Raw genomic sequence first — 57671 nt, forward strand, 5'->3', positions numbered from 1 at the left:
CAGCCTGAGCATGGGCCGCGACCGCTACGGCGAGTACGCCGCGCAGCGGCTGGCGCGCAGCTGCGTCGACGTCCTGCTCGACGGACACGCCGACCCGAGCAGCCGCGCCTCCGACGACCAGCAGATCGACGCCATCCTCGACCACCAATGGTCGACGGTGTTGCGCCGCACCGGACTCGGCACCTTCGACGCGCAGGATTCGAGCGTGATGGACTGGCTGACCACCGTCCTGCTCCCGCCCGCCGACCTGGTCCCGATGGTCGACCATGTGGTGCGCACCGTGCTGCGCCCGGCGATCCCGGCCGCCGACGGCCGCCACGCCAAGCAGTGGGTGCCCGACGTGCATCGCGCGCTCAGCGACGAGGAACTGCGCAAACGGCTGCGCAAGGCCGCCAACCGATGGGCCGACGTGCACGCCTTCATCTGGTATCCGGCGATGGTCGCGGCCATCGAGGCCGAGATCTCCGAAGCCGTCGCGGCGATCGGGCTGCCCTACGCCACCGCCATGCGCAACCGCTTCGCCGCGCACTTCGCCGACTACCTGCGTCCCGGCGCCGAGGATCTGGCCAAACTCATTCCCTCCGACATCACGGATCTGCCGCGCGATGCCAGGAAGCGGATCAACGACCTGCGCGGGCAGATCCGACTGGGTGAACCGGTCGTGAAGGCGCTGGTCGACGATCTGCGCCCGCGCATCGAACAGCAGATCATGGCGGCGCTGTCGGGCAAGGTCGCCGCCATCGCCGCGGCGATCGTGCCGGAGATGCTCAATCCGCTGCTCGAGGCCATGAACGAACCGCAGACCCAGCTGCGCAACGCCCGCCGCAGGCCGGAATCGGATGTGGGACTGGCGACCCTGGCCACCGATCAGTACGCGGCGTGGCCGACCGACGACGCCATCGTGCCGAAACGCTTCGTGCAGGCCAACAACGAGGTGATGCTCACCACGTCCACCGAATTCGCCGAACAATACGGCCGTGACCTGCCGCGCGCGGTGGTCGAGGAAGGCGCGGCGCCGCCGCCCCTCGCTACCGCGGTGCGCACCGCGACCAGGACCGTGATCACCGGACTGTGGAGCACCATCGACGGCACCGAGGCGCCCGGGGTGCGCGAACCGCTGATCCAGCGCACCGCCGACTGGCGTCCCAAGGTGTTCGTCGTCGACCCGACCACCGACGAACAACTGCCCCCGCCCTCGACCGCGCGCTACGACCTGCGCCTCGGCTCCGGCGAGATCCTGCACCGCGCAAGGGCTTTCGTCGCGCGCACCGGGGAGTCCTTCGACCGCTTCATCCAGGTCAGCCTGCGCGAGTTCGTCTCCGACCGCCGCGAACGCGAATCGGTGCTCGCGCAACGACGCGACCTCGTGGTGTCCCGCTTCGTAGACGCGCTGCGGCTGGCCAGGCCGCTGACCAATGTCAACAACGACGCGCTCTCGGTGCTGCATCCGCGCGAGACGCTGAGCTTCCGCTTCAAGTTCTCCGAGATCCCGTTCGCGGACATGTCGATCGCGCAGACCCTGAAGGCCACCATCACCAGCGACACCGCGATGGCGTTCACGGTGCCGATCGCCTTCGACGGCGCGCTCAGCAACGAGGACGGCCTGACCCGCATCGACCTGTTCGGTTCCTTCCCGAACTACTCGCCGCTGGTATTCGGTTCGGTGCTCGACCCCGCCGCCCGCCAATGGGATCGCTCCAACAAGTCGCAGCGCATCGAGTTCTGGAAGTGGCGGCGCGCCAGGCCGCTGCCCGCCGCGCTGCCCATGCACGACGCCGAACGCCGGGCTATGGTCGCGGGCTGGTTCCTCGGCCTCGGACTCGGCCTGCTGCGGCTGCCCGCCCCGCCGCACGACCAACCGGTCCGGGTCTGGGATATCGCCGACGGCAGGTGGCGCGACTTCCCGCACCCCATGCTGACCCCACCCGATCAGCTCGTCGGCCCCAACGACTGGCTGCCCGCGGTGCTGGAATCGATCCTGCTGGCGATGGCGCACTCCCACGACGCGCCCGTACTCGACTCGATGCGGCCCTACCGCGCGCTGCGGGCGATCTACGACGACTCGCTCTACGACCCGGTCAACTCCAGCATCACGACCAGATCCGCCAACACCCTGGTCATCGAATGGCTGGCATCGGGGGTGACCCGTTCGGGCACACCGCCCGTCGACGACATCGCGAGCGGCTCGGATCCGAAACAACGCGCGGACGCACTGATCCGATGGTATTCGGGGGTGCGCGAGTTCTGTGGCCGCGTCTACTTGCCGCGCGGCGTCGACGGCGCGGCGGGCGGCGGCCAGTTCTCCACCATCGGCAATCGCGAACTCGCCTCGCAGACACCACTTTTCCGCGATCTGGCGCCCGACGTGCACCACGTGCTCGGCACGCTCATGACACTGGTCGAGAGCTGCGTGCCGCTCGCGCGGGCCGCCGAGTACCCCGACCGCCCACAAGCCGGTTCCGCGTCCGGCAGCCCGCAAAGCGGAGGGACGTTCTGATCATGCGCACCGTGACGTTGATCGCGGCGCCGCCGGGATCCTCCGCGGCGATCCGCGATGTGCTGACCGACCTGTCCGCGGTGGGTCTGGTCCGCGAGTTCTACTGGCTCGACAGCGCGGACGGCGCCGCGGTCTCCGGCTCGTCGGTGGTGCACCGGATCCGCGCGGGCCGCCGCCACACCGAACGCATGGCCGACATCCTCTCCGACGCAACGCCGGTGGCGCACCTGACGCTGTGCGTGCTGATCACCACCGTCGGCGGCGACGGGGCCATCGACTGGCAGAGCGAGAGCGAACTGTCGGACTACCTGCACGAGCACGGCCGAGCCACCGAGACCGTGACCCGACTGCGGGCGCTGATCCCACGCCCCGGCTCCCAACTGCCCAAGGGCGCGACGGCCGCGTTCGACAGCAGGCACAACATCGTGATCGCCCCCGAGGACGCCTACGGCCCCGCCCTCGGCCACGAGTCGCTGCGCAGCGACCACCCGGTGCCGGTGGCCCGCTACGCCGCCCCGGTGCTCGCGGCGCTGTGCGGGCTGTGGACCACCGTCGACCACAGCCCGCTGCGCGAGATGCAGGCGCCGCCGGGCCGCACGCTGCGGGTCGCGCGCTCGTTCTACCGACGCCTGGACTGCTCGGCCGTGGCCGAGCGGCTGCGCGCCGCGCTGTTCGACACCGACGGGCGCCTGCCGCTGCCCTTCGACCAGATGGACCCGGTCCGCCGGGTCGCCGACGTCGGCCAGCAGAACCAGCGCATGGCCGAACAGCTCTGGACCAAACACCAGCGGCAGCTGGTGAAACCGATGCAGCCGCGGCCGGCCGAAACCGGTCCTCGGCCCATCGGCGGACGCGCGATCCTGCGGATGTTCCTGTCGTTTCTCTTGGCCTCGCTGAAACGAGTTCCGAGCACCTGGCATCAGCGCTACGTGGACGAACGCGCCATCGGCACCGCCCGCCTGATCGAGAGCGTCGTGCTCGGCAGGCGCTCGGCCTATCGCGTCGTGGTCAACGGACTCACCGCCGACGGCCATACCGCCCGCGCCACCGACTACGGCCCCGCCGCAGGACAACTCGCCGCCGCGCTGCAGGACCCGCGCCTCGGCGTCACCAACGGCGTCGGCACCTCGGACCTGTCCACGCTGTGGAAGGACTACGCCTCGGCCGCCTTCACCCTCTGCGACGGCCAGGAACGCTCCGACCAACTGCCGCCCGCGCGCGTCGGCGGCAACCGCGCCGTCATCTCCGACGCCGCCGAGGTCATCCGCTCCCCCTCGGCCATGTTCACCGTCGAACCGCGCTCGCTGGCCGACCATCTCGGCGTCGCCGAGGTATCCCCCGCCGACCACGCGACCGTCGAGGAACTCGCGCGCAGGTTGCGCCACCTCGACTCCGATCCCACCCTCAAATCCCATGCCGCCGCCGCGAGCGCCGAACTCGAACGCTGGCGCGGCGGCCTGCACCGCACCTTCGGCGTCGCCTTCGGCGCCAAGATCTCCGCCGAACTCGGATATCAGCTCGGCGAGGTCCGCCGACTCGTCAAGCGGATCGAGGACGCCACGAAAGCCGCGACCACGGAATCGAGGATCCGCGCGGGCGGCCTCCGACTCTTCCTCGCCCGCTGCGTGCTCGTGCTCAGCCCTGTGGTGCTGATCCTCGCCGTCGTCGGCGCGGTGCGGGAATGGTTCGACCTCGAAACCGCGCTGTGGGTCGGCGGCAGCGCGATATTCGCCTTCCTGCTCGCCGCGTTCGCGCTGTTCTGGGTCGCCGAACGCGACCGATTCCGCCTCATCAACCGACTCCGCGAAGTCTCCGACACCGTCGACCTGGACAAACTCGACCTCGCCACCGCCCTCGGCAACGTCGAACGCCTCGGCCAGGCCGCCGACCAGCATCGGTCCTGGTCCGACATCCTCGGCACCTACCTGGCCGACCCGCTCGGCCGCACCGGCCCGCCGCGGCGCCGTCCCGCCCGCATCAGCTGGGGTCTGCCACGCACCACCGCCGTCGGCTCGGCGCGCGTGCAGGAACACGAGGTCGACGAGGTCGCCGCCGAACTGCGCACCCGCCTGTTCGGCGTCGGCTGGCTGTCGACGCCGTGGAACCGGATCCTCGCCGGCGTCGGCGACCAACTCGGCCCCGCCGCCCAGGACATCCGCCGCCGTCCCGAACTGATCCTGTCCGAACCCGGCGCGGGCACCGGTTCGGCCCTCGACGAATGGGCGCGCCGATTCAGCCGCGACGGCGTGCCCGACACCGGCGCCACCGCCATGTGGTCGACGGCGCTGCACGAACTCGGCTCGGGCCCGGCGCGCGACCGCATGGTCCGCGACGTCGAGTACTTCGAGAACGGCGTGGCGCGCATGGTCTCGGTCGACCACTTCCGCGCGGGCGTCGGCGCACGCAAGCCCGCCGCCGACGGCCGCTTCGACACCGCGCTGTTCACCGACGTCGCGGTCGCCGGGTGGAAGACCAGGACCACCGACCGACCCGCGATCGACTTCGTGGACGACGAGCTCGGCTGGGTCGCGGTGACCACCCAGTTCAGCGACGGCCTCGCCGTCGACGACCTCGAAATACGCGGCGAAGTGACCGATCTCGGGTCGTCCGGGACATCGACATTCTGAAGGAGGACACCGACGTGAAAGCCCTCGACGACCCCATCCTCGAAGCTCTGCACGCGTGGCGCGACGACCAGATCACCCTCGGCAAGCTGCGAGCCGGTGCGTTGAACAACAGCAAACTCACCCAGGTGCTGCGCTCCGGGTACACCGACGCGGACGAGATCGCGGAAATTCTTCCGGATTCGGTGCAGTGGGCGGCGGCGCACCTGGCACGCATCCTGGCGCTGCCACGCCCGATGGCCGCGCGCGAGGAGAAACCCGCCGCTCCCGCGCCGGACCCGGTCCGCGCCGATCACGACACCGCGTCGACCGCCGCGCCACCCATCGGCGGCGACTCGGATTCGGTTCAGGTTTCGGGTCTTTCGGTGCAGGCGACGGCCACGGGACACCGATTGAGCTGGCCCGCGGCCGGTCCCGGCGCCGACCGGGTGGTGCGGTATCGGGTCACCGCTCTCGATGACGAGGAGCCGTACCGGGCCGACGGGGGACGCGTCATCGGCGAGACCGACTCGAACGAGATCGTCGACACCGCGCCGCTGATCAACGCGGTGCGCTTCGTGGCGGTCTGGCGCTTCGGCGCGGACACCGTCGAGCAGGCCGACGCTCGACCCGCCGTGGCCGTCGCGCGCGGCCACATCACCTGCGCGCCAGTCGGATTCACGATCTCGACCGACCACGGGTCGGTGGCGGGGCAATGGTCGACGCTCGCGCGGACCCGCCGGGTGCGGGTGTACCGCGAGCCGGTCGAGGCCGGGGTGCGGCGCGCCGAGGAGCCGTACCGGATCCTCGCCGACCAGGACAATCTCACCGGGTTCACCGACACCGAGGCCGTGCCCGGCGTCGAATACGTCTACCGCGCCGTGAGCGAGATCGACGCGGGTGAGGGCACGATCCTGTCCGAGCCCGTCTTCGCCGAAGCCGCGATTCCCGGTGATCTGCGACCGGTGACCGACCTCGCGGTGACCGAAACCGTCGACGGCGAACAGATATGGCTGGATCTGGCCTGGACCCCGCCGCCGACGGGCACGGTCAGCATCTATCGGACCGCGGCGAAACCACCGCTGTCACTGAGCGAGGAAGCGATGGACCGCGGCAGCATCAGCAGTACCGCCATCGCGCCGGACGCCCGACTCGACGACACCAGCCTGCTTCCGAATCCCGTTGTCGCAGGCGTGGTCTCGCGCATGACCAAGATCGCGTGGCCACAGAACTGGGTTTTCGTGCACCTGACGCCGGTCACCACGGTCGGTGACCAGGTTCAGGTCGGCGCCACCGTGACGGCGGTGCGGGACGGGTCGATCCGCGCCGCGCGGATCATCGAACGCTGCGACGAGCAGTTCATCACCTTGACCTGGCCCGAAGGAACCGACGAGGTCCGAGTCCACCTGGCCGATCAGCACATCCCGGTCGAATCCGCGGTCGCCGAGCCCCCCGATTCGGTCATGCACGCCGCGGGGTACGACCGCGACGGCGGGTTGCGGCTGCCCGACCCGCTGCCCGCCCGCGGCTGCGCGGTCCACCTGGTGCCGGTGACCTATTCCGGCGGTCTGGCCAGACCCGGCGCCGTGACCACCGTCGCCTATCCGGGACTGCTGCGAGTGCGCTACGAGATCGGCTTCACGACCGACAAACGCCGCGAACGTTGGCTCGTCGTCAAACTCGCCTCCGAACTCGACGTCAACCCGGCGCCGCCGTTCGTCCTCGTGCATCGCGAGGACCGGATTCCCCTGCACCGCAAGGACGGCCACCGGTTCACCGAGTACCACTACGACCAGAACTCCGGGCCCGCGCGGATGGAGGCCATCCACCCGATGGAGATGCGCCGCGCCGACGATCATCTGATCTGGCGGGTCCGCATCGAGGACCGCCGCGGCTTCGTTCGGCTCTTCGCCGACATCAATGTCGAACACCAGGGACTGCTCGCGCTGCTCGACCCGCCGGTGCGGACGCTGTGGATCACCGATCCGCCCCGAGGCCGCTGACATGACGAGCTTCGACACGCCCGCATCGGGCGTCGGGCGCTTCGGCGCTCTCACCTATACCTCGTACTCCGCGCCATCCAACCCGGGTGCGCCGGGTCGAAGCGGCTGGCAGGTCAAGGAGCAGTCGGCCGACATCGACGACGTCGAGACGGCGTTGCTGACCGGCTGGGTGACCAGGACATTCGACCCCGTCGAGCCCATCCCGCAGTATCCGACGGCGGCCGACATCGCGGCGTTGCCGCGCAGTCTCACCTATGTGCGGCTCGACGCGGCCCGCGCCGTGCACAGCCACACCGCACCCGCGGGTTCCGACAATCAGGGCAGGCCGGGAAATGTGTTCGCGCACCTGTTGCTCGACCGCGCCGTGCACCGCGGCGCCGCGCACCGCAGGCCGATCGACCTGTGGCGGTCGCCGGATTGGCTCACCCCCTTCGGACAGACCGACGTGGCGGCGGCCACCCTCGATCCGGCCACACCGTGCCCGCACCCCACCGACGCGGTCGGACGCCGGGCCGTCCTCGACTTCCTGCTCGGCAGCCAGACCCGGCGGATCACCACGCTGTGTCTGCTGCTCGACGCGGTGGCGCACTGCCTGCGCGGCGGACCTCGCATCGTGCTCGCCGTCGACGATCCCGACACGGCGGCGCTGTGGATCGCGGCGCTCACCGCGTTCACCTCGCCCGCGTGCGCGGCGACCATCAGCTGGTCGACCTTCGTCCGCGCGGGCGAAGTCGACGCGGCCCTCGCCCGCGGGCTGCACCTCGTCGCGATCCCGACCCGCGACACCGCCGCGCTCGTCGACGACAATCGGCGCGTCGTGGTCGACACGAGCGACACCGCGCGATCCGCGCGCCGAGGTGAATTCGGCACGGCGCCGCATCGCACGGCACGCGGGGCCGAGGTTGAGGTCACCGAATGGTCGGAATTGGCCGAAACCGCGCTCGTCGACCACGCCACGGCCGACGCCGTGCTGGGCGAGTTGGACACGATCACCGACGATGTCCGCGACCGGGCGCTGCTCGAGCCCGCGTGGCCGCTGGCGATGGCGGTCGCGGCGAACACCGACCTGCGCGAGGCCCATCGCCACGCGCGGCAGGTGATCGTGCGCGAGACCCGCGTGCGGCTCTCCGACCACCCCGCATTGCATCAAAAGGTCCTCGCGGTCATGCTTCCCGGCATCGGGGACAGCGCCGAGGACGCGTGGCGGGTGCTCACCGCCCCGGATGTGGCGCGTTTCCTCGACCCGTCCACCCGCGACCTGGTGTGGAAGATCTTCGTGGACAGAGCGCTCGACGAACCCGCGTGGGTCGCGGCGGAGCGTCGGTCCTACGCCGTTTCGCCGCCCGTGCTGACCGAAGCCGACACCGCGGGGATCGCCGAGAAGGTGCGCACGGCGGCACGGCGGCTCGCGATGCGGGCGGACACCCACCGTCGAAACCTCGCCGCGGTCGCCGAGATCGCGCGCGCCGCCTTGCGCACGCTCGAGCTGTTCGAACATCTCGGCCCCGCTGGGCGCGGCGCCGACGACACGATGATCGATGTCCTCGAACAGACCCTCGGTCCCGTGCTGCTCGATCGGCCGCGCGGCCTCGAATTCGTCGGGGACTACGGACCGATCGACGATCACGTCCGCGCCGCGTTCGTGCAGCCCGCGATGGCATCGGACCGCGACTTCGATCAGCCGCTCGGACAGCGTTTCGCCGATCAGGTGGCCGACTGGCTGATCGGACCCGCCGTCCCCGATCTGGCGGCGCTGCGCCGCGATCCCGATCTGATCGCCTCGCTCCCCTACCACATCGGCGCGGACCGGATCTTCCGCAACCTCACCGGACCCCGATCCCGGTCGGGCTGGGCACAGTACGCGCCGATCGCGCTCATGCGGGCGCTGCACGAGGCGAGCGCGCCGCACCGGTTTCGCCCGACCGATATCGCACCGCTGTTCGAGGAGCACTCGAACATCACGGATCTGGTGGCGATCGACCGAGGGTACGGCGGCGTCGTACCGATACACCTCTACCATCGCGCGCTGGTGTCGGCCGCGACAACCGAGGAACTCGACGAACTCGCCCGCCACATCCTCCTACGCGCCGGATCGGATCCCGACCCCGACATCGCGCTGCGGGCGACGGCGCCGAATCCCGGACTCGACGCGCTGACCGAGTCATGGGCCGAATTGGCCAGGGTGAACTGGCACACCGTGCGACGCGACGATCTCGATCGGTGGTCCGCGGTATTCGTCGACCACTACTCGCGCCCCGATTCCCGACCGCCCGCGGCGCTCAACTTCAATCTCGGCATCGCCTACCTGCTGGCGCGGTCCACCGAAGTCGAGCGGCGGACAACCGTCGCGGCTCCATTGCGTCCCGACCATGCGGCGGCCGTGATCGACGCGGTGGCCGAGAACTGGAACGCGACCGTCGCGATACTGCGCAGACTCGTCGACCACGTCTGTCTCGATGCCGCCTGGATCTGCGGACTCGCGGTCGTCACCACGTTCGAACCGCTGGCCTCGGCGTCGCTGAGTACGCAGGATCCGTTGCGCAGCCTGTACGGCGACCGTGGCGAAACACTGTTCGAAGAAGTCGCTCGGAACCTGCTCGAATGCCCGCATCGCTGGGGCGCGCCCGCGACGACGGACCGGTTGGCCGACGCCGTGCGGCGGCAACTGCGGGCGAACGGGAACGATCGACGTTTCGACAAGACCGACCTGCGCGAGTTCGCAGGCGAATGGCGAGACCGGAGCACGCCGCGAGGAGTCCGAGTGTGACCACCTACTTTCTGGACCGAGGCGGCCGAATGACGCTGCCCGGCAACAAATTCCATCTACGTGTCGACGGCGCGGGCGGGCGCGTGGCCATCGACGTCACGCACCGGGATCACCAGGGGCTCAGCTCGGGTCGCCGAGATCGCGCCACCGTCTCGCGGATCACCCAGCGCACGATCATCGCCGCCGTGCCCGGCGACGGGGCGCCGGTCTTCCGCGACGGAGCAAGGGTCGCGCTGTTCATCGAGTCCGACGACGAGCACGGATCCGAACCGCTGACGGTCGAGGTGGTCCAACAAGACGTCGGCGCCACGTTCCGCGCCGAATTGGCACGGCTCACCCCGGTCGGCAACCGCATCGAACTCAGCGTCCGCGCGCCGGACCAACTCTCGCCCCGCGCGCTGGCCGCCTTCCGCACCGCGCACGAACTACTCGGCGCCCGCACGCGTCCGCATGCCGTCGCCGACGAGATCGACATCGCCATCGACACCACCGCGTCGATGGCCGCGCGGCTCACCGACGGGTCGATTCCGGCCCTCGCCGATCTGATCGCGGGGGTGAGCCGGGCCGCCGGATGCGATCTGCGCGATGTGCGATTGCTCGGCCCGCTCGCCGACAGCATCGCCGCCGAACCGCTCGGCACCCTCGCCGACCGGGTGGCGGCCGTCGTCGGCGAGACAGGCGTCGGCATCGGGCGTTCCACGGGGGTGGCGGAATCGGGCAACGGAGACGACGTCGTCCTCGTGGTCACCGACGCACCGCCGGTCGAGCGCCTCGACACCGGGCCGGGAGTGCGGCATCTGGTGTTGAGCGAGGAACCGATCGCCGCCGACGCGCCCGCACAGACCGGAATCGTCCCCGCGCACCTGACCGCCACCGCCGTGACCGCCCCCACCGTGCCGGATCAGGATGCCGCCACCTTGCGACACCTCGTCCGCGGACTGCTCGCCGCGTTGGCGGCCCGAGCCTGAGGAGTATCCCGATGACCAAATGCCCGTTGTGTTTCCACACGCTGACGCCGGATCGGATCAGCTGGATGTCCACCTCCGGCGAGGCGACCGCGGACCGGATCGCCACCCGCTACGCCGGTTTCCCCGTCAGCTCACGCACCATCGTGGAAGCGCACAGCAAGAAGCGCGGTGCTCCGGTCCCCTCCCGCGACGCGGCGATGACGATGGTCGGCTCCGAAGTCCAGGAAGTATGCCCGGACTGCCACCATCCGCTTCCCGAGCGCTGGCGAGACCACGACACCGTCTGCATCGCCATGGCGGGCGCACGCGCGACCGGCAAGACGATCTACATCGCCGTTCTGGTGCGCGCGTTGCAGATGGCGGGAGAACGCCTCGGCCGCGTGGTCGAGCCGCACGACCAGCGCACCGCAGAGAGCTACGAACAGTTCTACGAGACCATCCTCTACAAGGAACGGCGAATGCTCAGCGGCACCATCTCGCTGGCCGGACGCACCGCCGCCGACACCGATCACGGCACCCTGGTGTTGCGCCTCGGGCATTCCGGCGGCAGGCAACAGTTGCTCGTGATCCGTGACGTGGCGGGTGAGGACCTGCAGAATCGCGCGAACGCGAGCGAACAGTGGACTCGGTTCTTCGGTCACGCCGACGGCGTCGTCTTCATGTTCGATCCGCTGAAGGTCCCGAGTGTGGAGAATCAGCTACGCGGACTGATCCCGCAGGCGGCCCCCGACACCAGCCCGCCGCTGACGGTATTGCAAACGGTGCTGTCGATGATCGGATCCAACAACCCGCGACTCGCGGTGGTGCTCTCGAAATTCGACGCGCTGCACGAACTGCGGAATGTGCGTGGATCGGAATGGAGCACCGTGATGAGCAATCCCGGCGCCGGATTCTCGCGCGATCCGAGCGCGAACCGCACCGGCTACGACGAAAACGACGGCGAACTGGTCGACGCCGAAGTGCGCAGCCTGCTGACCATGCTGCGCGCCAAACCGATCATCGACGCCGTCGACTCACCGCACACCGGCGCGCGGTTGAATTCGCGCTTCTTCGCGGTGTCGGCGCTCGGCGCCCTCCCCGCGGGGCAGCGGGTGTACGAGGGCGGCATCTCGCCGTTCCGCTGCCTCGACCCGGTGCGCTGGATTCTGGACGGAGCGGGCGTATGGAACTGACCACGACCCGAGAGGGGCATTCGGCATGACCGACCTCATGATCCGCGCGGGAATCGTTCTGCTGCTCGGCGTGAGCTGCGTAGGGCTCGGATACTTCGTGCGCGTACTGCAGGTCCTGCGCGAGGAGCCGCGGCGGCGATCCGAGCCGCGGCACGTCGCGGCGCACCAGTCGGGATCGCCGTGGGGCGGATACTCGCAGCCCGACACCCGCACCGTCGAGATCATCAAGGAAGTCCCCGATCCACAGCAGGCGGAGCGAATCGACGAGCTCGAACACGAGATCAACGGCATCGTGTACGGACTGATCCGCGCCTACAACGTCAGTGAGACCGAGCGGACCAGGCTGCAGATCCGTCAGGTGCTCGAGACCAGCGAGGTCTACCCCTTCGACGCGGAGGCAGGCGAGATATACACCGAGCACGGTGGCCGCTACGACGCGGTCGAGCATCGCCTGACCGAGCACGCGAACCACGATCGTGTCATCGCCGAGTCGATCCGGGTCGGCTGGGAGGACCGGGCCCGTCGCATATGGCTTCCCGCCGAGGTGGCGGTGTGGACCACCGACCGCTCCCTCGGGCGCGCACCCCAGGAGACGATCCGATGAGGTTCACGATGCCGTCGTTCGCCGTGCGTCCCGGCCCCGCCCTACTGCCCGCCGTCGGCGCCACCGTCTGTGGAATCGCCGCCATCGCGTGCGGTGTCACACTCGTCGTATACGTCCCGACATCCGAAGCCGAAGCCCCTGCGCCACCACCGATCTCGCAGACCGCGCCACCGACGACCACGCCCGAACCCGCGCCGCCGCCACCGCCACCACCTCCGCCGGTGGAGACTACGGAGGCCACGACGACGCCACCGGCTACGACACCCGAAACCCCGCGACCGCTGCCCGCACCTCCAGCCCCCATCCGCACCCCACTTTTCCCTTTCTGACCGCATATCGGATAGGCGGATCACCAGATCATCTACCCCGCACGGGTTCTCGGGGCGAAGCGGGCCCGATGCTCGGTCGGGGCCATGCCGCGACGCCGCTTGAACGCCGCACTCAACGCGAACGCGTTGGCATAGCCCACTTTCCGCGCGATGGCCGCGACGGTCAGATCGGTGTCCCGCAGGAGGTCGGCCGCGAGCGCCACCCGCATACCGGCCAGATAGGCCATGGGAGGTTCGCCCACCTCCGCGGTGAACCGGCGAGCCAACCCCGCGCGGGAGGCGCCGAGCCGGGCGGCCAGTCCGGAGACCGTCCATGACTCGGCGGGGCGTTCGTGCAGCAGTCGCAGTGCCCGACCGACAGTCGTGTCGTCGCCGGTGCGGTACCAGCTCGGCGCGTGCCGCTGCGGGCGGTCGAACCAGGCGCGGAGGGTGGCGATCAACATGAGATCCAGCAATCGGTCGAGTACGGCCTGCTGTCCCGACCGGTCACGAAGGATCTCGCGGGAGATGATATCCAGAAGCGGGTTTCGGCCATCGGATTCGGCGACGACCAGCACCGGCGGCAGCTCGCCGAGCAGCCGCTCGCTGATCCCCGCTTCGCCCTCGTAAGCGCCACTCAGCAAGACCGCGTCACCATGGCCGGTGACGCCGCAGGTTCGTGGTCGCGGCCGCGACCGATCGTCGGTGCGGCGGGTGGCGGTCTCGGCGCAGTAGTCCGCGACCGTCATCACCCGGTGCGCCGAACTCGTCGGCTCGTCGGCGATGGTGTACGGGGCCGGGCCACGAATGATCGCGATGTCGCCCGCGTCGATCATCACCGGGTCGCCGGACGACGGCGTGATCCACGCTCGGCCCCTCAGCATGGTGGCCGTGCTCAGCGCGGCGCCGCTGGTGAATCGAAGCGACCACGGCGGGCTCAGGATCGACTGGGTGAGCAACGCCCCTCGGGCGTGAACCCCGTCCAACAGCTGCGAGAGCGTATCCACACCTCTCAATGTATCGACGCTCGAGAGTCGAATAGACGCTCGAAAATCCATCCGAGCGTTCCGGAGATGGCCGCGACACCCCCTGACCGGATTGACTCGACGGCATGACAGAGCAACCAATTCTGGTCACCGGAGCGACCGGTAAGACCGGCTCGCGCGTCGTATCCCTACTCCGCGAGAAGGGCATCGCCGTCCGCCCGGGATCACGCTCGGCCCGACCCCGGTTCGACTGGGCGGATCGCTCGACATGGGACGCCGCCCTCGCGGGTGTCGAGGCGGTGTACCTGGTTCCCCACGAGCTCGATCCGCTCGCGAAGCCCTTCGTCGCGCGCGCCGCGGAACTCGGTGTCGAACGCGTCGTCGGCCTGTCCGGCCGCGGTATCGACACTCCCGGTTACGCCGGTGCGAACAGTGGCGCGGGAAAGCTTCTCGGCGATGTGGAGGAGGCGCTGCGCGGGTCGAGCCTGCGCTGGACGATCGTGCGACCGACCTGGTTCGCGCAGAACTTCAGCGAGGGCTTCTTCCTGGACGCGGTGCTAGCGGGTGAGCTGCGCCTACCGACCGGCGACGGCGCGGCGACCTTCGTCGACGCCGAGGACATCGCTGCCGTTGTGGTCGCGGCGCTCACCGACGACATCCACCACGAACAGGTCTACGAGGTGTCGGGCCCGCGCGCGGTGACCCTCGCCGAAGCGGCCGCGGAGATCTCCGAGGCCACCGGCCGCCCGATGAAGTACGTGCCGTTGAGCCATGCGGAGTTCGTCGCGGAACTCACCGGACACGGCATGTCGGCCGCCGACGCGGGCGAGTTCGCGGACACGGTCGGCGCGATCCGTCGCGGCCTGGATCACCACGTCTCCGACGGCGTGCGACGCGCGCTCGGCAGGCCTGCCCGCGAATTCCGCACCTTCGTGAAAACCGCCGCGGCCAACGGCGCTTGGAGGTGAGTCGTGCGGGGCGGACCCGGTTCATCCCCGACGATGGAATCGGAGCTTCAGGCCGCGTGGTTTGAGGGTGATCTGTTCGGCGACGTCGAGTCGGTAGTCGGGGTCGGCTTCGAGGGTGAAGGCGTGCAGGATGTGCGCGAGGGCCAGCAGGGTTTCGTGGTAGGCGAATTGGCGTCCGATGCAGGCGCGTTCGCCGGTGCCGAAGGGTTTGTAGGCGGCGCGCACGTCGGGGGCGAGGGTGCGCAGGTTGTCCGGCAGGAACCTGTCGGGGTCGAATTCGTCGGGGTCCTCGCCCCAGCCGGGGTCGCGGTGCGCGGCCAGTGTCAGGACGAAAACCCAGTCCCCTCGTTCGAAATGGTATCGGCCGCCGCCGATGCTGGTGTCGTGCTTGGCTTCCCGGAAGTATCCCGGCGCGATCGGCCACAACCGCAGGGTTTCGTCGACAACGCGGCGCAGATACCGCAGTTTCGCCACCTCTTCGTAGTCGATGGCAAACGAATCGCGTCCGGGCCGACGTTCGTCGACTTCCGCACGGGCCGTGGCGGCGATGTCGGGGCGGGTCGCCAGATAGTGCAGGGCGAAGGCTAGCAGCCCGGCGGAGGTCTCGTGGCCCGCGACCAGGAAGGTGAGGATCTGGTAGCGAATATTCTTCTCGTCGAGGGCTTTCCCGGTTTCGGGATCGGTGCTGTCGAGCATCAGGCCGAGCAGGTCGTCGGTGCGGTGCGAATCGTCTCGGCGGCGGGCGGCGATGACGTCGTCGACGAGTTTCTTGGCGAAATCGATATCGGCCGAATACTGCCGAGCCCGGCCCGGCGGGAGGTTGTGGAGGACGGGCGGGAGGTTGGAGTTGCGGTTGACGAATCGCAGGCTGCGCGTCATCGCGGCGACGAACGGGTGGTCGTCGGTCTCGGAGCGGGTGAACGAATCGAAACCCGTGCTGAAGCCGCAGCGCCCGATGACCTCGAGGGTGAACTTGTTGGTGTCCTCCGCGACATCGATCCAGCGGCCCGCGCGCTCGGACCAGTGGTCAACCAGTTCCACCGCGGTCTCGGTCATGGTCCGGTGGTAGCCGCGCATGGCCGACTGGGTGAACGCGGGCATCAGGATGTTGTGCGCCGTCCGCCAGGAGGGTTCGGCGTTGTGGGCGGTGAACAGGCCGTCGCGGGCGATGCGCCGCATCAGCTTGAACAGCGGGCTCAGATTCTTGGTCCAGTTCGCCTCGTTGTTGATCTCGGCGAGCAGGTCGACGCCGGAGACGACGACCACCGGATGATTGATGATCCGGCGCTCGTAGATCGGGCCGAGCGCGCGGGCGTCGCGCATCGCGGCCTGGGTCGGTGTGCCGGGTCGCACGGTGAGCAGGTCACCGATCAGCGGCAGGCGCAGCGGCGGGTGCGGTAGTTCTCGGACCGGGCGAACGGACACATCGGTCATCGGGGCGACTCCTCGACAGTGCGTGCGGCCGGAGCCGTCGACCCGTGCGCTCGCCGCGCGTCGGCGGCGCTCGGCCATCGGTCGGCGAGCGCGAACAGGACTTCACCCCCCGACCTTCGTAACCGTGTGCTCGGAACAGCACCGACCGCCGACACTACCCGCACCGGTCGGGCACGACCTCAGGGGACGTAGAGGTACCACTCTGCGAAAGGGCCTTGGACGGGCCAGGTGTCGGCCATGATTTTGGCCGGGCCCATGCCGACCCAGAGGTCGACGGTCACGGTGTCGCCGCGGGCGGCGCCGGTGCGGACGTAGACGTCCTGATGCCGGAAACCCGCGGAGCCCACCCAGCCGAGCATCACGTGGTTCCCGCACGGGCCGCGCTGGTAGCCCTGGGGCGTGACGTGCGCGCGGACGAAACCGGGCCGCCCGCGTGCGGCTTCGAGGTCGACGGTGATCGCTCCGGTGCAGAAGTTCGCGTCGCCGAAGGTGTAGAGGGTGTTGCCGATCGGAGCCCATTGCGGCAGCGGATCGGCTTGCGCCGGAACGGTTGTCGTCACGCTCCCGAGAACGACCGCTCCGATGGATACCGCCATTGCCGCCGATAGTCGCCGTAGCCTCATCTGTCGAAGACCTTCCTCGTGCGCCGCGCGGAGGTCATGGGCACTCGGACGGACCTCTGCGGCGTCGGTGCCGCGCGGCGGAAGTCGTTCCGAGGGTGAGCATATCGGACGAACCGGGACAGCGGGGGTCTTTGCGCGGCACGCGCGGATCGGCGTCGGCCTGCCACATCCAGCGGCCGAACCGCTTGCGCTCCAGAAGAACTCCGCCTTTCACCCGGACCGGAAAGCGCCGGGTGAATGTCCGGTGGTGCGGCGGAGCAGGCGGTTGAGGGCGGAGGCGTCGGCGAGGCCGATGGACCGCGCCACGTCGGCGACGCTGCGATGCGGATCGCGCAGCAGGTCGAGCGCGGCTTCGACCTTGATCCGCTGGGCGAACTGGATGGGCGACAGTCCGGTCGTGGCGTGGATGCGGCGCGTCAGGGTTCGGGTGGAAAGGTGGGTGGCCGCGGCCAATTCGCTCAGGCGGATCGGGTGGTCGAGTCGGTCGAGGACGAACTGTTCGACGGTGGCGAGGTCGGGATCGATATCGCGGTATGCCTCGCTGCGCCGGAAGGGTGTCTGCGAGACGCGCGGCGCCACAGCGATTCTCGCCGCGACCGAGCGGGCGACGACGGAGCCGAAAGCCTCCTCGACGATCGCGAGGAGCAAGTCGACGTGCCCGAGGACGGCTCCCGCGGTGAGCACCGAGCGGTCACGCACCAGCATCCGGTCGGCGTCCACGTGACAGGTCGGATACCGTCGGGCGAAAACGCCTGCGAGCCACCAGGTGGTCGTCACGTTCCGATCGGCCAATACGCCCGCTTCCGCGGCGAGGAACGTCCCGGTGCAGGAAGCCGCGATCCGCGAATGGCGCGCGTCGGCCAGCCAGCGCGCCGCCGCGCGCGCATCGGGCTCGCCGAGGCGCCGTTCGATCTCGGTCGCCCCGGAACAGCCGATGCCGGGAACGACCACCCACGGACGCGCCGCACCGGCCTCGGACAACGGGGTCGCGGCGACCGACAACCCGCCGCGCAGGTCGACCGCGCCACCGTCACCGCCGACCACCCGAACGTCCACCGCGGGCGCGTGGCCCGTGGCGTGACTGCGCGACAGCGCCTCGGCGAGGTCGACCGTCGCGGCGACCCCGACCGATCCCGAACCGGGTATCACCAGCACATCCACCGAAAGCATATGGCGAGATTAGCCAATTCGATGCTGTTTCGGCCACCGCTCGACCGCGCGCGACAGCCCGCGTCAGGAAGTCGCCTCGGCCCACTCCTCCGCCCAGGCTTGCAGCGGTTGCAGCGCGATCATCAACGCACGCCCGTGGTCGGTCAACCGATACCCGCCCGCGTCGTGATCGACGATGCCCAGGTCCCGCAGTTCCTTCAGGCGCGTGTTCAGCGAGCCCGGATTGGTTTCGCACGCCTGCTGGAGCGCACGGAAGGTGAGCGGGTCGCCGCGCAGCTCCCACAGCAGGCGCAGCGCTCCACGCCTGCCGAGCATGTCCAGGGCGACCATGATCGGTCTGCCCGAGCTGGATCCGCGGGCGGGCGAGCCGATTCCGGGCGAATTCATGCTTTACATTTTGTAGCGGAAGTCCGTAATCTGGCAAATATGACCAGCTATAAAATTCATAGCGCACGCATGGCTCCCGCTCCGTCGCCGCTACCTACCGATATGCAGGACGCCATCGACGCCATCATGCGCGGCGCCCCACCACTGCTGCTGTTCACCACCATGGCTCGGGACCGACGCCTGTTCTTCAAGTTCTTCGACTCCGGCCTCCTCGATCGCGGCCACCTGACGATCCGGCAACGCGAAATCGTCATCGACCGGGTCACCGCCCGCTGCGGAGCCGAGTACGAATGGGGCGTACACGTCTCGGCATTCGCTCAGAAGGCGGCCCTCACCGAGGACCAGATCACCTCGCTCGTACACGGCGGCCCCGAAGACACCTGCTGGGACGAGCCCGACCGAATACTGCTGCGCCTGTGCGACACCCTGCACCGCGACTGCACGATCGACGACGAACTCTGGGCGGATCTGACCGCACACCACAGCGAGGAAGCGATCCTCGAACTGCTCATGCTGGCAGGCACCTACCGAACGGTGAGCTACCTCGTCAACAGCTTGCGCCTACCACCTGAAGCGGGCGCCCGCCGCTTCCCGCCCCGGTAGCACCGCACCCGAGACTCACCCCGCGACCGCGCCGCTTCCCCCTGCGGACCGCCACATCCGACGCTCGTCCCGACCATCGGACGAGACACCGACATCGACGAATCCGTGGCGGCGGTAGAGGCCGATCGCGGGCCGATTGTGCGCCTTCACCGAAAGAGTGACATCGCGACCGTCCGCCCAGTCGACGACCGCTCCGACCGCGGCATCCGCAACACCTCGACCTCGAGCGAAGGGGGCGACCCACATCGACATCAGTTCGACGACGCCTTCGGCGGCCTCACGACCACCGACCATGCCCGCCGCGATCCCGTGCCGGTAGACGATCACATTGAACGGGACATCGGTCAGGCGGGCGCGCCACCGCGCCTCGGTATCACCGGGACCGCTCCAGTCCGCGAGTACGGAGCCGAAACTCGCGGGCGACTCGGTCAGCGCGCGGAGGCGAAGACCGCGCCACAGTCGCCAGTCGTCGGCCCGGAGCGTCCGCACCTCGATCACCGCCACCCCCTGCTCACCGCATCCGAGTGGACTCGACGATATCCGGTCGCCCGCACCTCGGCCTGCGATTTTTCGCGGTGGATCGCGGCGTCGGTTCCACGTGCGTCCGGCCGCCGAGGGCAGAATCACATGCCGCAGTACATCGTCAACAACTTGATTGTGCACAATGCTTATGTCACGATCGGCGATATGAGCACCCCGGTCACATCGAACCGACCATCCCGCGTCGCGGAAGCGATTCGGACGATCGCGCGCCTGCTGCTCGGGGTCGCCCTCGTCTTCGCGGGGATCACCCATCTCACCTCCGCACGCGAGGAATTCCAGGCCCAGGTTCCCGCGTGGGTTCCGGTCGACGAGGATCTGGTCGTCCTCGCCTCTGGTGTCGTCGAGATCGGGCTCGGCCTGGCGCTGGTGTTCGTGGTCCGGCGTTGGCGGCCGATCGTCGGTGTCCTGGCCGCCGCGTTCTTCCTGGTGATCTTCCCGGGCAATATCGGCCAGTGGCGCGAACACGTGGACGCCTTCGGCCTCGACACCGACGGCAAGCGCTTCACCCGGCTGTTCTTCCAGCCCGTCCTGATCGCGATCGCGCTGTGGTCGACCGGCGGTTGGTCCTGGCTGCGGGAGAAGCTGCGGCGCTGACTCGGGGCGTCGACTCAGGAGCCGATGATGTCGCGGGCGCGCCCGACGATGAGCGGGTCGGCGGGGGCCACGATCTCGAGATCCTTGTTGTCGTAGTCGAACAGCCCGAGCACGTGGCGCATGGCGTTGAGCCTGGCGCGCTTCTTGTCGTTGCTCCTGACCACCGTCCACGGCGCGTAGTCGGTGTCGGTGTGTTCGAAGTTCTCTTCCTTGGCCGCGGTGTAGTCGTCCCACTTGTCCAGCGAGGCGAGGTCCATCGGGGACAGTTTCCACTGGCGGACCGGATCGACCTGGCGGATGGCGAAGCGGGTGCGCTGTTCCAGCGGCGACACCGAGAACCAGAATTTCACCAGGTCGACGCCGTCGTCGACGAGCATGCGCTCGAACAGCGGCACTTGGGCCAGGAAGCGCCGATGCTGTTCGGGGCTGCAGAAACCCATCACCCGCTCCACTCCGGCCCGGTTGTACCAGGACCGATCGAACAGCACGATCTCCCCGGCCGCGGGCAGGTGTTGGACGTAGCGCTGGAAATTCCACTGGGTCTGCTCGCGGGCGCTCGGCTTCTCCAGCGCCACCACTCGCGCACCGCGCGGATTGAGGTGTTCGGTGAACCGTTTGATGGTGCCGCCCTTGCCCGCCGCGTCGCGGCCCTCGAACACGATGACCAGGCGGCGCCCGCTGTCCTTGACCCAGTTCTGCAACTTCAGCAATTCGATCTGCAGCAGCCGTTTGTCGGCCTCGTAGACCTGCCGGGATAGTCGATGGTCGTACGGATAGCCTTCGCGCCAGGTGTCGACGACGAACGCGCCGTCCGCGGTCAGCAGGCGCGGGTCGTCGTCGTCGAGGTCGTCGACGGTGTAGCCGGCGGTGTCGGTCAGATCGATCGCGGAGTCGAGGTCCTTGATCTCGCTCAGGTCGCGCAACAGTGGCTGGGAGGTGGCGAAATCGGTCATTCCGCGACATTAACGACACAGGTTGACAAATTGGTGAACTCCCAGCGCACCCGTTCGCGCGACCGTGATCGCGCCGACGCCAGGGCCGAGCACATAGGCTCCGAGCCGGTACACCGAATTGGAGGACGGATGTCGCTGGAAGATCGCCCATCGGGTCGCCGCAAGGATGCGACCGCGACCAGGGCCGCACTGCTCACCGCGGCGCGCACCCTGTTCTCCGAACGCGGCTACGAACGCACCACGGTGCGCGCGATCGCGGCCGAGGCGGGCGTGAATCAGGCCCTGTTGTTCCGCTATTTCGGCTCGAAGAGCGATTTGTTCCGCGCCGCGCTCACCGATCGCGGCTGGCAGATGCTGTCCGACGGGGCCGACGATTCGCTGCCCGCGCGCCTGCTCGCCTCCGTCCTCGACCCGAGCGATACCGCCACCCAGGGCAATTGGCTGATCACCGCATTGCGTTCGGCCGACCGGGAGGACGGCGCCCTGCTGATCCAGCGCGAACTCGGCGACGCGTACGCGCGCACGTTGTCGACCCTCACCGAAGCGCCGGACGGCGAACTGCGCGCCGATCTGCTGCTGGCCTGGTTGCTCGGCATCGCCTTGGTGCGCTCGGTGCACCGCCGCGAGCCACTCGCGCACGCCGACTCGCGCGCGGTCGCCGAGATCGTACTGCGCGCCACGCAGGCGATGCTCGAGAACGTCGACACCAACTTTCCACCGGGGTAACGCATTCCGCTGTTGACTGCGCCCGCGACCAGTCCTATCGTCAATTTGTAAGCAATCGCTTACATCACAGACGTCTCGCGACAGACATCCCAGCGCGACCGACATCCCAGAACGGGAGAGCGCATGACCGTCGACAGCCAGGTCCGCCGATACCCCTTCGGTGAACCGTTCCGCCTCGAGATCGACCCCCATTTCGCCGAACTCCGCAAAGACGAGCCCGTCGCCCGCGTCCAACTCCCCTACGGGGGCGAGGGCTGGCTGGTGACCCGATACGACGACGTCAAGTCCGTCCTGTCCGACCGGCGCTTCAGCCGCGCGGACACCGTTGCGCGCGAAGATATTCCGCGTTCGACCCCGGAGCCGTCGCGGCCCGACGGGCTGCTCACCATGGACCCGCCCGAACACACCCGCCTGCGCAAACTGGTAGCCAAGGCGTTCACCGGCCGCCGCGTCGAACAGCTGCGCCCGCGCATCGCCGAGATCGTCGAGCAATGCCTCACCGCCATGCGGCGCCGCGGCGCACCGGCCGATCTGGTGCAAGACCTCGCCCTGCCGCTCCCGGTCGCGGTGATCTGCGAAATGCTCGGCATACCGGCGCGGGACCAGCACCGATTCCGCGAATTCTCCGACGCGACACTGTCGACCACCGCGTACACGCGCGAGGAGATCGCCGCGGCCCGCGGCGGCCTCGAGGCCTATCTGGCCGAGGTCGTCGCCGAACGAAGGACCCGTCCCACCGACGATCTGCTCGCCGCCCTGACCGCCGCCCGCGACGAGGACGACCGCCTCAGCGAACAGGAGCTGGTCAACCTCGGCATCGTGCTGCTGATCGCGGGCCACGAGACCACCGCCAACCAGATCGCGAATTTCGTCTACACCCTGCTCGGCAATCCGGGCGAATGGGAACGGCTGCGGGCGAATCCGGACCTGCTGCCCGGCGCCATCGAGGAGCTGCTGCGCTACATCCAGCTCGGCGCGGGCACCTCCTTCGCGCGAATGGCCACCGAGGACGTGGAATTGAGCGGTGTGCGCATCCGCGCGGGCGACGCGGTGCTCGTCCACATGCCATCGGCCAACCGCGACGAATCCGTGTTCCCCGACGCCGAGAAACTCGTACTCGAACGAAAGGTCAACCCGCACGTCGCATTCGGCCACGGCGTGCACCACTGCCTCGGCGCGCAGCTGGCCCGACTGGAGCTCAGGATCGCACTCGGCGGCATCCTCGACCACTTCCCCACCCTGCGCCTGGCGGTCCCGGTCGAGGAAATCCCTTGGAAGACGGGCCTTCTCGTGCGCGGGCCCCGAGAGCTGCCCGTCGCGTGGTGAGGTGGGCGCGATGAGCGAGGAACAGTGGCGCATCACCGTCGACCGCACCGCCTGCCTCGGGTCCGGCATGTGCGTCGGGGTGGCGCCGAGCCATTTCAGCCTGGTCGACGGGCTGTCCAGTCCGCGGCGCGAGCACGCACCGCCCGACACCGCGGTGGTGGAGGCGGCCGAGTCCTGCCCGGTCGAGGCGATCCTGGTCACGTCCGCCGAGTCCGGCGCCACGATAGCCCCGGAATAGCGCATCCGGGGCCGGATCGAACCGCCCGCATGAAACTGTCGTTTCCACATCCGGAGAGTGATATTCTCGCATCGTAAATTAAGCGCTTAACCTCGGTGCCGCGAGCACATCCGCTCGGCCGAGCGGCCGTCGGGCACCGCGCTTCTCCGCGTCGGAGCGGCTCGGCGAAAGGACAAGGGACATTGAGTAACGCCATCGACACCGCCACCGTGGCCGGGAGCCACGGATCGGGGATCATTCCGGTCTACGACCCGTCCAACGAAGAGCTGATCGGGGAGGTCGTCGACTCCGACCAGAAGATCGTCGACGAGGCGGTGGCCAGGGCGCGGGAGACCTTCGAATCCGGTGTCTGGCGCAAACTGCCCGCCGCGCACCGCGCCGAGGTGCTCTTCCGCGCCGCCGACATCATCAAGGCGCGCACCGACGAACTCGCCGCCATCGAGGCGCGCGACAACGGCATGAACGCCACCGCGGCGCGCCACATCATCAAGGTGTCGCACGAGATGCTCGTGTACTACGCGGGCTGGGTCGGCAAGATCCACGGCGAGTCGAGCAACCTCGTCTCCGACGGGCTGCTCGGCACGTTCGAGAACTACCACACCTTCACCCAGTACGAACCCGTCGGCGTCGTCGGCCTCATCATCCCGTGGAACGGGCCGTTCTTCATCGCCATGCTCAAGGTCGCGCCCGCGCTCGCCGCCGGTTGCAGCGCGGTGCTCAAGCCCGCCGAGCAGACACCGCTGAGCGCGCTGAAGCTCGAGGAGATCTTCCGCGAAGCGGGTCTGCCCGACGGTGTCCTCAACGTCATCACCGGCTACGGCGAGACCACCGGCGCCGCGCTCACCGCGCACCCGGATGTCGACAAGATCGCGTTCACCGGGTCGACCGAGGTCGGCCGCCTGATCGTGAAGGCGGCCGCGGGCAACCTCAAGCGGCTCACCCTCGAACTCGGCGGCAAGTCGCCGCTGATCATGTTCGACGACGCGAACCTCGACAAGGCGATCATGGGCGCGGGCATGGGCCTGCTCGCGGGTTCGGGCCAGAACTGTTCGTGCACCTCGCGCATCTACGTCCAGCGCGGCATCTACGAACAGGTCGTCGACGGTCTGGCCGCGTTCGCCCAGATGCTCCCGATGGGCGGCAGCGACGACCCGAACTCGGTGCTCGGACCGCTGATCAGCCAGGAGCAGCGCGCCCGCGTGGCGAGCATCGTCGACGAAGGCGTCGCCGCGGGCGCGCATGTGGTGACCGGCGGCAAGATGCTGGATCGGAGCGGCTACTTCTACGAGGCGACGATCGTCACCGACACCACCCCCGACATGCGCCTGATCCGCGAGGAGATCTTCGGCCCCGTCGGCTCGGTCATCCCCTTCGACGACGAGGACGAGGTGATCGCCGCCGCGAACGACACCCACTACGGACTCGCGGGGTCCATCTGGACCGAGAACCTCGGCCGCGCCCACCGCGTCGTCAACGAACTGCGCGCGGGCCAGGTCTGGGTGAACTCCGCGCTCGCCTCCGACCCCTCGATGCCGATCTGCGGCCACAAGCAGTCGGGATGGGGCGGCGAACGCGGCAAGAAGGGCCTCGAGTCCTACTTCAACATCAAGTCGGTCTACATCGGGCACTGACCGATTCTCGACACGGGCGAGCCGGTGGGGCGTACTCCACCGGCTCGCTGTCGCGTGGAATCCACGCGAAGGCTGCTCGGCAGACCGCGAATTGTGACTTGCCCCGGTCGATTCGGGATAGTTTGTGAATTCCCCCTCCGATCGCCGCCACGGTTGTCCGGGCGAGCGGCGTGCGGCACGGTGAGACGCGCAGCATCGGTGCGACCGTCATGTCCCGCGCCCGCTGCCGGACGGCGCGAGGGCCCGCACCGAGAACCGTAGGACATGGCCTTGCCCGGCACCGTCGTCGAGAACGCCTGTGGGTCCGACCCGATAACGCACGAAACGCGGTGCAGATCGAAGGATTTCATGGGTCATCTCGCGATCCCAAGCCGAGGCCGAGCGCCGGAATCGCCGAACGGGCGGGTGACATCGTGAGCGGATCTCCGACGCCGACCCTCTCGGGTGTCGCGAACTCGGCGGCGGCGATCGACGGCGGCGGGCAGACCAAGGTATGGGGGCTGCCGATCTTCGTACTCGGCGGACTGCAGCTGCTCGTGGTGCTCGACGGAACGGTCGTCGCGCTGGCGCTGCCGCGGATTCGCGACGCGCTGGGGCTCACCGAATCCGGGGGCAACTGGATCATCACCGCCTACGTGCTGGCCTTCGGCGGCCTCATGCTGCTCGGCGGGCGACTCGGCGACACCTTCGGCCGCCGCCGGGTGTTCGCGGCGGGCGTCACCGTCTTCACGCTCACCTCGTTGTTGAGCGGTCTGGCCTGGGACGACACCAGCCTGATCGTCGGGCGCGCGCTGCAAGGGATGGCCGCGGCCGTGGCGGCGCCCACCGCGATGGCGCTGATCGCCACCACCTACGCGCCTGGCAAACCGCGCAGTCAAGCGTTCGCGATCTACGCCACCCTGACCGGTGTCGCGTCGGTCGGCGGCCTCATCGCGGGCGGGCTGCTCACCGAACTGTCGTGGCGGCTGATCTTCCTGATCAATGTGCCGATCGGCGTTCTGGTCGTGCTCGGCGCGCTCACCTGCCTGCGGGAATCGCAGGGCGCGCGCAGCCAGCTCGACGTGCCGGGCGCGGTGCTCGCCACTCTCGGCGTGACCTCGGCGGTGTTCGCGGCCAACGAATTCACCGGCGGCTGGCAGCGCCCGATCGTGCTGGCGCCCGCGATCGCCGCGGCGGCGCTGCTGACCGCGTTCGTGCTCGTGGAGCGGCGCGCCGCCAACCCGATCCTGCCGTTCACGGTCTTCGACGATCCGAGTCGGGTGGCGACGCTGCTGGCCATCGTGTTCTGCGGGGCGAACATGATGTGCCTCGCGGTGTTCATCTCCCAGTACCTCCAGATCGTGCGCGGGTATTCGCCCGTGCACAGTGGACTCGCGGTCGTGCCGTTCGCGGGCGGGCTCGCGGTGGCGGCGATCATCGCCTCCAAACTCGCGCTGCGCCTGCCGCCGCGCCCGCTGGTGCTGCTCAGCGCGATTCCCATCATTCCGGGCTGCCTCTACGCGTCGTGGACCGCCACCGATTCGCCCGCCTACTTTCCCGGCATCGCGGCCACCGTGGTCATGATCGGGTTCGGTGTCGGCCTCGCGGCGATCCCGTTGACTCTCGCGGTGGTGGCGGGGGTCACACCTTCCGACATCGGGCCGCTCACCGCGCTCGCCCAGGTCGCCCAGAACCTCGGCGGCGCGGTCGGACTCGTGGTCGTCGGTGCGTTCGCGAGTTCGCGGACGCTGTCGCTGGGCGGTCCGAGCGCACCGGTCGACGACATGTCCGAGCAGCAGATCACCGCACTGGCCCAGGGCTACGGGCTGGCCTTCGCCTGCTGCGCCGTGATCGCGGTGGCGATCGGTCTGGCGACACTTGGCATTCGATTCACCCCGCGGGATATCGCCGAGGGGCAAGCCGCCCAGGAAGCCGCGCATTCCTAGCGGGCCGGTGCGGTCGGTCGTGTACTCCGAGCACTCGCGCGATGATCGAAAAACTGTTGGCGGGCCGCCCCGCGCTAGTAGAGTTCTCCTGGAATGCGAGGACCACTCGCTTCAGATAAGAATCTGATTTCCCGGCGGTCGACCGAGATGCACGGGTGAAAGGCGACGTCATGCGTTTCGCGATGACCTATCCGATACTCAGCCACCCCTGCGACCCTGGCCTGGCCTCCGGCGCCGGAGTCGGCGCGGTCGCCGCGGGGGCGGAGGCGGCGGGATTCCACGCGCTGGGATTCACCGATCACCCGGCCCCAACGCAACGGTGGCTCGACGCGGGCGGGCACGACGCGCTCGACCCGTTCGTCGCCATGGGATTCGCGGCGGCGCGCACCACCACACTGCGGCTGATCCCGAATATCGTCGTCCTGCCCTACCGCAACCCGTTCCTGGTGGCCAAGGCGGGCGCGACGCTGGACCGGCTCTCCGACGGACGCTTCACCCTCGCCATCGGCACCGGCTACATGAAGCGCGAATTCGCCGCGCTCGGCGTCGATTTCGACGAACGCAAGGAACTGGTCGACGAGGGACTCGAGGTGATCCGCGCGATCTGGACCGGCGACGACGTCTCCTACGACGGCAAGCATTTCAGCGCGCGCGGCATCACCGCGCACCCGCGTCCCATCAGCGCACCGCACCCCCCGATCTGGATCGGCGGCAACACCGGCGGCGCCCGCGCCCGCGTGGTGAAACACGGCGACGGCTGGTGCCCGTTCGCCGCGCCGCCCGTCCTCGCGCAGACCGCGGGCACCACATCGATGGACTCGGTCGAGGCCCTGCGGCACGGCGTCGAGGATCTGCGCAGGCGGTGCGACGCCGCCGGACGCGACTGGTCGACCCTCGACATCAGCTTCACCAACTTCGCGGGCGGCTCCCCCGGTGAGCCCGGTTTCGACGCCGACGCCTACCTCGACGGACTCGAGAAACTCGCCGCGCTCGGCGTGACCTGGGTGCAGGTCCCGCTGCCCGGCGCGGGGGTCGAACCGCTGCTCGAGGAACTCGACCGCTTCCGCGCCGCGGTCATCGACGTCTACAAGTAGGGAGACGACCATGGTCCTGAGCCGTGACGCGGTCTCTCTGGACGGGCACACGGCGGTGGTCACCGGCGCGGGCGCGGGCATCGGCCGCGCGATCGCGCTGGCCTTCGCCGCATACGGCGCGCGCGTGGCGGTATGGGAACGCGACGCCGACACCGCGCGCTCGACGGCGGAACTGGTCGACGGTCTGGCGTGCATATGCGACGTCCGCGACGAGACGCAGGTCGACACCGCGCTCGCCGACACCGTGGCCGCTCTCGACACGCCCACGATCCTGGTGAACAACGCGGGCGGCGTGTTCCCGGCGCCGCTGCTGGAATCCACCCCGAAGGGCTGGGACACCCTGATCCGGTCCAACCTCACCCACGTGCTGCTGTGCACGCAGCGCGTCGCGCGCGCGATGGCGGCATCCGGGCGGGGCGGCAGCATCGTCAACATCAGCACCATCGAGGGCATGCGGGCCGCGCCGGGCTACGCCGCCTACGCCGCCGCGAAGGCGGGCGTGGTCAACTTCACCAAGACCGCGGCGCTGGAATTGGCTCCGCACGGCATCCGGGTCAACGGCATCGCGCCCGACATCACCGTCACCGAAGGCATCCTCGCCATGGCGCCCGAGGGATTCGCCGAACGCACCGGCCTGATGGTGCCGATGGGCCGCGTCGGCGAGGTCGACGAGGTGGCGGGGGCGGCGGTGTTCCTCGCGTCGGCGCTCGGCTCCTACGTCACCGGACAGACCATCCACGTCGACGGCGGCACCGCGGCATCGGGCGGCTGGTACCACCACCCCGACGACGGCCACTACGTGCTCGGAGCGAGCACCCCGATCGCGAAGGAGTCGCGTTGAGTACCAAGGTCATGCGAGGAGTACGGGTCCTCGAGGTCGCCCAGTTCACGTTCGTTCCCGCCGCGGGCGCCATTCTCGCGGACTGGGGCGCCGACGTGATCAAGGTCGAACATCCCGTGCGCGGCGACACCCAGCGCGGCTTCCTCAACATGGGCGGTTTCCGGCTCGACCCGGACCGGCACCCGCTCATCGAGCACCCGAACCGAGGCAAACGCAGCGTCGGCATCGACGTGTCGCATCCCGAGGGCCGCGAAGTGCTCTACGAGATCGCCCGCACCGCCGACGTCTTCCTCACCAATTACCTACCCGCGCAACGGCAGAAGAACAAATTCGACATCGAACACATCCGCGCTGTCAACCCCGACATCATCTACGCGCGCGGCAGCGCCTACGGCGACAAGGGCATCGAACGCGACACCGGCGGCTTCGACGGGACCGCCTTCTGGACCCGCAGCGGCGTCGGCCACGCGCTCAGCCCCGAAGCCCTCGGCGGCCCACTGTCCCAGGGCATCCCCGCCTTCGGCGACTCCATCGGCGGGATGAACATCGCGGGCGGCATCTCCGCGGCCCTGTTCCACCGCGAACGCACCGGCGAGACAACCGAAATCGACGTCTCCCTGCTCAGCACGGCGTGGTGGGCGGCGGGGGCGAGCGTCACCCAGGGACTCGAAACCGGCGAAGCCATGCGCGCGGCGATGCCCGATGCCGCCGTCCCCTCGGCGAATCCGTTCCTCGGCAACTACGCCACCTCCGATGGCGGCACCATCAACCTGTGCATCGTCAGCCCCACCGGCTACATCCGCGACACCTTCGAACACCTGCACCTCCCCGAAGCCGCCGACGACCCGCGCTTCCGCGACGTCCTGCCACTGCTCGAGAACGCCGACGCCGCCGTCGTGCTCATCACCGAAGCCATCGCGAGCAAGCCCTTCGACTACTGGCGCGAACACCTCAAAACCATGAAGGGGCAATGGGCCCCCTTCGCCAGCCTGATCGACCTCGGCACCGACGCCCAGGCCATCGCCAACGACATGATCACCGAAGTCGAGGCCGCCGACGGCGGCGCCCCCTTCAAAGTGGTGCGCGGCCCCGTACAGTTCGACCACGAACCCCTCGAAACCACCCGCGCCCCACAGGCATCCGAACACACCGAGGTCGTACTCCTCGAACTCGGCCTCCCCTGGGAACGCATCGAAGCCCTCAAGGAATCCGGCGCCATCGCCTGAACCCCACCGGGCGCACGGCCGAAACCGACAGCTGGGTTCCGAGAAGCGGCTGTTCCCCTCGACCGCCGTGCCACCACTTCGGATCAACCCGGAAGCCGCACACCCGGAGCTCGGCAGCGGTGGCCGACGACCCCGAAACTCGGTCTACAAGCGGATGTCGGCGAGCGGTCGACGCGGCTACGGCGAGGGGCGTGTCGGATCGCGCGGTGCCCGAACCGTACTCGTCGACAACCGGCGAGCGGGGTTACACCGTCGCGGCGGTCACCTCTCGGCCCCGCGTGGTGTGCGGGTGAGAGGGTAGGTCGCCCAGTGCAATTCGATGCCGTCGTCGGCGTGGGTGACGAGCAGGAGTTCGCCTCGGAGCCTGCCCGCGACGGCGCGGAAACGCCCGGGCTCCGCTTCGGTGAAACGGGTGTCGCTGGTCTCGGGGTCGGTCGCGAGGCGGGCGTGCAGGCCGTCGATCTCCCAGCGCAGGATCGTCTCGCCCGCTTCGGACCACCACACGCCGAGCATCGGTTCGATGTGCGGCGGGCACAGGGCGGGAAACCATTCTACAGGGGTCTGCGCGGGCTGTTCGCGCAGCACCTCGGCGAGGATTTCGGTGGCGACGGCGTCGGTTTCGATTCCGCCGGTGACGTTGGCCATGACCGCGACCGACATGCCGGTGTCGCGGTCGACGGCCAGCGCGGACCGGAATCCCGGCAGCGCTCCAGTGTGGCCGGCGACGATGCCGTGGTCGTGGCGTCGCAGGGCGAGGCCGAGGCCCCAGCCGCGGGTCCAGCCCGACGTGTCGACCATCGTGTGCGTGGCGTGCATCTGCTCGACCACCCCGACCGGCAGCACCGCGGGCTCGCGCCCCGCCAGCGCGTAACCCCAGCGCAGCAGATCGGTTGCGGTGGACCACATCTGGCCCGCGACGCCGATCGCGCCCTGATCCAGCACCGGTTCCCGATGCACCCGCGCGACGAACGGGTCGAGCCGGTACCCGACGACGGCGCCGTCCGGCGCGGACCACGACGTGGAGTTGAGGCCGAGAGGGCGCAGCAGCATGTCGTCGATCACCGATTCGCACGACCGCCCGGCCACCGCTCGGATCACCTGACCGAGAACCGCGTATCCGAGGTTGGAGTAGTGCCAGCGCCGACCCGGTTCGGCGACGAACTCGACCCGCGCGAACGCTTCACGCAACGCGGCCGAGGACGGTCCGCGCATGGTCTCCCACATGTCGGTCGGCGCTTCCCGAGGCAGACCGGCGGTGTGCGACAACAGCATGCGCGGACTCACCCGCCCGAACGGCGTGCCGGGCAGATGTCTGTCGATCGGTTCGTCCAAGCCGAGCTCACCGCCCTCGGCCAGCAACAGCGTGACCGCGGCGGTGAAACTCTTGGTGATCGCGCCGACGCGGTAGACGCTCTCCCCCGTCGCGGGCACCCGGTTCTCCACATCCGCCTGCCCGACCGCCGCCACCGCCGCGACCACCCCGTGCTTACCCACCGCCGCGAGCAGACTCGGTATCCCCGCCTCGGCGCGCAGATCCGCGACCCGCGCCCAGAGCCTGCTGTGGAACTCGCTGTCCATCCATGCCTCCCGTCGTCAACAGGATCGCATACGCCGCCGCGCGCGGCCCGCGGACCAGCGGCCGTCGACCGGGGCTCCGCGTTCACCCCGCTTCCGAACGACCCGTTCCGAAATCACCGCCGGTCCCGACCCCGGCTCGATCGCCCGCGGCGTCGAGAATGCGTCGGATCTGCGCCCACACGTGGTCGAGCAGCGACGGGTCGTCGTGCAGTTTGGCGAACAGCAGCGCTCCTTCGAGCTGCGCGAGCACGGCCCGCGCGGTGACCAGCGTTGTGTCCCTGTCGATCTCGACGACGATGTCGGCGACCAGTGCCGTCTGTTCGTCGAGGATCTCGCGAATCCGCGCGCGCACCGACGGCTCTCGATCGCTGAGCTCGATCCCCACATTGACCAGCATGCACCCGAGGTTGCCGGTCGTCTCCCGGTACGCCCGCTGGGCCTCGATCAGGGCGTGGATCAGGGATTCCAGGCGGGCCGACGGGTCGTCGGCGCGGTCCCTTGCGGCCAGCCATTCGGGGCGTTGCGCCTCCCAGTAGGCATCGATCGCGGCGATCGACAGCGCCTCCTTCGAGGGAAAGAAGTGGTAGAAGCTGCCCTTGCGCACTTCGGCGCGGGCGCAGATCTCCGCGACGCCGATGGCCGCGTATCCGCGTCGATGCATGAGGTCGCCCGCGGCGGCGAGCAATCGCTGCCTGGCATCGCTCGTTCTTCCCATCGCCTCACTGTAGACGGCCGGTCAACTTCTCTTTATAGTTGACCGGCCGTCTACCAACGAAGGATGGACATGCCCGAAATCACCGTCGCCCACCACAGCGGATACGAACACACCGTGCCGCAGGCCGGGGCCGGAGCACCCGCGCAAGCCGACCTCGACGCCGCCCATCTCGGCTGCCGCGTCGCCGAACACACGTCGGCGCCGACCCGAGGCCGACAGGCGGTGGCGAAGTGAACGCCTTCACCGAACTGGCCGGAATCGAACTTCCCATCGTGCAGGGGCCGTTCGGCGGCGGATTGTCGACGGTCGAACTACTGGGGACCGTCTCCGACGGTGGCGGACTCGGCTCCTACGGCGCTCACATACTGGACGGGCAAGGCATCGTCGAGCTCGTCGCCGCGTGCCGGGCGCGCACCCGGCGGCCGTTCAATATCAACCTGTGGGTGCCACAACCGGGCGAGCCCACCGCGGCGGCCGACGCGGACAAGGATCGTCTGCGCCCCTACTACGCCGAACTCGGCGTCGAGCCCCCGCACGAGATCGCGATGCCGGACCATGCCGAACAACTCGCGGCGATCCTCGAATCCGCGCCGCCGATAGCGAGTTTCGTGATGGGCATCCCCGACGCGGGTTTCCTGGCGGCGGCGCGCGAACGCGGGATCCTGACCTTCGGCACCGCCACCACGGTAGAGGAAGCCGTGGCGGTGCAGGCCGCGGGCATGGACGCGGTGGTCGCGTCCGGATCCGACGCGGGCGGCCATCGCGGCGCCTTCCTCCGACCGGTGCACGAGTCGCTGGTCGGCACCTTCTCGCTCATTCCCCAAGTGGCGCAGGCCGTCTCCATCCCCGTCGTGGCGGCAGGCGGGATCGCCGACGGTCGCGGGATCGCGGCGGCGCTGCTCCTCGGTGCGGACGCGGTGCAGATCGGCACCGGCTTCCTCGCCACCGAACAGTCCGGCGCGCACCCGGTGCACCGGGCCGCGCTGCGCTCGGAGCGCGCCCGCACCACCGTGCTCACCCGCCTGTTCTCCGGACGCACCGCGCGGGGCATCGCCAACGAATTCGTGCGCGACATGGTCGCATTCGAATCCGACGTGCCCGCCTATCCGGCGCAGAACGCCCTCATGACGCCTATCAGGCAGCGCGCCGCACAGCGCGGCGATCTCGAACTGCTCAATCTGTGGTCGGGTCAGTCGGCCGCGCTGGCGGGCAGCGCCGACGCGAGCGAATATCTCGCTCAGCTGCGCGAATACCTCAGTGCGGCAGCGGATCCGAACCGGAGTTGAGCGCGGTCGGCAGGCCGTGGTCGTAGACGGCGAGGATGTCGGTCACCGTCAGGAGCGCGTCGATCACGACCCGCGCCGGGGTGAGATGCAGTTCGGGATAGTCGATCTCACCGAGGCTCGGGTCGACGGGGAAGGCCAGTCTTTCCGCATCGAGACAGAATTCGGCGGCGATGTCGGCGCGATTGCCGCGCGCGTCCTGACGATGCCACGCTCCCTCGAGGTAGACCGCGACCAGACCGTGCAGCACGTGCCCGTCGCCGTGCAGCAGGCGCTGATAGCACAGCGCGGTGGGAATGCCCTGCCCGCGCAGCAGGGCGGCGAGGAGATGAGACTTCGCGTAGCAGAGGCCCACTCGCTGCTCGAGCACCTGCGAGGCCCGCAAGGTGACCCGTGGGTCCCGCGCGTCGAAGGAGTGCGCGACCTCGTCCCGCACCCATTCGAACGCGCGACGCGCGAAATCGACCTGCCCCTCGGACCCGAACCGAAGTTCGTCACCGAACGACCGCACCGCGGGATGATCGACTTCGATGATCGGATCGGCCGCCAGGTAGGCGGACGGGTCCGAGGTCGACACGGGAGAGAACACCACCATCGAATCCTAAGGCGCGTTCCGGCAGCGCCCTCGGTGCGGTCGGGCGCGGCTCGGAACATGATTTCCGTGCCCGAGCCGCCCGCGGTCGACATGCGCCCGATCGGTCCGAAGGCACGGGGGCGGTCCGGGGCGCGCACCGGACATGTCAGACTGACCGGACAGAACGGAGTGCAGATATGCCGCCCTCGACCATCGAACCGACCGTCGGACGCCTGCTCGCTCGCGCGGTCGACGAATTCGGCGATCACACCTACCTGGTCTCTCCCACCGCCCGCCTCACCTACGCCGAGGCGCTGCACCGGTCGGGACTGGCCGCGCGGCAGCTGCTGCGCGACGGGATCGGCAAAGGCGCCAGGGTCGGGCTGCTGTTCCCCAACGACGCCGACTGGATCGTCTGGTGGCTGGCCGTGTCCAGAATCGGCGCCGTGGCGGTGCCGCTGAGCACGCTCTACACCCCCGCCGAACTCGGCAAGGTGATCCGGCTCGCCGATATCGGCGTCCTCGTCGCCCCACCGAACATCCCCGGCGGCGAGACCGCCGACAAGCTGGAGGCCGCACTGCCCGGCCTCGCCGCCACACCGACACCGGCGCTGTCCCTGCCCACCGCGCCCTACCTGCGCCGCATCGCGATCCCCGGCGGCGCGGGCCGCGCCTGGGCCGATGTCGCGGCGCCCGACGAAAGCACCGCGCTCGCGCCGGAAATCCTCGCCGCCGTCGAAAACGAGGTCAGCCCCGCCGATCTCGCCATCATGATCCACACCTCGGGATCGACCGCCGACCCGAAGGGTGTGCTGCACACCCACGGCACCCTGGTCCGCCAGACCGCGGGCTGGGCCGACGCCATTCGCGGCCTGTGCAACGGCTCGGCGGCGCCGCGCGTCCTGTCCTCGATGCCGTTCTTCTGGATCGGCGGCGTCCTGGCCGCGACCGGCGCCCTGCATCAGCCGGTGACACTTCTGGTCATGCCGCGCCCGGAAGCCGGTGTGGCACTGGACCTCATCGAACGCGAACGCGGTGAAGGCATCGTCGGATGGCCCGCGTTCACCCAGCGCCTGCGCGAACATCCGAGCTTCCCCGACCGCGACCTCAGCGCCGCGCCGCTGCTGCGCGAAGGCCCGCTCGACATCGCCATGCACAATGTGCCCGACCGGTTCCCGATCCACCGCACCCTGTCCGAATCCGCGGGCAGCTTCGCACACACCGACATGAAGATCGTTGACCCCCAGGGCGATCCGGTACCCGTAGGCGCCACGGGCGAACTGCTCATCCGCGGGATCGGCTCGATGGCGGGCTACAACAAGCGCGAACGCCACGACGTCTTCGACCCGGACGGCTGGTACCACACCGGCGACCGCGTCTACCGGATTCCCGAAGACCCGCGCTTGTTCTACGTCGGGCGAACCAGCGAACTGATCAAGGTCGCGGGCGCCAATGTCTCCCCGCGCGAGGTGGAGGCGGTGGTCGAGCAGCACGACGGCGTGCAGCAATGCCTCGTCGTCGGCGTCGAGCACCCCGAACGCGGCGAGCAGGTCTGCGCGGTCATCGTGCCCGCATCCGACGGCCCCGACACCTTGGACCTCGACGCCATAGCCACCCACACTCGACGCGAACTCTCGGCCTACAAGGTCCCGACCCGCTGGATAATCACCTCGAGCGACACCATCCCCACCCTCCCCAGCGGCAAACTCGACCGCCGTGGTCTGCGCACCCAGGTCGCCGACGGAACTCTGAAATAAGCAGAGCGACAATATAATCCGACGGGCCACCGCCTAGGTGAGCAAGTCTCCCGCTCGCGACTCTACCCAGCGTACCGACTTAAATAAAGGGATTGATTTATCTCGTGGGGAGGTGTTGACTGCGGAGACGATCGTGGGCGGGCCCGCGATCGATCGGTCCGCACGCTGCACCACACGAGAGGGGCGCGGATATGCCGAACGAGATCGGGGCGCACGACGAGGTCTTCCACCCGGCGGGCGAGGATCCGTACTGGAACGAGAGCGGATGGTTCGGATTCCATATTCCGGAACGTGATATCAACGGCTTCTTCTATTACTTCCACGACGTGCGCACCGGGGTGTCGGGCGGCGGACCCGCGCTGTGGGACGGCAGCGGCGCGGAGATCTACGACTGCCTGTACTACGACTGGCGGTGGCACCAACCGCCAACCGGCCCCATGGAATTCGAGGACTTCTCGCTACCGAACTCACTGCGCCACCAGGTACTCGACCCGATGCGGCGGTACCGGCTGTCCTATTCGCAACCGGGCCTCGACCTCGATCTGGAATGGACCGCGCTGATGGAGCCGCACGATTTCGGCGTGCCCCCCGATCCGTCCATTCCTCGCCACTTCGACCAGGCGGGCCGGGTGCGCGGCGTCGCGACGCTGCACGGCGAGCGCCTCGAGGTCGACTGCTTCTCGATGCGCGACCGCACCTGGGGACCGCACCGGCACGATATGACGCCCTCCGGTGATTTCGTGTGGGCCGTGGCGTCGCCGGAATCGCATTGGCATGCCATCGCCATCGGTGTCGGCGAAGACGCCCCCGACGTCGTGGTCGGCGGCTATTTCGCCCGCGACGGCGTCGTCGGCAATCTCGTCAAGGGACAGCGGCGAGTGCTGGAACGGAAATCGGGCGCACCGGCGCGGGTGCTGTTCGAAGCCGAGGACGATCTCGGGCGGGAATTCCAGGCCGAAGGGCGAGTGCGCAGCGTGCTGCGCTGGATGGGCTGGCCGGGCCAACTCGCGTTCTGGACGTTGACCGACTGGGAGTGGGACGGACAGCGCGGATTCGGCGAGAACCAGGAATTCTTCGCCCGCGACCTCGCACGGTCGCTGCTGACCCAGCCCTGAACCACGCCCGGATCGCCAGGAAGGAACAAGATGGCCGACAACACCGTGATCGCCCCCGACGAGACACTCGATATCCCCGATTTCCCCCTGCGGCGCGCCGCCGAGGAACCGTTCGCGCCGCCCCCGCTCGTCCGCGCGCGCAACGCCGAACGCGAACTGTTCCGGGTACGCATCTGGGACGGCAGCACGCCGTGGCTGATCACCGGATACGACGCGATACGCGCGCTGTTCGGCGACCCTCGGGTCAGTGTCGACGACCGGATCGATGGGTATCCGCACTGGAACGAGGCGATGCGATCCACCGTGCACAAACGTCCCCGGTCGGTGTTCACCTCCGATGGCGACGAGCACAACCGCTATCGACGAATGCTCACCAAGTCGTTCACCTTCAAGCGCGTCGAGGCGTTGCGCGCGTCCGTGCAGCGTGTCACCGACGAACACATCGACGCGATCCTGGCCGGACCGCAACCCGCCGATCTCGTTCCCGCCCTGTCGCTTCCGATTCCGTCGCTGGTGATCAGCGAGATGCTCGGAGTGCCGTACGCCGACGCCGAGTTCTTCCAGGAGCAGGCCAACAAGGGCATGAGCCGCTACGCCACCGCCGAGGACGCGGCGGCGGGAGCGGGCGCATTGGCGAAGTATCTGGCGAATCTCATCCGCGAACGGGTCGAGGACCCGCGCGAGGACCTGGTGTCCGACCTCGCCGAACGCGTCGGGGCCGGTGACATCAGCGTGCGCGAGGCCGCGCAGCTGGCGACGGGCGTGCTGATCGCGGGCCACGAGACCACCGCGAACCAGATCAGCCTGAGCGTGGCGGCGCTGTCGCAGCGGCCCGATCAGCTCGAGCTGCTGCGCGACGCCACGGACCCGAAGGTGATCGCGGGCGCGGTGGAGGAACTGCTGCGTTTCCTGAGCATCATCCAGACCGGTCAGCGGCGCGTCGCCGTCGAGGACATCGAGATCGGCGGCGAGACCATCCGCGCGGGCGACGGGGTCATCCTCGACGTCGCCCCCGCGAACTGGGACGCCCGTCGCTACCCGGAACCGGACCGGTTGGATCTGGAACGCCAGGACGCGCCGCACGTCGGTTTCGGCTTCGGACGCCACCAGTGCGTCGGCGCGCAACTCGCGCGCATGGAGTTGCAGATCGTGCTGCCCACCCTGTTCCGGCGCATCCCGACGCTGCGACTCGTGCAGCCCGTCGACGATCTGCCGTTCAAGCACGACGCACTCGCCTACGGTCTGTACGAGCTTCTGGTCACCTGGTAGCCGACACGGCTTCCCGAAACGCAGCCCCCGCGCCACCACCACCGAATGGGAGAGGTCCATGCCGGAGTACGACTACGAGAAGATGAAGAAGGACGCCGAGCCGTTCATCACGTTCGAGAAGGACGTCAAGAACCGCATCGCGTACATCACCTTCAATCGCCCCGACGAACTCAACTCCACCAATATGGGTATGCGGCAGAACTATGCCGACCTCATCCACAAATGCAATGTCGACGACGACGTGAAGGTCGTCGTGATCCGCGGCGAGGGTGACGATTTCGGCAGCGGCGGCGATCTGCCCGAGCAGCGCGAAATGCTCGAGAACCCCGGAATGTCACTGCTGCACGAACTCTCGATCAACGACGAGAACGTGAAGTACCCGCCCGGCGACTCCTACCGTTACCTGTCGACGGTCACCGACCACTACGCCAAGGCCCGCGCGGGCAACCGACCGCTGCAGGAGCTGAAGAAGATCAGCATCATCGAGGCCAAGGGGTACTGCTACGGATGGCACTTCTACCAGGCCGGTGACGCCGATCTGGTGATCTCCTCCGACGACGCGCTCTTCGGGCATCCTGCCTTCCGCTACGTCGGCTGGGGTCCGCGGCTGTGGTGGTGGGCCGAGACCATGGGCCTGCGCAGGTTCTCCGAAATGCTGTTCACGGGGCGGCCTTTCACCGCCGAGGAGATGCGCGAGTGCGGATTCGTCAACAGCGTGGTGCCGCGCGAGGATCTGGAAGCCGAGACGCTCAAGTACGCGCTCGCGTGTTCGCGGTCCCGGCCGACCGACACCGTCGCGGTGCAGAAGACCTTCCTCGAACTCTACAAACAGCACAAAGGCGAGTACTTCGGCAGCCTGCTGACCGGCCTTGTCGAGGGGCTGCTGCCGATGATGACCAATGACAAGGAGAACGAGGTCGACCTCACCGGGGACACCTTCGGCAAGGGCCTCAACAACGTCGTCAAGGACAACGACCTGAACTTCCCGCCCGAATGGCGGCTCAGCCGCTCCGGCCGCAAGAAGCCGTGACCGCACAGGCGCTGGCCGGTTTCCGCGTCGTCGAACTGGCCGAGCGGGTGGCCGGGGAGTACTGCGGGAAGCTGTTGGCCGATTTCGGCGCCGAGGTGATCAAGGTCGAGCGGCCGGGGACCGGAAGTCCGACCCGACGCATGTCCCCCGTGCTCGGCGCCGGGACCGAATCGAGCGGACTGTTCGCCTACGCGAACACCAACAAGCGGTCGGTCGCGCTGGACACGGCCGACCGCGCCGCCCTGCACGCCTTGATCGCGACCGCGGACGCCGTCGTCGACGACCACGCGGCGTCCTGGCGCGAAAGCATCGGCCTTGCCCGCACGGCTGTCGAGGCCGACCATCCCGGCGTCGTGTTCTGCTCGGCGACCCCCTTCGGCGCGCAGGCGCCCGACCGGCTCCGAAATGCCACGAGCCTGAACATCTTCCAGGCCGGCGGCTGGGGTCATCACACGCCGGGCAATTGCGATCCCGAAGCCGCACCGCTACAGGGGCCGGGCAGGTTCGTCGCCGACTACGAAGCCGGATTGGACGCGGCGCTGTGCGTCGCGTCCGCCCTGTTCGGCAAGCTGCACCGCAGGGCGGGGGAATTCATCGATCTGTCCCAGCAGGCCGTGCTCGCCTCCCGCGCGGATTGCGTGCTCGGCAGGTTTCTCGCGGGCGAAGTGACTCCCGAAGGCGCACGCACCGACTTCGATCAGCAGGGACCCGCCTCGTTCTTCACCTGCGCGGACGGCGCCGTCTACCTGTACATGACCAACCGGAATCACTGGCGTGGCCTGCGCGCGTTACTGGAAGAGGCCGCGTGGCTGGACGAATTCGACGAGAACTGGCTGGAATTCGATGTCTCGGCCGACAAGGTGGCCGCCTTCCGCGCCGGGTTCGCCCGATCCGTCGCCGCCCGCTCGCGCGCCGAGCTGACCGAACGCGCCCAGAAGCTCGGCGTCGCCCTGGTACCGGTCAACGACGCCGCCGACCTGAAACAGTCAGCGCAATACCGGCATCGCGGTTTCTTCCAGCGGGTCACGCATCCGACCCTCGGCGCCGCGGACTATCCGACCGTGCCCTATCGACTGAGCCGCACACCGGCCCGGATCACCCGTTGCGCACCGGAATTGGGCGAATACACGACGACGACGGCACGCGGGTCCGTACGTGAGCCCGTACCACCCCGATTCCAGCGACCCCGTAGCACCCGAGGCGGACCGCTCGCGGGAGTTCGCGTGGTCGAGTTGGGCAAGGTGTGGGCGGCGCCGTATGCGGGCAAACTGCTGGCATTCCTCGGGGCCGAGGTCATCAAGGTGGAGAGCCGCGACAATCCGGACGAGATGCGCGCCTACGGCGGCACCGACATCGACCACGCCCCCTATTTCCTGAGCATCAACCCCGAAATACTCAGCGTCGAGATCGACATGAAATCACCGACCGGGGCGGATCGATTGCGCGAACTCATCGCCCGCAGCGATATCGTCATCGAGAACCTGCGCCCCGGCGCCATGGCACGACTCGACCTGACCTACGAGGCGTTGACAGCGATCAAACCGGACATCATCGCGGTCTCGATCAAGATGTGGGGCACGAGCGGCCCGCTCAGCTACCAGACCGGCTACGCGCCCTGCTTCGCCGCGCTGTCGGGAGCGGCCGCCTCCGTCGGCCGTCCCGGCGGGCCGCCGTTGGGCGCCAACAGTCGCTACGGCGACTCGACGGTCGGCGCCGCCGCGGCATTCGCCGCCGTCACGGCGCTGTTGCACCGCGAACTCACCGGCGAGGGCCAGTTCGTCGACGTGTCCGCCGTCGAGACGCTGTCGACCATGATCGGCGACCGACTCCTCGAACACGGTCTCACCGGACAACCGCTCGCCCCCGTCGGCAACCGTCACCCGGACCTGAACCCGCACGGATGCTACCGGTGTGCCGACGGCTGGGTCAGCATCGCGGTCGCCGACGACCGGCAGTGGCGGCAGCTGACCGAAGTCCTCGACGCACCGAACCTGACGGCCGACAGCCGCTTCGCGAACAACCGCGGCCGGAGTGAGAACAGCGACGAACTCGATGAAGCGATCACCCGCCACACGCTGGGCCACGCGGCCGAGGACCTCGCTCGACGGCTGTCCGAGGCCGGGGTGCCCGCGACCAAGAGCGCGACGGCTCCGGAGATCATCGGCGACCGCGGACTGTGGGACCGGGAGTTCTACCGATTCGTCTCCGACCACCGCGAAGGCCTGCGCCCGATCCTGGGCGCACCGTGGCGAATGTCGCGTTCCGAAGCGGAAATCACGCGCGGCGCACCATGTCTCGGCGAGCACGACGCGTATGTACTCGCCGAGATCCTGTCCTCGCCGACCGCGGCGATCGACGGCACGCCATGACCGCGACGCGACCCGAACAAACCGCGATCGGCGACCGCCACGGTCTACCCATCCCCGTACATCCTGAGGCGCTGCACCTGGCGGGCGCCGAATTCCTCACGCGAGCCTTCCACACCGCGGGAACTCTCGCCCCCGACAACGCCGTCACCGCCATCACCGAATTCCGGGAGATCGGCGGCGGCAGCACCGGACGCAAGGCGCTGCTCTCGGTGCGCTATCGCCACGAACAACCGCACCTGCACACCGACCTGTTCGCCAAATTCTCCCGCGACCTCGACGACGAGATCAGGGACCGGGGTCGAACGCAGATGGAAACGGAGGTCGGCTTCGCCGAATTGGCCCGCACTCCCGGATTTCCCGTCACGGTGCCCGCCGCCCAATTCGGCGACTACCACGCCGAGTCGGGGACCGGACTGCTGATCACCGAGCGAATCGCCTTCGGCGCGGACGGCATCGAACCACAGCACCACAAATGCCTCGACTACGAGATGCCGCAGCCTTATGAGCACTACCGCGCGCTGCTGACCGCCGTCGCGCGATTGGTGGGCGCGCACCGCGCGGGCGCGCTCCCCGAACATCTGATCGAACGGTTTCCCACCGAAGAACAGATCACGGGAGCCGGGCAGCGCCCTTCGCCCCAGAAATTGCCGCGACGACTCACCCGACTGCGCGAATTCTGCCTGGCCTTTCCCGCGCTACTACCCGAGCACGTCCGCACGGACAGTTTTCTCACCGGTTTCGCCGACGCGGCCGTAGAATTCCAGCGACACGAATCCGCGATCTGGTCGCGGTTGCGCTCCGACACCGAATACAGCGGGCTCTGCCATTGGAACGCCAATGTCGACAACGCCTGGTTCTGGCGCGACGACAAGGACGAACTGCACTGCGGACTCATGGACTGGGGATGCGTCAGCCGCATGAACCTGGCCATGGCCGTCTGGGGCGCGATGTCCGGGGCGGAAGTCGAACTGTGGGACCGCCATCTCGACGACCTGCTCGACCTCTTCGTCACCGAGATACACCGATCCGGCGGCCCACGACTCGATCCGAGCCGCCTCGCGGCCGAACTCATGCTCTACATCGGAACCATGGGCGTCACCTGGCTGCTCGATGTCCCCGCCGTGATCATGCGCGGCTTCGCGCCTTCCGCCGACCTGACGCGCACCGATCCGCGGATAAAATCCCACGAGAGTATTCGCGCACCGCTACAGATGCTGACCAACGTACTGAATCTGTGGCATGCGCACGATTTCGGCGGCCTGCTCGAATCCGCACTGCTCCAACGACTCCGACCAGGATAGAAATGGCCGCCGCTCTCATTCAGGTAGATCGATCCTCTGATTCGGAAGGTGGGATCATGTTGACCGAACGTGTGAACAGTGCGCGCGCACCCGGCGCGGACAGGTCGGCGGCCACGCGGGAAGCACTGCTGTCCACCGCCGAGCGGCTGTTCGCGGAACAGGGCCTGTCCGCGGTGTCCAACCGGCTGATCAGCGCCGAGGCCGGGCAGGGAAACAACGCGGCCGCCAACTATCACTTCGGAAGCCGCAGCGAGCTGTTGCGCGCGATCGAGCGCAAACATCGAATACAGATAGACGAGGTGCGTGTCGCACTGTTCGCCGAGACAGCCGATTCCACGGAATTGCGCGACTGGGTCGCCCTGCTCGTGCGTCCGCTGACCGATCACCTGGAAGCGCTCGGCAATCCGAGCTGGTACGCGCGTTTCGCCGCCCAGGCCATGGCCGATCCGGTGTTCCGCCAGATCGTGACGACGGACGCGCTGGCCTCTCCCCTACTCGGCCGCACACTCGACGGCATCATGGGCTGCCTGCCGAAACTCGACAGGGATGTGCGCTACCGGCACACCGTCATGACCCGCAATCTGCTGATGCACACCTGCGCGGAGCTCGAGGGCGAACTCGCCGCGCACGGACCTGACACCCGCTGGACCTGGCGCGACGCCGCGGAGGACCTGACCGACGCCATCGTCCGGCTCTGGCAGGTGCCCGCGGCTTCCGGAAGGAAGGTATGAACGTGGAATTCGTCGAAGTGAACGGCGGTCGCATCGCCTACGAGATTCTCGGCGACACAGGCGATCTCATCGTGCTCACCCCCGGTGGCCGATTCGCGATGGACATCCCGGGACTGCGCCCGCTCGCCGAGGCGTTGGCCGCGGGCGGCCACCGAGTGCTGCTGTGGGACCGCCCCAATTGCGGTGCGTCGGACGTCCAGTTCAACGGGCAGAGCGAATCCCACATGCGCGCCGACACGCTGCGGGGCCTGCTCACCGCGCTCGACACCGGACCCGTCGTGCTCGCGGGCGGTTCGGGCGGCGCACGCGATTCGATGCTGACCACGATCCGATACCCGGACCTGGTGACGAGACTGGTGCTGTGGAACATCGTCGGCGGGATCTACGGCACCTTCAATCTCGGCGCCCACTACATCCTGCCCAACCTGCAAACGGCGCGCACCCTCGGCATCGACGGCCTGCTGCGCATGCCGGAATGGCGCGAGCTGGTCGCACTCAACCCGAACAACGAAGCGCGACTGCGCGAACTCGGCGACGACGAATTCGTCAAGGTCATGTCGCGCTGGCTCAACGCCTACGTCCCGAAACCGGGACAGACCATCCCCGGCGTCGAGGACGAGCTGTTCGACCGAATTCGAGTACCCACCTTGATCATTCGCGGCGGCGCGCACGATCCCGACCACCCGAGGCGCACTTCCGTGGAAGTGAGCTGCCTGATCGAGGGTTCGACCCTCGTCGACCCGCCGTGGCCCGAGGACGCCTGGGAAAGCGCGGTGCGGGACCGGGCGCACGGGCGGGTGGACCGATTCAACCTGTTCGACACCTGGGTCCTCGCCGCACCGACCATTCTCGAGTTTCTCGCCGATCGACCGAGGAGGTAACCGATGCCCGACGAATTCGCCGACAAAGTCGTCATCGTCACCGGGGGTGCGTCCGGCATCGGCCGGGCGACGGTGGAACTGTTCCACGAACTCGGCGCGACGGTCGTCGCGGCCGATATCGACGCCGACCGAGGCGAACAACTCGCCGAATCCCTCGGCGAACGCGCTCACTTCCGGCAGGTCGACGTCGGCGATCCCGACCGGGTCGGCGAATTGGTGCGAAATACCGTGGAAACGCTGGGCGGCCTGCACATCATGGTCAACAACGCGGCCGTGTCCAGCCGACTGCGCAAGTTCCTCGACGACGACCTCGGCGACTTCCAGCGCATCATGTCCATCAACGTCCTCGGCGTCATGGCGGGCACCCAGCACGCCGCGCGCCACATGGCCGAAGCGGGCGGCGGCGCCATCGTCAACATGACCTCCATCGGCGGCACCGAAGCGGGCGGCGGAGTGATGATCTACCGCGCCTCCAAAGCCGCCGTCGTGCAATTCACGAAATCCGCCGCGATCGAACTGGCGCGCCACGACATCCGCGTCAACGCCATCGCCCCCGGAAATATCCCGACCCCCCTGCTCGCTTCCTCGGGCGAGGGCATGAGCGCCGAAGAAATCGAATACCAGGAAAACAGAGTCCGCGAAATCATGCGCTCGAACCGCCCCCTCCCCCGCGAAGGCACCCCCCGCGACGTAGCCGAGGCCGTCACCTACCTCACCGGCGAACGCGGCCGCTACATCACCGGCATCGTGCTCCCCGTCGACGGCGGCACCACAGCGGGCAAGCCGCTGCCGAAACGCTCCTGAGAGCGCGCCCCGTTCTCGGCCGCCAGGTAGCTCGATCCCCAGGTGATGGCGACGGCAGGCAGAGCCAGGTCCACACCGGTCGCGGAGATGCGGCCCGGTGTGCCCCGGACGTGGTCTCCGGGGCACACGGTGGGCCGGTACGCCTCGGCCATCCCCTTTTCGCCTCACCGCACGATAACCGACAGCTCCCGCGACGCCGTCGCGCGAAACGGGTCTCCGGTCGTCAACCGCACCGTCGAGTCGCCCGGCGCGGGTGCGCGGAGCACGACCACGTCCGGCGGTCCCTCGGGTGCGAGCACCCGTCCGTCCGGCAGTGGTGTCGAGTCTCGGTACACACCGAGAACCTCGACCGAACAGCCCGATGACACCCGCGCTCCCGCGGCGGGCAGCAGCACGATGTCACCGGGCCGCAACTCGAATACGTGGGGTGCGGCGTTCGGGTGTGCGCGGCGGCGGTGCATGATCGCGCTGGAGGTCGCTCATTTCGGGCAGAGAGTCGCCATCGGATATCCGGGTGCTTGCCGTTCCCATTCGGCGGCGTCGAGGAGTGTGCTTCCGCTGGTGCAGATCTGGTCGGCGACGGTGTCGGGGTCGGTGGTCCAGAGGCGGACGACTCTCTCGTCGCCCGCGCCGACGAGCAGTCGGCCGTCACGACCGAATCTCGCGTCGTTCACCCGGCCGTGGTAGGCGGTGAGGTTCGGGATAGCGAGTGCGAAGTCATGCCCCGAAAAACTCGGTCGGAGGAAGAAGTGTCGTCCGAAGTTCCCCGAAATACCGGGCCGGCAGCTGCTGACGGGGTGGATAGACGGTTGCGCGGTCTGCTGTACCCACCAAAAGACTCACAAGCCGCTATTCAAGAAAGCAACGATTCCGATAGCGGACCTCTCGGATGGTTATCCGACCGCTGTCCAGAGCACGAATATTCCTGCTACGGTTGCATTGCGCCGAAGTTGACCACCTCGACACGACCCTCGTGAATCGGCCGTCCACTACGGCTCGAGCCGTACTCGACCCTCTTCGATTTCGTAGCCGCGCTCACAATTCACACCGCAGCCGCATACCGGAAGGAAGACGTCTGCATCCTCGTCGATTTCGAGCTTTCCCACGATGCCGCATCCGGCAACCGCAGCACCGGAAGGGCCGCGCCGCACGGGTGGTCGCATCCAACGATCAAGTCACCCGGTACGGAGGAGGCGTTCGTTGTCAGCGCAAGGTCGAACAGGTAGACCGATCGAAGTGATCGTGCTCGGTGCGGGCATCGGCGGGCTCACCGCGGCCGCCGCACTGCGACAGGCCGGTTTCGCGGTGGAACTCTACGAGGCGGCGCCGGAACTACGCGGGCAGGGATTCGGACTCGCGTTGCAGGCCAACGGGATCACGGCGCTGCGCACGATCGGTCCTGGCATCGAGGAGGAACTCCTCGAACGCGGCGGCAGAATCGAGACCTTCCGATTCAACACCGCCGACGGGACCCGGCTACGGGAATTCCTCGTGCGCCGCCAGGACGAGCGGCTCGGCGCCCCGAGTGTCGCCCTGCACCGCAGGGACCTGCACGCGGTCCTGTTGCGCGCGATCGGCGACACGCCGACCCATACCGGCGCGCGTGCCAGTCGGTTCATCGACGACGGCGAGCGGATCCGGGTCGAATTCGCCGACGGTCGCGTCGCCGACGGTGACCTGCTGGTCGGAGCCGACGGCATCCATTCCGTGGTGCGCGCGCAGTTGCACGGGCGCGCCGAGCCGCGTCCCGGCAATTTCGTCGCGTGGCTGGCCTGCGCCCCGTTCGAGCACGCCGCGGTGCCGCGCGGCTCCTCCATCCACTATTGGTCCACCGGAATGCGTTTCGGCATCCACGACATCGGCCACGGTCGGGTGTACTGGTGGGGAACGATGACCATGCCGGGTGCGCTAGCCGCGAACTGGCACGGCGACAAAGAGGACCTGCGGGGGCTCTACGCCGACTGGGCGCCGGAGGTGCGCGCCTGTATCGATCGCACCGACTGGGCCGACGTGCTCGCCGTGCCATGCCAGGACCGCCCGCCGTTGGACCACTGGGGGCGCGGCCGCGTCACCCTGCTCGGCGATGCCGCGCATCCGATGCTGCCCAGCCTCGGCCAGGGCGCCAACTCCGCCATCGAGGACGCGGTCGTGCTGGCGAACAGCCTGCGTACCTCGCTGGATCCCGTTGCGGGACTGCGCCGTTACGAACGGATGCGCGCGGATCGCACCGCGACGTTGATCAACGGGTCGAGGTCGCTCGGCAGGATCGAGCAGTTGGTCGACCCAGCACTGGTGAAGGTGCGCGACACCTACCTGCGGTTCGCGCCCGCCGAACACTTCCTGCGCGAGATGGCCGAGCCGATGTCGTTTCCGCCGCTCGACGGCCCGACCGCGCGCCTGCCACGCCCGCTGTCCCCGGCGGAACGCTGGCACTGGATCGCCGATCAGCTGGCGCCGCTGCACATTCTGGCCCGCGTGCGGGTGCACGGCTCGATCACCGCCGAACAGGTGCGGGTCGGCTTGGACGAAGCCCAACGCGCGCATCCGCTGCTCGGTGTGGCCGTCGTGGCCGAGAGCGACGGCACCGCGCCGCGTTTCGTACCCGTGTCGACGCCGATTCCGCTGCGCCACGTCGAATCCGCGGATCCGACGGCCTGGCTGACCGAAGTCGACGACGTCGAACTTCGCGATCACTTCGACTGGCGCACCGGCCCGCTCGCCCGCGCCGTGCTGATCACCGATACGAACGGTGAGGCGAGCGACCTGATACTCACCCTGCACTACGCGATCGCCGACGGGGAGAGTGCGATGGCGGTGGCGAAGCAGGTGCTGCAAGTCGCGGCGGGCGAGGTCGCCGCCCTCGAACCCGCCCCGGTCCGGCCTGGACCGGAGGACTTGTTCCCGGCCGGATTCACGGGCGCGCGTGGCTTGGGCCGCACCGTCGGCGCCTTGCTGCGCGACCAGAAGTCCCAGCTGCGGCGACCGCGGCGATTGGAACCCACCCGGCTCGCCCCGCCGTCGCGGTGCCGCAGCCGTGTCGTGCACCGCGGCCTCGACGCCGATCGGCTCGACGCCCTGCTGGCGGCCTGCGAACGCCACGGGGTCGGCCTGCGCGCCGCCCTGTCCGCGGCGCTGCTCACCGCGTCGGCTCGCGAATCGGGCGCCGACGCCGAATCCTGGTACACGGTGGGCAGTTCGGTGAACTTCCGCGACCGGCTCGGCGTCGTCGCCGATGCCGAGGTCGGAACCTATCAGGGCATGATCGCGACCGCCGCGCGGTATGCGCCGTGGCGCTCGCTGTGGCAGATCGCGGCCGGGCTCGAGCGTGCCTACGACACGCGAATGGACCGCGACGACCACCTCGCGATGTTGAACATGCTCGCTGTGGCCGCGCCGAAATCGGTGGCCGACAGTGCGTCCGCGGTCCGGATGATGCGAACGCGAGGACCGGGCCACCTGTGTATCACCGACCTGGGGCACTACGCGTTCCCTGACAAGATCGGCGCGTGGCGGCTGTCGGGTGCGCAGTTCGTCTCGGGTATGTCGATATGCGGATTCATCATGGCCACCGCCAACGCCACGCACGGCGAACTGTTCTTCAACCTGGGTTATGTCGAGCCCGCGGTGTCCCGCCAACGCGCCGATCGGCTCGCCGACGAGAGTATTCGCGCTCTGCTGTCGGCGATCTGACAAGTCCGGTCACGACCGTGCTCGTCACGGTGGGACATCGATGTCCGCGACGACCATTCACGCTGTCCCAGAACTGAATATCCGCGGCAACGGGTTGCCCGTCGGCGTCGTCACGGTAGATTCCCGACCGATCACAGACCCGCGCCGCGTCCGTCGCGATTAGGAGTGGTTGTGACCTCTCGAACCAACACGAGGACCTCTCGAACCAACACGAGGACCGCTCGAACCGATACGAGTCCCGGACATCGCACCGAGGCGTGGCCGGTCAGTGCCTACCAGCGCGACGTGCTCGGTCTGGCGTTCCGCGTTGCGCCCGAACCCGTCGCGCAACAGACCTACAGCCTGCGCATCGACAGGCCGCTCGACATCGAGCGGCTGCAAGCCTGCTGGCGGCGGGCGCTGCTGGGCGACGACGCCTTCCGGCTGCGCTTCGAATTCGAGAACGGCGAATTCCGCCAATGGATGTCGGAGGAGATCGCGCCGGTCGAGATCGTCGACCTCACCGGCGCGCCGGATCCGGAGACCGAGGCCCGAGAATGGCTGTGGCGTGAGGCGGGCGCCCCCGCGCGCCCGGATGAGCCCGCCCGCGCGGTCGCCGTGGTGGATCGCCCCGACCGGTTCTTCCTGATGTTGTCGCTGCATCACGCGCTGACCGACGGCTACGGCATGAATCCGCTCGTCGCCACGATCGACGCGGGCTACAAGATGACCGACGTTCCGCTCGACCTGCTCGCGCGGCCGGAACCGACCGACGAGCACACCGACCGTTCCGCCGCCACCTATCGCGACATCGTCGAGGACGACGCGATGTACCGGGCCTCGGCGCGGTACGCGGCCGACCGCGCCGGTCTGCTCGCCGCGTTGCACGGTGTCGAGCCCGCGCTGTTCCCCGCGCGGCACGGCACGCCGAGAATGGTGCGCGGACACTACCGCACGATGATTCCCGGTGCGTATCTCGACCGGGTCCGCGCCACCGGTGTCTCCGTCTTCGCCTATCTGATGGCCGCGGTGGCGACCTATCTCACGACGATCCATCGCCGCGAGCAGGTGGTGATCGGCGTCCCGATGCTGAACCGACATTCCGCGCAGACGTATCGCACGCAGGGCCATCGCGCCAATGTGGTCCCGTTGCCGGTGCGCGTCGATCGCGATCTGCCGCTCGTGCGGATCGCGGAGCAGGTGTCCCAGCGGATCCGAGAGCTCAAGAAGTATCAGCGTTTCCCGTACGGCGAGCTGGCCCGTGCGGTGAATCCCGACCCGGCCGCGCCGCCGCTCTACGATGTGGCCTACTCCCACATGAAACTTCCCGACGCCGACCACGTGCACGAGCTGATCTCGAAGACCACGGTGCACAACCCGGGCACGGCGACGAACGCGGTGACCATCGTCTCCGGGGAGGACGGCCGGGACGGCACGCTCGGCATCCAATTGTTCTACGACGAGCGCGTTTTCGACGCGAACTTCCCGATCGAGGCGGCGGTGCGCAGTATCGCGACCATGCTCACCGCGTCGCTGGACCGGCCGGAGACGCCGGTGCGCGCGCTGCCGCTGCTGTCGGAGCGGGCGCGCGCCGAAATGGCGGCGTTCGAGGCGGGACCGCGTATCGAGTTCCCGGACACCACGATCGATCGGCTCTTCACCGCGACAGCGACCGACCATCCGAACCGGGTCGCGGTGATCTCCGCCGATTCGGGCAAGTCGACCTACGCCGAATTGCTCGGTCTGGTCGACGGTTTCGCCGCTCGCCTGCACGAACTCGGCGCGACCGGCAACGAATGCGTCCCGGTGATTCTGCCTCGATCGACCGAGATGCTCGTCGCCGTGCTCGCCGTCCTGCGCGCGGGCTGCGCGTACGTCCCCCTCGATCCCGACGCACCGACCGTGCGCCTCGAGGCGGCCATCACCGACTGTGGAGCCCGCTTCGTGGTCGCCGGAAGCGACCACGCACAGTTGTGCGCGGACCTCGGCCCGACTCGCGTCGCGGTGGACGACATCCGTCCCGGCGCCTTCGACAGCCGCGCGCGCCCGGACGCCCTGAGCTACCTGATCTACACCTCGGGCTCCACCGGGGAGCCGAAAGGGGTAATGGTCGAGCACCGTTCGGTTGTCAACCGGCTGACCTGGATGCAGCGCCGCTATCCGCTGGCCGCCGACGACGTGATCCTGCACAAGACGCCCACCACCTTCGACGTCTCGGTCTGGGAGTTGTTCTGGTGGGCCATATCCGGGGCTTCGGTCGCTGTGCTCGGTGGCGGCGGCGAGCGTGACCCGCGCCGGATCGTGGCTGCCATCGAGGCGAACGCAGTGACCGTCGTGCACTTCGTGCCGTCCATGCTCGCGGCCTTCGTCGACGAACTCGAGGCCGACCGCACCGCCGTGACGCGGGTCGCGAGCCTGCGCCGGGTGTTCAGCAGCGGTGAAGCGCTGCCGCCCGCGCTGGTCCGCCGCTTCTACGCCGCCTTCACCGCCGTCGGGGAAGGCGGTCCGCGGTTGGTGAACCTCTACGGGCCCACCGAGGCCACGGTCGACGTCTCGTCTTTCGATTGTCCGCTGCCCGACGACCCGCGGTTCACTCGAGACGACGCCGCGCACGACACGGTGCCGATCGGACGCCCGATCGACAATATCGACCTGCTGGTCCTCGACGAATCCGGCAGGCGGTTGCCGATCGGCGTGCCCGGCGAGCTGAATATCGCGGGCGTCGGTCTCGCGCGCGGCTACCGCGCTCGCCCCGACCTGACCTCGACCGCCTTCGTCGATGATCCGACGGTGCTCGGCGGCAGACGCTACCGCACCGGCGACCTGGTACGCCGCCGTGCCGACGGCGACCTGGAGTTCCTCGGCCGCCTCGACGATCAGGTCAAGATACGCGGCAACCGGATCGCCCTCGGCGAAGTGCGCGACGCGATCCTGGCCTGCGCGGGCGTACGCGCCGCCGTCGTCGTCGCCGAGCGGGCGCAGGGGCACGGATCGCAGCTGGTCTGCTATTTCGTCGGCGACGCCGTGACCGGCCCGGAGATCGCCGCGCGGCTGGCGATTCGCCTGCCCCGCTATATGATTCCGACCCGGCTCGCGCGCATCGAACGAATTCCGCTGACACACCACGGAAAAGCCGACCACAAGGCGCTGGCCGAGTTGGCGGACCCGGGGGCCACGAATTCCGGGGGCGCGTCGATCGAGCCTCGGACACCGGTCGAAGCCGAGCTGGCGCGGGTGGTGCGCACCGTGCTCGGGATCGAGTCCATCGGCGTCCACGACAACTTCTTCACCCACGGCGGCGACTCCATTCTCGCGCTGTCGGTGCGCACCGCCGCGGAACGCGCCGGCCTGTACTTCGACGTGGATACCTTCCACACCCATCCGACGATCGCTGAGCTCGCCCGGATCGTGTCCGAGGGACCGAGCGGCGACCGGCCGAGTGTGACCGATCGATTGGCGACGGTGCCGCTGATCGACCGCGCCGCCCTACAGCACGCCGAGGACGCCTTCCCCGCCACCGCACTCCAACTCGGCATGCTGTTCCACAGCATCGAGCGCGCGGGATCGGCGACGTACAAGGACGTCTTCCGCTATCGCCTCGACATGCCGTGGGACGCGGATCAATTCCGTGCCGCATTCGACCGACTCGTGCGCCGCAGGCCCGCCCTGCGCTCTTCCTTCGCACCGAGCGAGTATTCGATCCCCCTGCAGATCGTGCACGCCGCGATCGATGGCGAGCTCGAGATCGTCGATCTCGCCGAATTCGATCCGGCGGACGCCGCGCGAGAGATCGAGGACTACATCCGGGCGCGCCGACACGCCGACTACGACTTCGGCCGGGGGCCGCTGCACGCCGTGCGGGTGTTCCGGCATCGGTCCGGCCCCGCGCGGGCGAGCATCGATCTGGTGCTCAGCTTCCACCACGCCATCCTCGACGGTTGGAGTGTCGCGACCTCGGTCTTCGAACTGCTGGTCGACTATCTGAACAAGCTCGGACTGCTGGAATCCGATATCGATGACACGCCACAGCCCACCGGTGTCCTCGCCGAGTACGCACAAGCCGAAGTCTTAGCGGCGCAGAACGATTCGGCCCGTGAATTCTGGCGGACGACGCTGGCGGGCGCCGAGACGACCGCGCTGACCGGATTGGAGGTCCACGAGAGCGCGCGAGCGGCACGACGACCGCACTCGGCCGCGGTGCTGCCGCGCGGCCTCGCCGAGCGGGTCACCGCCTTCGCGGCCGGGCACCGACTGCCGGAGAAGGCCGTCTACCTCGCCGCGCACTGCCTCATGCTCCGAACCCTGACCGGCCGCGGCGATATCACCACCGGTGTGATCGGCCACGGTAGGCCCGATCGCGCGGGCGCGGAGAATTTCGCGGGCCTGTTCCTGAATACGCTGCCCATGCGGCTCGATGCCTCCGCGACGACCTGGCGCGAAGCCGTCGAACAGGTGGCTCGCCTCGAACGCGACTCCTATCCGTATCGGCGATATCCGTTGCGTTCCATCCTGGCCGACGGCGGACCCGCCATCGAGACGGCGTTCAACTTCGTGAACTACCACCTGTTCACCCCGATCCTCGGTTCGGACCGAGTCACTCTGCGCGAGTTCGACGTTCGCGAGGAAACCAACTTCCAACTGCTGGTAACGGTGGTCCGGGACCCGCGCGACGGCCGAATGCGGGTGCGAGTCGACGGTGATCGCGCGCTGACGCAGGAACAGTGCGACGCGGCCGCGGTGACGCTGCTGCGCATGTCGGCGGCGATCGTCGCGGACGTGGACGAGCCGATCGACCGCGCCACCGGTCCGGCCACCGCGCGCGACGTCGGCGCCCTGGTAGCCGACACGGCCGCGCTTCGTCCGCACGCCGTCGCCATCCGAGGCGATGAGTCCGCCATCACCTACGACGATCTGATCGAACGCGGCGAACGACTCACCCGGCGGCTCGGCGGAGCGGGCATCGGGCCAGGCGACCGGATCGGCATCCTGATGCGACGCCGTCCGGAAACGGTGCTCCTGGTGCTGGCGCTGGCGCGGATCGGAGCGACCTGCGTACCGCTCGATGTCGGCTACCCGCGGTCTCGCCTGAATCTGATGATCGACCGGGCACGCCCGCGCCGGGTGATCGCCGACGCCGACTTCGCCGAGATCGTCGACGATGCCCGGCTGGTCCTCGACACCGCGGACCTGTTCGCTCCGGCCGACGACGCCGCCACCGAATCCACCGTCCCCGAACACCTCTCCCCCGACGCGATCGCCTACGTGCTGTTCACCTCCGGCTCGACCGGTGAACCCAAGGGCGTGGCCATGTCGCATCGCGGCCTGACCGCGCTGGTGGACTGGCAGATTCGCAGCCGGTCGGGGCGCGACCCGGCCACCACGCTGCAGTTGGCGCCGTTGAGCTTCGACGTGGCGTTCCAGGAGATCTTCACGACCCTGGCGACCGGATCCACGCTGCGGGTGAGTTCAGCGGACTTGCGCGCCGACGTCGAAGAGCTACTGAATACGGTGGTGGACGAAGGCATCGAGCGCCTGTTCCTGCCCTACGTCGCGCTCCAGGCCTTCGCCGAAGCCGCGGTGGCGCGGCGCAGGTTCCCGGCGCGCCTCAAAGTTCTCGTGTCCTCCGGTGAGCAATTGCGCATCACCGGCGAGATCCGCGAACTGTGCCGCCGCGTGCCGGGACTGCTACTCGAAAATCAGTACGGCCCAACGGAATCACACGTCGCGACCACCTTCTCCCTGCACGGCTCTCCCGACGGATATCCGGCGCTGCCGCCCATCGGCCGTCCGGTCGACGGCGACACCGCCGAATTGCTCGACAGCGCACTGTGTCCGGTCGCCGACGGCGTGATCGGCGAGTTGTATCTCGGCGGCAGGTCGCTCGCGAGCGGCTATCACGACCGGTCCGGCCTGACCGCGCAGCGGTTCGTGGCGGCCGACGGCGGTGACATCCGCTACCGCACAGGTGATCTCGGCGTGCGCCTGAGTTCGGGCGACCTCGTCTGCCTCGGCCGCGGTGACAGTCAAGTGAAGATCCGCGGCTTCCGGGTCGAGCCCGCCGAGGTGGAGCTGTGCGTGCTCGGCCTGGTCGAGCGATACCCGGCCATCACCGAAGTGGCAGTGGTGGCACGGAGATTCGGCGGTGTCGACGGCGAACTGGTCGCCTTCCTGGTCGGTGCGTCCGAACAGACCGATCCGGCCGCGCTGCGCAACGACCTGCGCGAGATACTGCCCGCCCACATGGTGCCCGCCCGATTCGTCTTCGTCGCCGAACTGCCACGCACCCCGAGCGGCAAGCGCGACGACGGCGCACTGCGCTCGCTGGCCGAATCGGTGTCCGACCACGGCGGTGGCGCGCGACGGGAACCGGCCGACGAATACGAACGCTCGGCCGTCGAACTGCTCGCCGAATACGCGGGCCGCACCTCCATCGGCGTCGACGACGACTTCTTCACCTCGGGCGGCACCTCCATCGGCGCCATGCGCGCGGTCATGGCGCTGTCCCGGCGCTTCGACGTGGACGTGCCGCTGGATTCGTTCATCGGCGCGCCCACCGCCGCTCGACTCGCGGCGTTGATCCGCTCCGGGGATATCGGGAGCGCATTCGACCCGCTGGTCCCGATCATTCCCGGCGGCGCCGAGGCGCCACTGTTCCTGGTCCACCCCATCGGCGGAAATGTGCTGTGCTACTTGCCCCTTGCCCGCCAACTCGCTCGTGGCCGCGCGGTATACGGTCTCCAAGCGGCGGGCGCCGACGCGGGGAGCACACCGGAGACGACGATCGTCGGCATGGCCGAGTCCTACCTGGCGGCGGTTCGGCGGGTGTATCCCGAAGGGCCGTATCACCTGGCCGGATGGTCCTTCGGCGGATTCGTCGCACTCGAGATGGCGCGGCGACTGCCCGAACGGGATGTGGCGAGTGTGACACTGCTCGACACCATCGCGTTGCGCGAGCAAGCACGCGAACCCGTCGCCGACCGACAGCTGATTCGGTGGTTCTTCTTCGAATTGCTCTGGTATGCGGAAGGAAACGAGGTCACGAACGTCGAATTCGATCCCGACGACCACCGATCCGAGGAACTGTTCGACGCGATGCTCGCCCAGGCGATCCGGTCCGCCATCCTGCCCCCGAACAGTTCGCCGCGAACGCTGCGGCGACTCTACGAAGTGTTCCACGCCAACTACACGGCGATGCTCGAATATCCCCTCTACCCCTACGACCGCGACATCACCCTGCTGCGCGCCGAGGACGGGCTGCCACCGGGCGTGGATCTGGCCCATCGCACGGTAGGCAGCATGTTCGACAGCCAGGACAACGGATGGCAGCCCTACGCCGCCCGCCGATTCACCCTGATCCCGGTCCCCGGCGACCACCTGCACATGATGACCGAACCGCACGTCCGCGAAGTCGCGGCGCGGCTGGACTCGATACTCACTTCGGCAGATCGGCGCGAAGACCTCGACCGGAATACAACGCACCGATAGCCGGAACGGAGCCTAAGCTTCCGTGGTGACCATTCCGGCGTTCGACACCTGCCGCACCGATCCGCGATGAATACGCACTCGACCGCTATCGATTCCTCGAACCACCGCGTTCTGTCCGGCCACACCGGCATGGTGAACTCGGTGGCCTTCGGCGCCTGCGGCGGGTCGGTGTTGGCCAGCGGCTCCGACGACCGAACCCTGCGGCTGTGGGACCCGGCGACCGGACAACCGATCGGCGACCCGTTGACCGGCCACACCGCCGCGGTCAATTCGGTGGCGTTCGGCACGACCACCGAACGGGAATCGTTGTTGGCCAGTGGATCCCACGACCGAACCCTGCGACTGTGGGACCCGGCGACCGGACAACCGATCTGCGCACCGCTGACCGGCCACACCGGCCCGGTCTGGTCGGTGGCGTTCGGAGTGGACGCCGATGGCCGCCCGATACTGGCAGGCGGCTCCGGCGACAAGACCATCCGACTGTGGGACCCGACCACCGGACAGCAGATCGGCAAGCCGCTGACCGGCCACACCGACGCGGTGACCGCGCTGGCGTTCGGCACGGGAGCCGATGGCCGCCTGGTGTTGGCCAGCGGCTCCGACGACAAATCCGTCCGGCTGTGGGACCCGACCACCGGACAACGGATCGGCGCACGGCTGACCGTTCACACCGGCCCGGTGTGGTCGGTGGCATTCGGCGTCGACGCCGACGGCGCTCCGATATTGGCCAGCGGCTCCGCCGAGCGGACGATGCGATTCTGGGACCCGGCGACCGGGCAACCCACCGGAGCGCCGCTGACCGGCCACACCGGCTCGGTCTGGTCGCTGGCGTTCGGCGTGGACACACGGGGCCGCCCGCTGTTGGCCAGCGGCTCCAACGACAAAACCGTCCAACTGTGGGACCCCGTCACCAGGCAACC

Annotated in this window: 45 protein-coding genes (2 of these 45 only partly in view); 33 read left to right on the forward strand and 12 right to left on the reverse strand. The window is 68.7% G+C overall.

Annotated features, from left to right (window positions below; translation table 11 throughout):
* The 8 genes in view from IT779_RS25350 to IT779_RS25385 are tightly spaced (at most 25 nt apart) and all read left to right on the forward strand, a layout consistent with a single transcriptional unit that may run on beyond the window.
* On the forward strand, positions 1–2497 hold the 3' portion of the coding sequence (locus IT779_RS25350) for a tubulin-like doman-containing protein (RefSeq protein ID WP_196151906.1). Its footprint begins 1064 nt before the window's first position; only the last 2497 of its 3561 coding nucleotides appear in the window; its start codon lies beyond the left edge, outside the window; the stop codon is at positions 2495–2497.
* 2 nt (positions 2498–2499) lie between these two features.
* A complete protein-coding gene (locus IT779_RS25355) occupies positions 2500–5124 on the forward strand; it encodes a hypothetical protein (RefSeq protein ID WP_196151907.1) in 2625 nt (874 codons plus the stop codon).
* A 14-nt stretch (positions 5125–5138) separates the two neighbouring features.
* Positions 5139–7103, forward strand: coding sequence for a hypothetical protein (locus IT779_RS25360; RefSeq protein ID WP_196151908.1), 1965 nt, complete (start codon positions 5139–5141; stop codon positions 7101–7103).
* A 1-nt stretch (position 7104) separates the two neighbouring features.
* Positions 7105–9870 carry a GAP1-N2 domain-containing protein gene (locus tag IT779_RS25365; RefSeq protein ID WP_196151909.1) on the forward strand — a complete coding sequence of 922 codons (2766 nt, stop codon included), beginning with the start codon at positions 7105–7107 and terminating at the stop codon, positions 9868–9870.
* Entirely contained in the window at positions 9867–10838 is a 972-nt protein-coding gene (locus tag IT779_RS25370; RefSeq protein WP_196151910.1) for a hypothetical protein, read from the forward strand. Before IT779_RS25365 ends, IT779_RS25370 begins: the two co-directional genes overlap by 4 nt.
* 11 nt (positions 10839–10849) lie before the next feature.
* Positions 10850–12010: a TRAFAC clade GTPase domain-containing protein gene (locus IT779_RS25375; RefSeq protein ID WP_196151911.1), complete on the forward strand. Its 1161-nt coding sequence runs from the start codon at positions 10850–10852 to the stop codon at positions 12008–12010.
* A gap of 25 nt (positions 12011–12035) precedes the next feature.
* Complete coding sequence (locus IT779_RS25380; protein ID WP_196151912.1) at positions 12036–12614, forward strand: hypothetical protein; 579 nt, start codon at positions 12036–12038, stop codon at positions 12612–12614.
* Positions 12611–12943, forward strand: a complete 333-nt coding sequence (locus IT779_RS25385) for a hypothetical protein (protein WP_196151913.1) — start codon at positions 12611–12613, stop codon at positions 12941–12943. The genes IT779_RS25380 and IT779_RS25385 overlap by 4 nt, the downstream gene beginning before the upstream one ends.
* Before the next feature lie 32 nt (positions 12944–12975).
* On the opposite strand, the gene IT779_RS25390 is transcribed toward IT779_RS25385, so the two are convergent.
* Positions 12976–13929 (reverse strand): AraC family transcriptional regulator, encoded by a 954-nt coding sequence (locus IT779_RS25390; RefSeq protein ID WP_196151914.1) that lies wholly within the window; start codon positions 13927–13929, stop codon positions 12976–12978.
* A gap of 104 nt (positions 13930–14033) precedes the next feature.
* Here IT779_RS25390 and IT779_RS25395 point away from each other — a divergent pair, with 104 nt between their 5' ends.
* Positions 14034–14876, forward strand: coding sequence for an NAD(P)H-binding protein (locus IT779_RS25395; RefSeq protein ID WP_196151915.1), 843 nt, complete (start codon positions 14034–14036; stop codon positions 14874–14876).
* Positions 14877–14897: 21 nt separating this feature from the next.
* Here IT779_RS25395 and IT779_RS25400 read toward each other — a convergent pair whose 3' ends face one another.
* The 4 genes from IT779_RS25400 to IT779_RS25415 all read right to left on the reverse strand — a co-directional run bounded on the left by IT779_RS25400 (position 14898) and on the right by IT779_RS25415 (position 18490).
* Positions 14898–16310: a cytochrome P450 gene (locus tag IT779_RS25400; RefSeq protein ID WP_196151916.1), complete on the reverse strand. Its 1413-nt coding sequence runs from the start codon at positions 16308–16310 to the stop codon at positions 14898–14900.
* A 179-nt stretch (positions 16311–16489) separates the two neighbouring features.
* On the reverse strand, positions 16490–16870 hold the full coding sequence (locus IT779_RS25405) for a hypothetical protein (RefSeq protein WP_196151917.1): 381 nt from the start codon (positions 16868–16870) through the stop codon (positions 16490–16492).
* Positions 16871–17143: 273 nt separating this feature from the next.
* On the reverse strand, positions 17144–18103 hold the full coding sequence (locus tag IT779_RS25410; protein WP_196151918.1) for a GlxA family transcriptional regulator: 960 nt from the start codon (positions 18101–18103) through the stop codon (positions 17144–17146).
* Positions 18104–18166: 63 nt separating this feature from the next.
* Complete coding sequence (locus IT779_RS25415) at positions 18167–18490, reverse strand: winged helix-turn-helix transcriptional regulator (RefSeq protein ID WP_196151919.1); 324 nt, start codon at positions 18488–18490, stop codon at positions 18167–18169.
* A gap of 69 nt (positions 18491–18559) precedes the next feature.
* Between IT779_RS25415 and IT779_RS25420 the strand changes: the two genes are divergently transcribed.
* Positions 18560–19093, forward strand: coding sequence for a carboxymuconolactone decarboxylase family protein (locus IT779_RS25420; protein ID WP_232542071.1), 534 nt, complete (start codon positions 18560–18562; stop codon positions 19091–19093).
* A gap of 15 nt (positions 19094–19108) precedes the next feature.
* Here the strand turns inward: IT779_RS25420 and IT779_RS38885 are convergent, their stop codons facing one another.
* The gene (locus IT779_RS38885) at positions 19109–19582 is read right to left on the reverse strand and encodes a GNAT family N-acetyltransferase (protein WP_198428904.1); all 474 of its coding nucleotides are present in this window, start codon (positions 19580–19582) and stop codon (positions 19109–19111) included.
* 198 nt (positions 19583–19780) lie between these two features.
* Between IT779_RS38885 and IT779_RS25430 the strand changes: the two genes are divergently transcribed.
* Positions 19781–20230 (forward strand): DoxX family protein, encoded by a 450-nt coding sequence (locus IT779_RS25430; RefSeq protein WP_196151921.1) that lies wholly within the window; start codon positions 19781–19783, stop codon positions 20228–20230.
* Positions 20231–20244: 14 nt separating this feature from the next.
* On the opposite strand, the gene ppk2 is transcribed toward IT779_RS25430, so the two are convergent.
* Positions 20245–21183, reverse strand: coding sequence for a polyphosphate kinase 2 (ppk2, locus tag IT779_RS25435; RefSeq protein WP_196151922.1), 939 nt, complete (start codon positions 21181–21183; stop codon positions 20245–20247).
* Between the two features lie 129 nt (positions 21184–21312).
* Between ppk2 and IT779_RS25440 the strand changes: the two genes are divergently transcribed.
* The 8 genes from IT779_RS25440 to IT779_RS25475 all read left to right on the forward strand — a co-directional run bounded on the left by IT779_RS25440 (position 21313) and on the right by IT779_RS25475 (position 30190).
* Entirely contained in the window at positions 21313–21909 is a 597-nt protein-coding gene (locus tag IT779_RS25440) for a TetR/AcrR family transcriptional regulator (protein ID WP_196151923.1), read from the forward strand.
* A gap of 123 nt (positions 21910–22032) precedes the next feature.
* Positions 22033–23235 (forward strand): cytochrome P450, encoded by a 1203-nt coding sequence (locus tag IT779_RS25445; RefSeq protein WP_196151924.1) that lies wholly within the window; start codon positions 22033–22035, stop codon positions 23233–23235.
* Positions 23236–23245: 10 nt separating this feature from the next.
* The gene (locus tag IT779_RS25450; RefSeq protein ID WP_196151925.1) at positions 23246–23473 is read left to right on the forward strand and encodes a ferredoxin; all 228 of its coding nucleotides are present in this window, start codon (positions 23246–23248) and stop codon (positions 23471–23473) included.
* 182 nt (positions 23474–23655) lie between these two features.
* Positions 23656–25104, forward strand: a complete 1449-nt coding sequence (locus IT779_RS25455) for an aldehyde dehydrogenase family protein (protein ID WP_196151926.1) — start codon at positions 23656–23658, stop codon at positions 25102–25104.
* A 467-nt stretch (positions 25105–25571) separates the two neighbouring features.
* Positions 25572–27029, forward strand: coding sequence for an MFS transporter (locus tag IT779_RS25460; RefSeq protein WP_332838961.1), 1458 nt, complete (start codon positions 25572–25574; stop codon positions 27027–27029).
* Positions 27030–27199: 170 nt separating this feature from the next.
* A complete protein-coding gene (locus tag IT779_RS25465; RefSeq protein WP_196151928.1) occupies positions 27200–28123 on the forward strand; it encodes an LLM class F420-dependent oxidoreductase in 924 nt (307 codons plus the stop codon).
* 10 nt (positions 28124–28133) lie between these two features.
* Complete coding sequence (locus tag IT779_RS25470; protein WP_196151929.1) at positions 28134–28964, forward strand: SDR family NAD(P)-dependent oxidoreductase; 831 nt, start codon at positions 28134–28136, stop codon at positions 28962–28964.
* Positions 28965–28975: 11 nt separating this feature from the next.
* Positions 28976–30190: a CaiB/BaiF CoA transferase family protein gene (locus IT779_RS25475; protein WP_196151989.1), complete on the forward strand. Its 1215-nt coding sequence runs from the start codon at positions 28976–28978 to the stop codon at positions 30188–30190.
* A gap of 261 nt (positions 30191–30451) precedes the next feature.
* Here the strand turns inward: IT779_RS25475 and IT779_RS25480 are convergent, their stop codons facing one another.
* Positions 30452–31768, reverse strand: a complete 1317-nt coding sequence (locus IT779_RS25480; RefSeq protein ID WP_196151930.1) for a serine hydrolase domain-containing protein — start codon at positions 31766–31768, stop codon at positions 30452–30454.
* An 82-nt stretch (positions 31769–31850) separates the two neighbouring features.
* Complete coding sequence (locus tag IT779_RS25485; protein ID WP_196151931.1) at positions 31851–32483, reverse strand: TetR/AcrR family transcriptional regulator; 633 nt, start codon at positions 32481–32483, stop codon at positions 31851–31853.
* A 63-nt stretch (positions 32484–32546) separates the two neighbouring features.
* On the opposite strand from IT779_RS25485, the gene IT779_RS25490 reads away from it, so the two are divergent.
* Positions 32547–32717 (forward strand): hypothetical protein, encoded by a 171-nt coding sequence (locus IT779_RS25490; RefSeq protein ID WP_232542073.1) that lies wholly within the window; start codon positions 32547–32549, stop codon positions 32715–32717.
* Positions 32714–33769 (forward strand): NAD(P)H-dependent flavin oxidoreductase, encoded by a 1056-nt coding sequence (locus IT779_RS25495; RefSeq protein ID WP_196151933.1) that lies wholly within the window; start codon positions 32714–32716, stop codon positions 33767–33769. The genes IT779_RS25490 and IT779_RS25495 overlap by 4 nt, the downstream gene beginning before the upstream one ends.
* Here the strand turns inward: IT779_RS25495 and IT779_RS25500 are convergent.
* Positions 33738–34358 (reverse strand): transglutaminase-like domain-containing protein, encoded by a 621-nt coding sequence (locus tag IT779_RS25500; protein WP_198428905.1) that lies wholly within the window; start codon positions 34356–34358, stop codon positions 33738–33740. The genes IT779_RS25495 and IT779_RS25500 overlap by 32 nt on opposite strands.
* Positions 34359–34537: 179 nt before the next feature.
* On the opposite strand from IT779_RS25500, the gene IT779_RS25505 reads away from it, so the two are divergent.
* From IT779_RS25505 to IT779_RS25545, 9 genes are all read left to right on the forward strand, one after another.
* On the forward strand, positions 34538–36097 hold the full coding sequence (locus tag IT779_RS25505) for a class I adenylate-forming enzyme family protein (protein ID WP_196151935.1): 1560 nt from the start codon (positions 34538–34540) through the stop codon (positions 36095–36097).
* Between the two features lie 191 nt (positions 36098–36288).
* Positions 36289–37212: a DUF7064 domain-containing protein gene (locus IT779_RS25510; protein WP_196151936.1), complete on the forward strand. Its 924-nt coding sequence runs from the start codon at positions 36289–36291 to the stop codon at positions 37210–37212.
* A 30-nt stretch (positions 37213–37242) separates the two neighbouring features.
* Positions 37243–38481: a cytochrome P450 gene (locus IT779_RS25515; RefSeq protein ID WP_196151937.1), complete on the forward strand. Its 1239-nt coding sequence runs from the start codon at positions 37243–37245 to the stop codon at positions 38479–38481.
* Between the two features lie 58 nt (positions 38482–38539).
* On the forward strand, positions 38540–39511 hold the full coding sequence (locus IT779_RS25520; protein WP_196151938.1) for an enoyl-CoA hydratase/isomerase family protein: 972 nt from the start codon (positions 38540–38542) through the stop codon (positions 39509–39511).
* The gene (locus IT779_RS25525; protein ID WP_196151939.1) at positions 39475–41880 is read left to right on the forward strand and encodes a CaiB/BaiF CoA transferase family protein; all 2406 of its coding nucleotides are present in this window, start codon (positions 39475–39477) and stop codon (positions 41878–41880) included. Before IT779_RS25520 ends, IT779_RS25525 begins: the two co-directional genes overlap by 37 nt.
* Entirely contained in the window at positions 41877–43181 is a 1305-nt protein-coding gene (locus IT779_RS25530; protein WP_196151940.1) for a hypothetical protein, read from the forward strand. Before IT779_RS25525 ends, IT779_RS25530 begins: the two co-directional genes overlap by 4 nt.
* 56 nt (positions 43182–43237) lie before the next feature.
* Entirely contained in the window at positions 43238–43912 is a 675-nt protein-coding gene (locus tag IT779_RS25535) for a TetR/AcrR family transcriptional regulator (RefSeq protein ID WP_196151941.1), read from the forward strand.
* 2 nt (positions 43913–43914) lie between these two features.
* On the forward strand, positions 43915–44793 hold the full coding sequence (locus IT779_RS25540; RefSeq protein ID WP_196151990.1) for an alpha/beta fold hydrolase: 879 nt from the start codon (positions 43915–43917) through the stop codon (positions 44791–44793).
* A 3-nt stretch (positions 44794–44796) separates the two neighbouring features.
* A complete protein-coding gene (locus IT779_RS25545; protein WP_196151942.1) occupies positions 44797–45597 on the forward strand; it encodes an SDR family NAD(P)-dependent oxidoreductase in 801 nt (266 codons plus the stop codon).
* 164 nt (positions 45598–45761) lie between these two features.
* Here IT779_RS25545 and IT779_RS25550 read toward each other — a convergent pair whose 3' ends face one another.
* Both IT779_RS25550 and IT779_RS25555 read right to left on the reverse strand, forming a co-directional pair.
* Positions 45762–46058 (reverse strand): hypothetical protein, encoded by a 297-nt coding sequence (locus IT779_RS25550; RefSeq protein WP_196151943.1) that lies wholly within the window; start codon positions 46056–46058, stop codon positions 45762–45764.
* Positions 46059–46076: 18 nt separating this feature from the next.
* The gene (locus IT779_RS25555; protein ID WP_196151944.1) at positions 46077–46271 is read right to left on the reverse strand and encodes a hypothetical protein; all 195 of its coding nucleotides are present in this window, start codon (positions 46269–46271) and stop codon (positions 46077–46079) included.
* Between the two features lie 562 nt (positions 46272–46833).
* Here IT779_RS25555 and IT779_RS25560 point away from each other — a divergent pair.
* From IT779_RS25560 to IT779_RS25570, 3 genes are all read left to right on the forward strand, one after another.
* On the forward strand, positions 46834–49287 hold the full coding sequence (locus tag IT779_RS25560) for an FAD-dependent monooxygenase (RefSeq protein WP_332838960.1): 2454 nt from the start codon (positions 46834–46836) through the stop codon (positions 49285–49287).
* A 171-nt stretch (positions 49288–49458) separates the two neighbouring features.
* Entirely contained in the window at positions 49459–56751 is a 7293-nt protein-coding gene (locus IT779_RS25565; RefSeq protein WP_196151945.1) for a non-ribosomal peptide synthetase, read from the forward strand.
* 66 nt (positions 56752–56817) lie between these two features.
* A protein-coding gene (locus tag IT779_RS25570; RefSeq protein ID WP_196151946.1) for a WD40 repeat domain-containing protein crosses the window boundary here: on the forward strand, positions 56818–57671 show its 5' portion. Its footprint extends 127 nt past the window's final position; the window shows 854 of its 981 coding nt (coding positions 1–854); its start codon is at positions 56818–56820; its stop codon lies beyond the right edge, outside the window.

The organism is Nocardia bovistercoris, assembly GCF_015674855.1.
In the GTDB taxonomy this organism is placed as follows: domain Bacteria; phylum Actinomycetota; class Actinomycetes; order Mycobacteriales; family Mycobacteriaceae; genus Nocardia; species Nocardia bovistercoris.

Excerpts from the sequence above, each read along its gene's own strand:
- IT779_RS25355 (WP_196151907.1), top strand. The coding sequence starts at position 2,500 with ATGCGCACCGTGACGTTGATCGCGGCGCCGCCGGGATCCTCCGCGGCG.
- IT779_RS25365 (WP_196151909.1), top strand. The coding sequence starts at position 7,105 with ATGACGAGCTTCGACACGCCCGCATCGGGCGTCGGGCGCTTCGGCGCT.
- IT779_RS25375 (WP_196151911.1), top strand. The coding sequence starts at position 10,850 with ATGACCAAATGCCCGTTGTGTTTCCACACGCTGACGCCGGATCGGATC.
- IT779_RS25380 (WP_196151912.1), top strand. The coding sequence starts at position 12,036 with ATGACCGACCTCATGATCCGCGCGGGAATCGTTCTGCTGCTCGGCGTG.
- IT779_RS25385 (WP_196151913.1), top strand. The coding sequence starts at position 12,611 with ATGAGGTTCACGATGCCGTCGTTCGCCGTGCGTCCCGGCCCCGCCCTA.
- IT779_RS25395 (WP_196151915.1), top strand. The coding sequence starts at position 14,034 with ATGACAGAGCAACCAATTCTGGTCACCGGAGCGACCGGTAAGACCGGC.
- IT779_RS25400 (WP_196151916.1), bottom strand. The coding sequence starts at position 16,310 with ATGACCGATGTGTCCGTTCGCCCGGTCCGAGAACTACCGCACCCGCCG.
- IT779_RS25410 (WP_196151918.1), bottom strand. The coding sequence starts at position 18,103 with ATGCTTTCGGTGGATGTGCTGGTGATACCCGGTTCGGGATCGGTCGGG.
- IT779_RS25415 (WP_196151919.1), bottom strand. The coding sequence starts at position 18,490 with ATGAATTCGCCCGGAATCGGCTCGCCCGCCCGCGGATCCAGCTCGGGC.
- IT779_RS25420 (WP_232542071.1), top strand. The coding sequence starts at position 18,560 with ATGGCTCCCGCTCCGTCGCCGCTACCTACCGATATGCAGGACGCCATC.
- IT779_RS25430 (WP_196151921.1), top strand. The coding sequence starts at position 19,781 with ATGAGCACCCCGGTCACATCGAACCGACCATCCCGCGTCGCGGAAGCG.
- ppk2 (WP_196151922.1), bottom strand. The coding sequence starts at position 21,183 with ATGACCGATTTCGCCACCTCCCAGCCACTGTTGCGCGACCTGAGCGAG.
- IT779_RS25440 (WP_196151923.1), top strand. The coding sequence starts at position 21,313 with ATGTCGCTGGAAGATCGCCCATCGGGTCGCCGCAAGGATGCGACCGCG.
- IT779_RS25445 (WP_196151924.1), top strand. The coding sequence starts at position 22,033 with ATGACCGTCGACAGCCAGGTCCGCCGATACCCCTTCGGTGAACCGTTC.
- IT779_RS25450 (WP_196151925.1), top strand. The coding sequence starts at position 23,246 with ATGAGCGAGGAACAGTGGCGCATCACCGTCGACCGCACCGCCTGCCTC.
- IT779_RS25465 (WP_196151928.1), top strand. The coding sequence starts at position 27,200 with ATGCGTTTCGCGATGACCTATCCGATACTCAGCCACCCCTGCGACCCT.
- IT779_RS25470 (WP_196151929.1), top strand. The coding sequence starts at position 28,134 with ATGGTCCTGAGCCGTGACGCGGTCTCTCTGGACGGGCACACGGCGGTG.
- IT779_RS25475 (WP_196151989.1), top strand. The coding sequence starts at position 28,976 with ATGCGAGGAGTACGGGTCCTCGAGGTCGCCCAGTTCACGTTCGTTCCC.
- IT779_RS25480 (WP_196151930.1), bottom strand. The coding sequence starts at position 31,768 with ATGGACAGCGAGTTCCACAGCAGGCTCTGGGCGCGGGTCGCGGATCTG.
- IT779_RS25485 (WP_196151931.1), bottom strand. The coding sequence starts at position 32,483 with ATGGGAAGAACGAGCGATGCCAGGCAGCGATTGCTCGCCGCCGCGGGC.
- IT779_RS25490 (WP_232542073.1), top strand. The coding sequence starts at position 32,547 with ATGGACATGCCCGAAATCACCGTCGCCCACCACAGCGGATACGAACAC.
- IT779_RS25505 (WP_196151935.1), top strand. The coding sequence starts at position 34,538 with ATGCCGCCCTCGACCATCGAACCGACCGTCGGACGCCTGCTCGCTCGC.
- IT779_RS25510 (WP_196151936.1), top strand. The coding sequence starts at position 36,289 with ATGCCGAACGAGATCGGGGCGCACGACGAGGTCTTCCACCCGGCGGGC.
- IT779_RS25515 (WP_196151937.1), top strand. The coding sequence starts at position 37,243 with ATGGCCGACAACACCGTGATCGCCCCCGACGAGACACTCGATATCCCC.
- IT779_RS25520 (WP_196151938.1), top strand. The coding sequence starts at position 38,540 with ATGCCGGAGTACGACTACGAGAAGATGAAGAAGGACGCCGAGCCGTTC.
- IT779_RS25525 (WP_196151939.1), top strand. The coding sequence starts at position 39,475 with ATGGCGGCTCAGCCGCTCCGGCCGCAAGAAGCCGTGACCGCACAGGCG.
- IT779_RS25530 (WP_196151940.1), top strand. The coding sequence starts at position 41,877 with ATGACCGCGACGCGACCCGAACAAACCGCGATCGGCGACCGCCACGGT.
- IT779_RS25535 (WP_196151941.1), top strand. The coding sequence starts at position 43,238 with ATGTTGACCGAACGTGTGAACAGTGCGCGCGCACCCGGCGCGGACAGG.
- IT779_RS25545 (WP_196151942.1), top strand. The coding sequence starts at position 44,797 with ATGCCCGACGAATTCGCCGACAAAGTCGTCATCGTCACCGGGGGTGCG.
- IT779_RS25550 (WP_196151943.1), bottom strand. The coding sequence starts at position 46,058 with ATGCACCGCCGCCGCGCACACCCGAACGCCGCACCCCACGTATTCGAG.